This window comes from Pseudomonas sp. 21LCFQ02, assembly GCF_024129895.2.
GTDB lineage: Bacteria > Pseudomonadota > Gammaproteobacteria > Pseudomonadales > Pseudomonadaceae > Aquipseudomonas.
Map to the genome: position 1 here is coordinate 114,402 of NZ_CM178749.1, position 57,671 is coordinate 172,072.

Consider the following 57,671-nt stretch of genomic DNA (forward strand, 5'->3'; position numbering starts at 1 on the left):
AACATCGCGACAACTTCGCGGTGCTGGACGCGCCGGTACAGAACGACGTGCTCAAAAAGCTGCAAAGCGGCGAAGTTGACTTCAGGGCCTATGGCGAGGACATCCTCAAGTCCAAGCAGTTTTTCGGTGAGCTGCTGGGCCACACCAAGCAGGGCTACCTGGCCGACCCGATCTACGGCGGCAACAAGGGCATGAAAGCGTGGATTGCCATTGGCTTCCCCGGTGCCCGCGCCAGCTACGTCGAATGGGTCACCCAGCACAACGTCAAGTACCCCCTCGGTCCGGTCAGTGTCAGCGGCCAGCGCGGCTGACCCCGGAACATTCGCCTTCACGCAAGCAAGGTTTTTATGGCAAACATTACCAATGACGAAGTCGATGTCGTCGTAGTCGGCCTGGGTTGGGCCGGTTCGTTGATGAGTATCGAGCTGGCCCAGGCGGGCCTCAAGGTCCGCGCTCTGGAGCGCGGCGAAGACCGTACCAACAAGGACTTCGCCTATCCCAAACCGGCTGACCAGTACGCCTACGGCGTGCGCAACAAGATCATGGCAACCCCCAAAGATGCGGCCATGACCGTACGCCACAACACCAGCAGCATGGCGCTGCCGACCCGCAAGTGGGGTGCCTTCGAACCGGGCACCGGCGTGGGCGGCTCGGGCCTGCACTGGACCGGCGTGCTGATTCGCCCGACGCCGACCGATATCAAGCTCAAGACCTACGCCGACCAGGCCTACAAAAAGGGCGTGTTGCAGGACGACATGCGCATCGGTGACTTCCCGTTCAGTTGGGAAGAGATCGAGCCGTACCTCGACAAATTCGACATGATCTGCGGCCTGTCCGGCAACACCGGCAACCTGCGCGGGCAGATCATGGAAGGCGGCGACCCGTTCGAAGGCCCGCGTTCCAACCCCTACCCGCTGCCGGCGCTGAAAGACACCCTGAACTGCTCGATGTTCGCCGACGTGGCGCGCAAGCTGGGCTACCACCCTTTCCCCAACCCGTCGGCCAACGTCTCCCAGGCGTGGACCAACCCGTACGGCAATCAGATCGCACCGTGCAACTACTGCGGCTATTGCAGTAAGTACCCGTGCCTGAACTACTCCAAGGCATCGCCGCAGACCGCCGTGATGGATGCGCTTAACCGCATGGACAACTTTGACTACAAGGTCAACGCCAACGTCCTGAAGGTCGAGCTGCACCCGGACGGCAAGACCGCCAAAGGCGTGACTTATGCCGACGCCGACGGCAACACTGTGTTTCAGCCAGCGAAAATCGTGGTGCTGGCGGGCTTTCAGTTCGTTAACGTGCGCCTGATGCTGCTCTCCGGTATCGGCCAGCCGTATGACCCGGTGACTGAAACCGGCACCGTGGGCCGCAACTACGCGTTCCTCAGCAACGGTAACGCGACGCTGTTCTTCAAAGACAAGTTCTTCAACCCGTTCGCCACCGCCGGTGCCACCGGGCAGATGTTCAATGACGTATCGCCGGGCAACTTCGACGGCAACGCGGCGGGCTTCATTGGCGGCGCCAAGATTCACAGCTCGCAAGCCACCGGCGCGCCTATCGGCACCTCGTTGCCGGCCGGCACCGCCGACTGGGGCAAGGGCTGGAAAGAAGGCATGGTCGACTGGTACGGCCACTCGATGAAGGTCAGCATCACCACCACTTGTATGTCGTACCGCGACCACTACATGGACCTGGACCCGAACTACAAGGACCGCTGGGGCCTGCCGCTGGCACGGATCACCTTCGACTGGAAACAGAACGAGCTGAAACTGCAGCAGTACCTGCGCAAGATCGTCCTGGACATCACCAAGGAACTCGGCCCCGACAGTTACACCGAGAGCTTCCTGGGCATGGACTCGCACTGGGACCTGACCAAGTACGTCTCGACCCACAACGTCGGTGGCGCAGTGATGGGCGACTCGCCCAAGACCAGCGCGCTGAACCGCTACCTGCAGAGCTGGGACGTGCACAACGTATTCGTGCCGGGCGGCAACGCTTTCCCGCAGAACTTCCAGGCCAACCCCACCTCCATGATCGGCGCCATCACCCTGTATGCAGCGCAGGCGATCAAGGAACAGTACCTGAAAAACCCCGGCCCGCTGGTGCAGGCATAAGGAGCGAGAAAAGTGAAATCCAAATCCCGTTCCCTATTGCTCACCCTGGTGGTGCTGGGTGTGGTCCTGGCGCTGCTCGGCTGGCTGGTCGCAGGCTTGTTGAACCGCTCCGGTGATGCAACCGCGCAACTGACCCAGCCGGTCACCCCCGAGCTGATCAAGAAAGGTGAATACCTGGCCCGCGCCGGTGACTGTGTGGCCTGCCACACCGCCCACGGCGGCAAGGAGTTTGCCGGTGGCCGTGGCATCGAGTCACCGATCGGCACCATCTATGCCACCAACATCACGCCCGACAAAGACACCGGTATCGGTGGCTGGACCTACGGTCAGTTCGAGCAAGCGGTACGCCGTGGCATCAACCACGACGGCACGGCGCTGTACCCGGCGATGCCGTTCCCGTCCTATGCACGCACCAGCGATGAAGACACCCAGGCGCTGTATGCCTACTTCATGAATGGCGTGGCCCCGGTCAAACAGGCCAACAAGGCCAATGACATTCCGTGGCCGTTGTCGATCCGCTGGCCTCTGGCTTACTGGCGCACGCTGTTCTCGCCACTGCCGGAGGATGCCGCCGTGTCGCTCAAGGTATCGACCGATGGCAAAGACCCGCAGATCGCCCGCGGTGCCTACCTGGTGCAGGGCCTGGGCCACTGCGGCTCGTGCCACACGCCACGGGCACTGACCATGCAGGAGCGCGGCCTGGACGAGAAAAGCGCGACCTACCTGGCCGGTGGCGAACTCAATGGCTGGTCGGTGCCAAGCCTGCGCGGCATGCCGCACTGGACCCAGGAAGAGCTGGTTGATTACCTGGGCACTGGCCGCAACGCCAAGGCTTCGGTAGGCGGCGAGATGACCGACGTGATCGCCAACAGCACCTCGCACATGACCGACGCCGATCTGCACGCCATTGCCGCGTACCTCAAGTCGCTGCCAGCCAGCCAGGCCACCTACCAGCACGACCCGCAGCGCAGCGCGGCAACTGCTGCCAAGCTGACCGCTGCCAAGGACCTGACCCTGGGTGAGCGGCTGTATCTGGACAACTGCGGGGCTTGCCACTTCGTGGCCGGTGAAGGCGCATCGCGGGTGTTCCCGCGCCTGGACGGTGCGACCATCATCAATGCCGACAACCCAACCGCGTTGATCCACGTGATCCTGGCCGGCACCACCACCCCATCGACCTCCCGCGCCCCCGCCGTGCTGCCAATGCCGGGCTTCGCCTGGCGCATGGACGACAGCGAGACCGCCGCCCTGGTGAGCTTCCTGCGCCAGGGCTGGTCGAACAATGCAGGTGCCGTGACGGCCAATCAGGTGCGTGATATCCGCGCCAACCTGAATGCAGGTCACGATACGGCCAAGACGACCCTGGAACCGTCGAAGCCGCAGCACTAAGCAAACATGGCCTGGTCATCTTCATGACCAGGCCATGGGTGTTGGCTGGGCAACCTGCAAGAGACTCCCTTTCTTTCGAGCAGCAAGCGCAGGGCATGGCAGGAATAATGCCGATCAGTTAAGACCGGCCAGGTCCGTGGGAGACAGCTCTGCTGGCGACTGCAGGGTTACATCCACAGCAGATGTGCCGATTTTACTGGCCCTGTCGCAAGCAGAGCTCCCTCCCACAAGGCCCCAACCAGACCCGCCGGCCTCTTCGCGACCAAGGTCGCTCCCACAGAGTTATAGCGCCTGACGAACAGTATTGGCTTAAGTTGCAATACTGTTCGCTCAGGTACTGTATGCCCCCGGTGGGAGCGAGCTTGCTCGCGAAGAGGCCGGTAAAGTCACAGCAACTGCTGCGAATGTGCCGCCGCCTTCGCCAGCAAGCTGGCTCCCACCGGTCTAACTGACCAGTATTGGCTTTAGTTGCGAAGCTGCCTATACGGCAGTGAAGGTGGTCCTGCAGGAAACGCGCGTTTCCGAAGATTTCTGAGCTGCCCATACGGCAGTGAAGCCCCCGCGTGTAGTAGCGCTTCGACGGCTCAATTTCTGAGCTGCCTATACGGCAGTGAAGCCGGTGTCAGTGATCGACATCGCCAGTGCCCTTTTCTGAGCTGCCTATACGGCAGTGAAGTTTCAGTTGTCACTGTCTGGCACCTCAACCATTTTTCTGAGCTGCCTATACGGCAGTGAAGTTCGTGACCACATCCAGCAGAAACTGGATAGCTTTCTGAGCTGCCTATACGGCAGTGAAGCTGCCGGAAGACCCTGATTGCGTGCCGCTGCTTTTCTGAGCTGCCTATACGGCAGTGAAGGTCGGGTACGGCAACTCGACCAAGGCGCCCTGTTTCTGAGCTGCCTATACGGCAGTGAAGGCGGTGGCTCGTCAGGCGGCGGCTCAAGCGGTTTTCTGAGCTGCCTATACGGCAGTGAAGTAACTGCAGTTCGTGAGGGTTTCGGTTGCTCTTTTCTGAGCTGCCTATACGGCAGTGAAGTAGACACTCTGCTCTTTAAGCCTACGTTTTAAAAGAGAAAAGTGCTGATTCCGGGCCGGGAACCCTTTTTCTCAGCACCGACTTAACCCATTGATTTATATAGGCACGAGCCTGACCTCAAAAAAGAGGGTCTGGCAGGGTGGCTAGTCCTGCGCCTGCCGCGCCCACGCGAGCAACGCTTGCGGCCCCATCGGCCGGGCGATGTAGTAGCCCTGAATCTGGTCGCAGCCCCATTCCTTGAGCAATTCGTACAATTCTGCGGTTTCGACCCCTTCTGCGACCACTTTGTAACCAATGGTCTGCGCCAACTGGATGATCGAGATCACCACTGCGCGGTCCTTGGGGTTGATGCATGCATCGCGCATGAACGATTGATCCAGCTTCACCGTGGTGGCCGGCAAGGTTCTCAGATAAGTCCAGTTGCTGTAGCCCGTACCGAAGTCATCAATCGCCAGATGAATGCCGCAGTCACGGATGCGCTCCAGATTACGGTGAGTCACCTGCGGGCTGATCATCAATGCCCCTTCGGTGAATTCAAGTTCCAGCAGATACGGCTCGATGGTTTTCTCACGCAACAAGCCGATCAAGTGCTCGACGAAGGCCGAGTTGGCCATGTCGGCGGCCGAGACGTTGATCGACACCGGCCAGTCATGCCCCAGCGCCTTCCATACAACCACTTGTTCCAGCGCATGATGCGCCACCCACAGACTGATCTTGCCAATCAGCGGGGTCTTTTCCGCCAGCGGGATGAACTCACCGGGGCTGATCAAACCAAGCTCCGGATGCCGCCAGCGCAGCAGCGCCTCGACGCCACACATCCGGCCCGTATGGGTATCCACTTTGGGCTGATATTCCAGAAAGAACTGGTCTTCACGCTCTACCGCGATGGTCAACGAACTCAGCAAGGTAAACGCACGCACTTGGGCCCGATCCAGCTCTGGCTCGAAGTACACCCAGCCCTTGCCCTTGTGCCGGGCGTGGTCAGCCGAACTGACCAGACAACGCAGCCAGTCTTCATGCCAGTCGCCACGGCAGAGCCGTAACATGCCCAGCCCGGCCCGCGGTTGCAGAGGGATACCGGAACATTCGATCGGCTGCTCGATTTCTCTGGAAAGCTGATCGATCAAGTCTGTGATATCGCCGTTGCCCGGCACCATGAAGCCAAAGCGGGTGGGGCTGATCTTGTACAGATCGCGTTCGCCAATGATGGCCTTGAGCTTGTCCTTGAGCAGCAACATCACTTTGGCCGCAAAGGGGTAGCCCAGCGACTTGACGATTTCATTGAGGAACGCCGGCGAGATCATGTCGGCAGCGATCACCGTCAGCGGTTCGTCACGATTGCGGTACGCCTCAACGTCTTTTTCGAACTTGAGGCGGTTGAACAGGCCGATGGTGGCGTCAACATAGCTGGTTTCGCGCAAGTCGCGGATGCGCAACATGACCACTTTGGCTATTTGCTTGAGCATGGTCTGTTGCTCAGCATTGAGGCTGTCACGCGGCTGGGTGTCGATGATGCAGAACATGCCCAGCGGCACGCCATCGCCAGTCACCAATGGGTAGCCCGCGTAGAAGCGAATACCCGGATCGCCCTGTACCAACGGGTTATCGCGAAAACGCCGATCACTGAGCACATCAGTGATCTGAAAAAAATCATTAGTCAAGATAGCCCGCGCACAGAACGAGTCGATCAACGGAGTCTGCCCGACACTCATGCCCGACTGGGCCAGAAACCACTGGCGGCTGTCTTCAAGAATCGAAATCAGTGCAATCGGCACATCGAAATGCACGGTGGCCATCTGAATCAGCTCATCGAACATCTCATCCTTGATGCCCTCAAAACACGCCATGGCGTCCAGCACGTGCTGGTGCAGCGGTTTGGCTGAGGATGCGTTTGCTTCGTCCTGCACTTACAGATACCTCGTTAACGGGTGCTATCAACTGACACTCTAACGGCAATTGCTGACGCCCCCGACAAAAAAGCGCCCAAGGGTCAGCGTATCCTGAGCAGAGACAAGATTCGACACACTCCGTCGGTTACCCTACTGCCTCGCTGCGCTTGTATGCCTGCTTGACATCCTCCCCGTTCTAAAGGGCGGGGATTCCCACAACTGGACGCTCATGCCCGAGCGCGAGAATGTTCTTGGCGGCGTTGACGTCGCGGTCGTGGGTGGCACCGCACCCACAACAAGTCCATTCCCTTATTCCAAGCCCTGCGATACCTCTCGGCCTCGAGTCCGGCAATTGCTTGCAGCTCGAACAGGTTTGGGTGGTGTTTCTCTCGCTAACAACCTTGAAAACCGTGCCTGCGTGATCGCATTTGTATTCCAGCATGGTTTTCAATTGACCCCAGCCGGCGTCCAGCACCGACTTGGCCATCCTGGTTTTCGCGAGTTTCAGTGAGTTCACATCGCCCACCACAATGACGCCACAACGCGCTACCAGCGCGTTGCTGAACTTATGCAGGGCATCCTTGCGGCGGTTCGCAATCCTGGCGTGAATCGCCCGCACACGAGCCTTCTTGCCGGCACGCTGGGCCGTGCCCAAGGCTCTTTCCAGATCCCGGTAGAACCTACCGCTTTCAAGGCGTTCACCGTCGCTGCAGGTGGCCGTGGTTTTCAGTCCGAGGTCGATACCCACCGCGTCCTGGCCTGGCGATAACTGCCGGTCGACCTCGACCACGACGTTGAAATACCAGCGTCCACGGCTGTCCTCGTTGAAGCTACCGGATCTGAATTTAAAGCCCGCCAGGCCGTAGCTGTCCCAGACCTTGAAGTGCTGCTTGTTGAAGGCGACCTGGCCGTTTTTCCAGACAGCAGCGCCGACCTTGAAGGGCAGCCAACCCAGGCTGCGCCGAGCGCCGCCCGAGCAGCGCCAGCGGAGCTGGCGCTTTTTGAACTGCTTGCGCCGTGTGACATATTCGTCGGCAACAGCCTGCACCGATTGGCTGTGCAGTCCCAGGTCTTTGCCGGCCCCGTTGGTGTACTTGTGAATGTCGAACGCCGACAGAAAACGACCACGTTCACGAATCAAGCGACTACTCAACTCGTTTACGTAGTTCCACACAAAATTCACAGCGCGAGACGCTTCACGCAGCTGCGCTGCGTGCTTGTCTCGCACTCGAATCTTGAGGGTTTTGGTCGCTTTCATTTCAGTCATGAAACACAGAATAGGGGCGGTTTTATGGATCTTAACCCCTATCAGCGCTTCGCGGTGGCGCTTTCATCCCCCACCTGAAGGAAGGGGCTTTTCGCGCCAGCTTGATAAAGGCGAACCTGAAGAACCTGGCTTACCCAAAAAAACTTCACCCGCCGTTCATCCAGGTCTGTATATAATCGCCGCTTCCGTTGGGGAGTAGCCTGTCAGCGAGCAATCGCTGGCGTTCGTATCAACATTCTCGGCACGTCAGCCGTGGTACGAACACCTTTTAGGTTGGTGAGACCAGCGACATTGCACACGCCTAAAGCCGGGCGCGTTGCCGTGTCGTTGACTCATAGCCCGGCTGGACGTAAACCGTGACCCCGTTTGCCCTTATCTTCCTCGCTCTGGCCATGTCCACGGACGCTTTCGCAGCGGCCATCGGCAAAGGCTCCGCACTGCACAAACCCCGCTTTCTCGAAGCCCTGCGCACCGGCTTGATATTCGGCGTCATCGAAGCCATCACCCCCTTGATTGGCTGGGCCATCGGCCGCGCCGCGTCAGTATGGGTCGCCGACTGGGACCACTGGATTGCCTTCACCCTGTTGATCGGCCTGGGCCTGCACATGATCTACAACGGCGTGAAAGACGACGGTGAGGAAGAACAGGAAAGATCCAGCCAGCACTCGTTGTTCATCCTTGCCGTTACCGCCGTGGCAACCAGCATCGACGCCTTGGCAGTGGGGGTGGGCCTGGCATTTGTCGACGTGAACATTCTGGTTGCCTCAGCGGCGATTGGTCTGGCGACGCTAGTGATGGTGACCATCGGCGTGATGCTTGGGAGAGTGCTCGGCACGATGGTCGGTAAACGAGCCGAGATTGTCGGCGGCGTGGTGCTGATGATTGTGGGCGGGACGATTCTGTTTGAGCATTTGACGGCTTGAGCAAAATGCCCGGCAGCTGGGTCTGGCGTTAGCAGCTGTGTGGCCTGCGGCGCCTGATATCCAGCGCTACTCGACAGTCCTTGCCCGGCGCTTGATATTATTGAGCCGCAACCCCGGACAAGGACATGTCGATGCGAAGCCTTATTTTTATTGCGTTATCTGTCGTGCTTACAGGCTGCGCAGACTCCCATCAATGGATGCCTCAACAACAAGCCTTGGCACCTCTCGAACGAACTCAAAAATTTTACGTCTCCACGCCCACTGACGGCGAGTATGGCACTCACACGTACAAGGGCTCAGGGAGGAATACCGCCCAGATCATCCGGGCAGCTCTGGCTAAAGAAGTCCATAGCATTCGTCTGGGGCCTGAGACGAATCACTTTGACCAGGCACTGTATGCAGCGCGGGAAGCTGGCCAGGACCTGCTGGTTTTCCCAACGATTCTTCACTGGGAGGACCGCGCAACCGAATGGTCGATGATCCCGGATAAAGTCGAAGTCAAAATCGAGATAGTTCAGGTGCAATCAGGGGACGTTCTGAGCGCCGCCATCATCAAAGGCCGAAGCGGGCTGGCAACATTCGGAGGCGACCATCCACAGGATCTGTTACCCGAACCTGTGAGTGAGTTTGTGGCAGGGTTGTTTCATCAGAGCCCACGCAGAGCATGGTAGAAATAAAATCGACAAGGTGAAACGCGAGTAAGAACCAACGGTAGACCATGGCCAAACAAACACTCTTATGATGTCCGAACGACAGAGACACCTACGACACATTCGATAAGAGCTTCGGTGATTTTCTGAGCTGCCTGTACGGCGGTGAAGGCATCTTCGAAATTCTGATTGAATGCGTTGTTTTTCTGAGCTGCCGTGTAGGCAGCTCAGAAATTATCGAGGGTGTCGACCAGCCGGCCATCGGCCTTCACTGCCGTGTAGGCAGCTCAGAAAATTGAATAGCAGCACAGACGACATCATTCGTCCTTCACTACCGTGCAGGCGGCTTAAACAATCGACGGTTCAACGTTGAACATACGAACTGATGCCGATCAGTCGAGACCGGTTCAGTTCAGTAAAGAAGAACCTGCCGACATCCTTTGCGGCTGGAGAATACAAAGCGACATTAACAACAGATGCAGTGTTTTTACCGGCCTCTTCGCGACCAAGGTCGCTCCTACAAGGAGCGCGTCAGCCTTTGATCGGCATACTACTGTGATGTCCACCAAGGTACATCCCGGGCGCACCCTGAATCCATGAAACAGCCCTGCATGGCTTTGTCCGGTAACCGGAAATTCAAAGCCAGGCAGGTCTTATGACAGGCCTGCGCTTGATCAATTGATAATCGACCTGATCACGTCTTTATTCTGCTGCTGTTGCCCCTGCGTCTGCCGTTGCGGTTGTTGCTGCTGACGCTGAAACTGCTGCATCTGCTGACCCTGGCGAATGATGTCGTCAGTGCTGCTGCCGGAAGAGGCGTTGAACGCCGGACGGTTGAACGCATTCGGTGGAGCGACATAGTTACCTGAGTTCTGTGCCCGCTGTTGCTGAGCCGCACGCTCTTGAGCACGCTGACGTTGCTCGCGAACAGCTTGCTGCTCTTGAGCAAGCTGTTCGCGCCGACGCTGTTCTTCAACGCGCTGCTCACGCAACTCCTGAGCCTGACGATCCAGCTCTTCGCTTCTGCGCCGCGCTTCAAGCTCGTCCTGAGCCGCTCGCGCGCGGGCCTGCTCCTGACGAGCACGCTCGGCGGCGGCCTTTTGTGAGGCTTCGGCTTGTAGCCGGGCCTGCTTGTCATCTTCGGCCTTCTGCACACGCGCTAGCTCAGCTTGCGCCTGTTGCTTGAGGCTCAAGGCACGCGGTTCGTTGCGGTCTTTCTGCAGTGCGCTGTCGGCATTGTCGATGGCGCAGCGGTAGTCTTTTTTACCCAGGCAGTTCTTGCCGGCCGCAATGGCCTGCTCGATCAGTTGCTGGTCATGCTTGTTGCCCAGTTGCTGCAAGCCATAAGCACCTACGCCCAAAACAGCAACGAGGGCCAGGCCGATCTTGCTCATGCGCCGCTTCGGCGGCACAGGCGCCGCAGTATCGGCTGCTGGCAAAGGTGCTGGAGCTGGAGCCGGAGGCGGCGGTGTCGGCGCTGCTGCGGCAGGTGCCGGTGCAGGTTGAGGCGCAGGCGCCGGGGCGGATGTTGCCGCAGGCACCGGGACAGGCGCAGGCGGCACGACCCGCAGAACCGGCGCAGCACGCGCCATGAGCGTGCCGCAGAACGGGCAGTGATTCACCGGCCCCGCGAGTGGCTGGGCACACATGTTGTTCAGGCAGGCAGCAGGAAACTGCAAGGCTTTGGCTGTCTCAGACATGGCTCAACTCACTGGCGGTGGCGGTGGAATGCTGGCTGCCGCTGGCGGGCCGCCGACCGGTGGCTGGAACAGTGAGGCCAGCTCAACGATTTGCCCGGCGCCTTGCCAACCGGCCATGCCCTCACGCCACAACTGGCTGTCGCGGGTTACCTGGCCGCTTTGCACGTACTGTTGCAATTGCGCGGTGGTGTACGGACCGTAGGTGCTGCCGGCCACACTCAAGTGGTAGCTGTATTGCGGCAGCGCAGCGGGTGGTGGCGGCGGTGCGAAGCCGCCCGGGGCCGGCGGTGGTGGCGGTGCGGCAACGGCTGGCGCAGCGACCGGCGCGGTTGCGGGTGTCTGGGCATTGAGCAGGTTATCCAGCCAGCCCTCATTGAAGAACTCATTGCGCACGCTGATTTTTTCAGCGTGTTCAGGATGGACTTCGTCGTGATAAACATCGGCACGTGAGCCAACCACAAATTGACTGAACTGCCCCAACGCCGCCTCTGCACTACGGACCAGATGGTCTTCCTGACCTGGAACCTGACGCTTGAGGCGCGCCTTGTATTCATTTTTGAGCAGTTCGGCAATCTTGAACGGGAACGACTGAAACGACTCGGAGGCGCCCTGCTCGTCAATACGCTTCTGCGCCTTATAGGCACTGCGGCTCATCTCGTCGAACACCACGACCAACGCGGCAACCTGAGCATCGTTGAGACGCTGGGTGCGGCTGCGCACCTGATTCTCTATGTCACCGCGATGCACCGGCTTGAAGCCGCTTTGGCGAATCGAGAACTCATCACCGATGGTGAAGTCTTCTTTATCGATGTAGAACTCGTACAGGTTGTTGTCCAGGCGCTTGAGCACACCCAAGGCAATGGCGTGCAGGTAGAGCTTGAAGTCTTCTGCAAACTGCCGGTATTGCTCTTGCGTAAACTGGATGGGTTGCACGAACTGACTGATGCGCTTGTGCACATGCAGCGGGATCGCGGTGCTTTCCTTGCGGTAGCTGGCCAGGTAGGTCGGCAACGGGGTCAGCGCCGGCATCGGGAAGCCCGACAACTCGGTGAAGCAGATCAGTTTGCCCGGAGTGCCCGACTCGACAAACTGAATCTGCCCGGCGTTCAAACCGGTGCCTTGTGGCAGGCACTGGCCCAGCATCGCACCGTAAACCCGCTTGAATTCGCTGGCGTCGTTGACGCCGATCAGGCAGGTGTAGCGGTCTTTGTTGATATTGAAACCGCCAGTGAGGTTAAGCGGCGTCCACGGCATGGCACGCTGCAGCAACTGGCGGAATTTCTCGCGCTGCTCATCCGGGTTCAGGGCGCCTAACGCGGCCATCAGCGGGTCAGCGGCCGAAGCCTGCCGGGGCAATTGCTGTACCGATTTGTTACGCAGTTTCGACAGCAACTCTTCCTGGCCTTCTTCGGTCTGCAGCTTGCCGAACAGCACTTTGGAACCGCCAAAATCCTTGAACGCGTCTTTGGCCCACTCACGCACGTCCGGGTTTTCACCCATGGCTTCTTCGCTGTTTTGCACCAGCGTCAGCGCAATCAGGGTGGCGTGTTCCTCCTTGATGCTGGCGTCGATCTTGGCGATATCGGTGTCGATACGTTTGAGCAATTGGTTGACCGCGTTGCGGCCATCTTGCAGGCGACCGACAAAACCATTCCAGACCGGCTGGCCGTTGTGGTCCACCGACTCTTTACGGCCCAGCCACTCGGAAACATCACGCAGCAGCAACGCAGCTTCGCGGGCCGCGACAAAGCGGACATAGAACAACAGGCTTTCGCGCAGGGTGTCTTTGATCTGTCCCAGAACCGTGTCGGCCTGTTTGTCTTTACCACTCAGGCGGGCAAACAAGCCCTTGTCGGTAGTTTCCTTGAGGCGCTCGAACTCACGTGCCAGTTCGGCAGACTCAAGCTTCTCGGACAGTTCGCGAAAGCGCGCGGCGTTCTTTTCCAGCGCCGGGATAATCCCGCCGCCCTCGTTTTCCAGACGGTCCTTGAGCATTTCGACCAAGGCCAGGGTGTAATCCAGACCACCGCGCTCGTCGTCGTCCAGACGGCGGAACAGTTTTTCCGGCAAGGCATCTTCGCGGGTCAGTTCAGCCAGTCGCTTGAAGCGATTTTCACGAATCCGCACTTCGTGGTTGCGCTCGGCGCTGTCCACCGAGCTGCCCTTGGTGTCGCGCTCCAGCTGCTGCTGGATTTCACGCACATGGGTCAACCACTGCTCTTTATCCGCGCCACCACTTTGCAGGCGCTCAAACAAAGCTTCGACTTTCTGCTCGATCTGGCCAGTGACGCTGATGTCACCGTCGACCTGCAACAAGTCGTCAGCGATCTGATAATGGGTAAACTCACCCGTTGCCACAGTCAGCTCAACACGCGACAGAAACTCGGGCAACTCGGTGAACGTGCGCGGGGTCACGTTGAGCTGTTCTTTGAGAAACTCATCGCGCTCTTTATCGGTAGGCCGGTTGCCGCCGGCAGCCGCACTGGCCACGCCGAAAAATGCCTTGAGCATCTGCTGCACCTGGCGGCACAAGCGCACGTTCTGCCGAGCGTCGATGCGAGTGTCCAGCGTTGCCTGGCCAATCGAGGAGTAGCTGCACGGGAAGCGCAACTCGGTGTTGTCACCGTAGTCCTGGGGCAGACGCACGGTATAAGAGCGGATCTTGTGCTGGTTCTGGTTGACCGCGATCGAGCGCTTCTTGTTAGCGAAGTCCTGCGAGGTGAAGTCGGTGAACAACACGTCAGAGAGCATCTCGTAGATGTCTTCCTGATCGCTGGTCTTGGCCTGGGCGATGTTGGTGTTATCGATGATGTAGACATCATCGTAAGGGCGCGTGTCGATAAACAGGTTATCGGTGGCGTCCCAGTGCTTGAGCAATGGATTGCCGCGCATGCAGGTTTCCAGCTCCATCAACGCCGCATAGCCGTTGGCCTGCACGCGCTCGGTGTTGTAGGCATGAAAGCCGCCGGGCAATACAAAAAACAGATCGACCTTACCGGCGATGTTGCTCTCTTTAAGAATCGCCTTGGCCAGGTAGCCCATGTCCAGAAACGAGCCCGAACCGGTGCCGCCAGCAGCAGAGCCGGTGATCACGATACGGATCTTTCCAGGCTCGATTTCCAGCCCGAGCTTTTTCAGTTTGTCGGCCTGGGCACCGATATTGCTCAGCAGGCGGCCGACCTTGTCGCGCAGTTTGTCGCGAATGGTCGGGTACTTGTCGAAGAAGTACAGGCGCGACAAAGCGCGAATCTGCCCGGCGCCCTTGGACGGGTCGATGCCCAGATGGCGGATCTTTTCCGGGGTCAGCGGAAACCACTCGGCCACTTCGCGGTGCCGGTTGAGCTCGTCGATGGAGTGGGTGTACTTGCTCAGGTTGAGCTGCTCGATGATCTTTTCTTCCGAGGTGAAGCTCACCTGCTCGGCCAGCACGTCGGTTTTCACCGACTTGCCGTCCTGAGTGACTTCGCCAGAATCGAGGTCGAAGTTGACAAATTGCACCACCGGGAAATCGGCGATCTGCTGCACCTGGCTATTGCCGCCCCAGATGGCATTGAGAATACGCCGGCGCACGCGGATGTTGACCTTCATCCCCGTACCGCCAAGGGCGATGAACAGCGTCGGGTGAATCTTCTCGACGATGGGGGTCGTTGCCGTCGCGCCGGTTGGCTGTGCAGTGTCGCTCATTGAAAACTCCATGTGCCCGGGCCGGGCAGGCCGAGTGGCTCGGCATTGATCCAGATATTCAGTACAGGCAACCACGGCCGCAAGATGCCGTGGTCATGGCAAGCGCTTTGCTCAGCGCTTGGCAGAGAAGGTCATCAGCCAAGCCACCAACGAGATCGCTGCCACAGCACCGAGCGGCGCGAAATACAACGGCGCCAGGAACTGGCCCGAATTGATCACGGCAAGCACGGCCATGGCTGCGACCATCAGCAACCCCAGAAACAGAAACCAGGCCGAGGCGTTGGCACGGCTGGGCGCCACGCGCTCACGCACCCGCCAGTTGGCGTAAGCGTTCTTGATCACGAAGAAGACAATCGCCAGCACCACCAGCACGGCAACGCCAATCAGCGCATCGCGGCTGTCGACTTTTTTCGGTCCCAAGTCCAGCGGTACAGGCGCGGCAAGAGTACTTGTGGTGGTTGCCGGAGCTGCTGCCTCGGTAGTGCTTTGGATCGGGGCTGGCAGTGCGCTGGTCTGGGCCATTTGAAAAACTTCCTTGAGAGACTTGAGAGTGAATTACTTGAGACGCACAGCGATATCAGGGGCCTGGTCTTGCAGACGCGCACCGAACAGGCCACGTTTCAACGTTGCGACCTTGTTCTGACGGGCGTCATAGACACCCACACTGGCAAACGGTTTGAGTGGATAAGGCTGGGTCATGCCTTCCACGGCAACGGTGAACGTTTTCTTGCCGCCCAGCATGGCGAGCAGCAGCAACAAACCGATCAACAACGCCACGAACAAGCCAAGCAGCAATAGCACAGGCCCCAACGGGTAGCTGACTTGCAACACGATTGGCAGACGCGTTGCCGAACTGCTGGCGTCACTTGAGGGCACGAACACATCCGGCAAGGCATCACCGGGAAACAGTTCGTTCATGCGTTTGACGAAATCCTGAGAAATGCGCAGTTGCTGCTCGCTCAAACGCACTTCAATGGCGCCAGAACGCTGATAGCCGCTGGAAAAAATCACTTCACTGGACCATTGAGACGGCAAAGGCGGCAATTGCAGGCTGATCGCCAACGGCGCGGAACGTGCGCCGGGCTCAAGGTCACTGATGCGCGCCAGCGAAATACTCGACTGCAAGGCTTCGCCCGGCATGTCCAGCGCCATGTCGATCTTTGCATCGTGAATCTGGTAGGGGTTGAACTGATTCTCGAACTGCCCCAACAGCACCGCCGTTTTAGGTGAGCTGTCGACCTTGATATTGAGCACCACCGTCTGCTGATCAGGCGCCAGCTCAGCACTGACGTCCTCGGTGTCCTGCACACCAGTGGGGATGAAACGCACCGCCGATCGCGTCAGTGGTTTCAGCCGCACATGATTGTCGTTGAGCAGGCTGGACAAGGCCGGCTGAGCCAATACCTGTTCCAGCGCAGCACCGGCACTCTTGCCATAGGCCAAGGCATAGATCATCAGGCCATTGGCTTGATAGTTCGGACCTTTTACCGGCATCTTCTGTGGGAACGCCGCAATCCGGCTGATCGACTCATCCTTGTGCAGCAAGTCATAGAACTCGCGGTTCTTGAGCTGCGTTTCACCACTGTTGTTCGGGCTGTTCTTGTTGTTGGTGATGATCCACACAATCCCTTCACGACCCTCAAGGCCGGTGGTGATTGCTGCCAGCAACGCTTCCTTGAAATCGGTGTCTGCGTAAGCGCCGCCCGACTTGCGCGCCAGGTTCAATTGGTTGACGCTTTCAGCCAGCTTGCCGTGGGTACCGGGCCCCCTGTAAGTCCATTGCGGCGAGGGGTGCGAGTTGTCGGCCTGGTTAAAGCCACCGACCACCACTTCGCCGTCACCCGCCGCCGTGGCCGCCAGTTTGATGACCAAAGGCTTGAACGCAGATGCCGGGTCCAAGTAGAACGGCTCCATCCAGCCGGAGTTCTGTACCAGAAACACTTGGCGCAGCGGCTGCGCCGAGACCGTGGCGCAGGTCAACGCCAACATGAGCGTAGCGGCGCGAAGCATCAGCTGTTTCATTCGGCTTTCCATCGGTAGAGCGCTCCACTGGAATCGATGTACAGCCACATCGCGTTATCGAAAAAGAACCATTGGGCTTTCCAGGGTTCGCTGACCAACGCCTTCAAAGCAAAACCAATGCCGCCAACCTGATCAAGCCGATATTGCACATCGGCTTTCTGCTCGCTCTGGAGAAACTCATCCAGCGGGCGGCTCTGCTGGGCTCGCATCGACAACAGCAGGCGCTCAGCGGTGAACTCGACAAACGGATACACCACTTCGCGGGTCGTGGGTTCGAGGTTTTCGTCGTGTTCATCCCATGGCCGTTCCAGGCGGATGTTGTATTTAAAGCTCAGGTGCCCGGTGCCCAGCCGATAGCCCTTCACCGGACGGGACGGGTCGGTTGCACCGACATCCAGTTGCAGATAGCTCAGGCGCTCATCGCTGGACACTTGCTGCCACAAACCACTGCCATCGCGAAAAGGCGGGCCTTGCTCAGGGTATGCCGTGGCGCCATCTGGCCAAGGATGCCATTGGGCTTGCACGGCCATGCCCTGACGCAGGCTCAAATAACCGTGTTCACCAATCCACAGCAAACGTCGTGAAGAAGGATCGCGCACGGGTGCTGAAAGCCGGGTCATACGCTGCGGATCAGCATCAGCGACCGGGTAGTGCTCCCAGCCGGTATTCGTCGGGCTGACCAAGCGCACGCTGCCATCGCTCATGACCAGCGGTAGCCAGGCACGATCTTCCAGATCCCCAGGCCCAGCCAGTGCCCGGCCCTCTTTACGCTGGGTCCGGTACTTGAGAGACACCGGGTCGACCTTTATCAGGACCGCCCCCTCTTCACCGCCCAAAAACAAGGCGTTGGTCCCATCAATGGCAAGCAGGCTGACTGACCAGGCCCAGTTCTCCAGCCGAGTACGCCCGATTGGCACACTCTCGGCATGCAGCTCTTGCCATTTACCCGCGCCGCGTAACCACAGAAACAGGCTGCCTTCACGACCCAATGCGAACAACGCATCGCGGTAGCCGCCCACATTGGCGACAAAGAAGTTCAAGCCGTTCTTGCGTGGCAGTTCGATGATTTCTTTGCTGTCGTTAAGATCGCGAGCGCCGCTGTGCTGCAAACGCTGGAACACGCCAGACACAATCTTTTGCGCCATTGCGCACTGGCCATCGGCGATCACCCGCGAGCCACTACCGTCACCATAAGGCGGCAGCCAACAGCTTCGGGCATTCCAGGCAGGAGCAGGCAGCGGCTCGCCGCTACTGGGGCAGAACTTGAAGGCTGCGGGCAGGTATTGACTGGAAGAACCGGGTGCCAACCGGGCACCGGCGAGATAGTCCAGATCGACCAGGCAATCGCCAGTGTCTACGCCAGCGATGCTGCGCAACGAGAAACGGCCATCAGGGGTTTGCTGCCAGATCTGATTACCAAACGTCCAGGTGTGCACACCGTCCTTTGTGGCTGTATCCATAAATTCCTGCTTTGCACTTGAGCCAACCGGCCAGCCTGAACATCAGCGCTGCCAGCGATAGGTAGATTCGGGTGTCATTTGCGAAGCGGTGACAACGCGATAAGTAACAGCATTTTGCCAGCTAATCATCCAGCAAAACAATGCCATATCAAGGATGCAGGCCGCGCAGCAGTGCGCAACAGGCTCACTTGACGTTGCCTGGTTGCCAGGTCGAGTTGGGAATCACAATGTTGCCGTCGGCCATCTGGCGATAGAGGGTGTAAGGCAACACGACGGTGTCGAGCACTCCAGATATTGCGCCATCAAGCAGCACACCGGCCAGCAGCCCGCCACTTTTGTCAGTGTTGCTGGCCGGTTTGGCGTTCAACTGGCAGAAGTTGTAAGTAACACCGCTGTAAACCCGGGCGATCTCATCGCAATGAGTATTGAGTTTGCGCAGTTCGCGGCCACTGTACTCATCATCACGAAACACTGTATTGATGGTGCCGCAACCACTGAGCAGCAGGATTGCCAACCCTAAAATTCCTTTTCTCATTCCTGTATCCCTGTCATCGGTAGATGCTCAAATTGCTCTGTTCGCGCTCATTACTTGCGAACGTAAAGGCGGCATCCTAACCCACAACCCTGTGCACCATCAGCCATGGCGCTGTTCAAGTTCCATCAGTTCTTGCTCAATGCCGTCCATCAGCACCTCCCAGTCGGCCTGGGTTCTTTGCCGGGCATGGCCTTCGATGGGGAACAGAAAATCCACGATGCCCGGCCTGACCGTCCCCTTGGTTACCGGCCCGAAGAACTCTACCGTCAGCGCCCGCGCCAGCATGTCGAGTTCGGCGGCGTGATTGACCCAGCGCCAGTCGTCACGGACCACCATTTTGTCGAGCAGGATGCATTGCTTCTTGAATGCCCGTAGCGCAAGGCCAAAGGGGCTGACGGCCAGCTGGGCGATGAGTCGCGCGTGATCGGATGCCATCCGCTGCTCGGTGGCGGGGCCGAAGAACCACTCATTGAAACCGATCTCGATTTCGCGAAACGCCACATTGGCGTCCCAGATGATGCTCAGGGTCTTGTTCTGCCGGATATCGCGCTTCCAGGTGCCATAGGCGGCGAAGGCAACGCCGGCAATGCCACTGACCGCCAGCGCCCCGATCACTGCCGAGGCCGAGTCGACGACCGCATAGGCCTGGCCAGAGCCGGCGCTGAGCATGGCCGCGCAGACCAGCACGATGAGGGCAAGACAAGCACTGTAAAACCCGAAGGCGTAGGGGTCTTTCATGATTGCACCGAGCCGGTGATTCCCAGTGGCGGGTGGCGTCAACCGCTCAGATGACTGAGCTGAGCCTAGCCAAACTTCACCCGCTTCGCCCTGCCACGAGGCATTGATGCGACGGCAGGACAGGTTGAACCAATATCTTCATCCGGCTGCCCAAACAGAACCGGTAAGGTGTCGGTGCTTACTTTTTTCGATTCACAAACAACAGGATGTGTTGAACGCCTATGAAACATACTCTCTGGCTCGGTCTGCTCGGTGCATTTTCCCTTAGCGCTCACGCGGCCTCACTGGACGTCCCGGTCAATATCGTCAGCGCCGATGGCGCGCCTAAAGCGGCCGGCAGCGTGCATGTCGAAGAAACCCAGTACGGCCTGCTGTTCACCCCGAAACTCAGTGGCCTGCCGGCCGGCATTCATGGGTTCCATGTCCATCAGAACCCGAGCTGCGACGCGGCCGAGAAAGATGGCAAAAAAGTTGCCGCTCTGGCAGCCGGCGGTCACTTTGACCCGGCCAACACCGGCAAGCATTTGGGCCCATACGACGACAAGGGGCATCTGGGCGACCTGCCGGCGATCTACGTGACCGCTGACGGCAAGGCCGAGTACCCGGTCCTGGCCCCGCGTATCAAAAAGCTCGACGAAATCAAAGGCCGTGCCTTGATGGTCCATGCCGGTGGCGATAACCACTCTGACCACCCTGCCCCGCTGGGCGGTGGCGGTGATCGTTATGCCTGCGGCGTGATCAAGGGCTGACGGGGCGGGGCGGCGGGCTATCTGGCTCGCTGCCCGTCTGCCAGACCGATACGGCAGAAACAGCTTGTGGTGGCTGGACAAACCTACCAATCTTTCCTGGACGCTTCAGATCAGGAAGACCTCAGGCATGAAACCCGGCAAGCCCATCACCCGTGCGTTCTGCATCGAACTGCAGCAAGAGCTGACCATCGTCGATGCACGCCGGGAATATTTCTCCCAGGAACCGCCGCGCAAGCGCTTCGAATTCCTGTGCTCCAGTGAAGTGTGTAGGGCCCAGGGCGTGAAAGTCACCGGGGTGCGCTATGACGTCAAGCCCCAGGACAACCCTACCTTCGTGGCCGCACACTTTCGTGCCAACCCGCACCATCAGCATGATCTTGCTTGCGAGTGGGTCGATGACAGCGATGGCGCCCAAGAGCCCGATGTCAGCGAAAGCCCTGACCCGCAGGTGCGTTTGCGCCAGGCGCGGCGCAAGCTCGACGACAATATCGACGTGTTCGACCCCAGCCTCAAGCAGCCGCTCAAGGAGCCTTCTGGCGCCGTGCCAACCGGTAAAGCAGAGGACCGGCCAGCCGCGCCTGAACCCGTTGGCCAGGTCAAAGAACCTGCCACGCCGCGTTACAGCGAAACCCGCACCAGCAATCTGGAGCGATTGGTGGACTTCTACCGTCAGGCCCGGGCTGAATTGAGTGATGAGGATTTCAAGCAGTTGACCTTGCGCGTTGCCGGGCAAGGTGAAATCACCCTGCGCTCGTATTTCCGCCACATCAAGTACGCCCATGAAGGCGACAACAGTCGGGTGCTGTACGGCGGCGGGCTGGTCGATGACAAGCGATACGGCAAGGGCTTCAAGTTTCAGTTCTATGACCGCCTCGATGGCAAGCGGGTGACGTTGTATGTGTCACCGGCGCAGATGCAGGCCTATCGCTCCAGCCGCTACATCGAGGAGCTGCTCAGCCATGCCGCTGAGGTAAAGTTCTTCACGATCTATGCCTTGGGCACGCTGGTGAAAAGCCCGTCGGGCAAGAGCTTCAGCCTGGAGCTGGACGACTTGCGGCATCTGGCGATCATCCTCGGGCCGGCCAAAGAAGAGGCCAAGCCAGACGCCTGATAACGCCCAATAAAAAAGGGAAGCTTGCGCTTCCCTTTTTGCTACAGCCGGTTCAGCGACTCAGACCTTGACGATCCAGCCTGCTGGCGCCTCAACGTCACCGGACTGTACGCCGGTCAGCTCTTTGTAGAGACGCTGGGTGACCGGACCGACTTCGGTCTCGCTGTGGAATACATGCAGCTTGTCTTTATAGGAAATGCCACCGATTGGCGTGATCACCGCGGCAGTACCGCAGGCACCGGCTTCCTTGAACTGGTCGATCTTGTCGATGAACACGTCACCCTCTTCGACCGTCAGGCCCAGACGGCTGCTGGCCAGTTCCATCAGCGACAGACGGGTGATACCCGGCAGCACCGACGGCGAACGCGGGGTCACGAACTTGTTGTCAGCGGTGATGGCAAAGAAGTTGGCCGAGCCGACTTCTTCGATCTTCGAATGGGTCTGCGGGTCCAGGTAGATGCAATCGGCGAAGCTGTTCTTCTTGGCTTCGGAACCTGGCAGCAGGCTGGCAGCATAATTGCCGCCGACCTTGGCCGCACCGGTGCCCTGTGGGGCGGCACGGTCGTAGCCGGAGATCACGAAGTTGTTCGGCTTCAGGCCGCCTTTGAAGTAAGCGCCGACCGGAATGCAGAAGATCGAGAAGATGAATTCCGGCGCAGTGCGCACACCGATGTTGTCACCCACACCGATCACGAACGGACGCAGGTACAGCGCACCACCGGAGCCGTAAGGCGGGATGAAGTGCTCGTTGGCCTTGACGACCTGCTTGCAGGCCTCGATGAACATGTCGGTAGGAACTTGCGGCATCAACACCCGCGCACAGCTGCGCTGCATGCGTTGGGCGTTCTGGTCAGGACGGAACAGGTTGATCGAGCCATCCTTGCAGCGATAGGCCTTCAGGCCCTCGAAGCACTGCTGGCCGTAATGCAGGGCCGTGGAGCCTTCACTGATGTGCAGAACGTTGTCTTCGGTCAGCGAACCGGCTTGCCACTCACCGTTACGCCAGTAGGAAAGAAAGCGCTTATCGGTCTTGATGTAGTCGAAACCCAGCGTGTCCCAGTTGATGCTCACTTGACTCATAACGCCCTCTTTCATTTAGCAGACTGCCTGGACGAGTCAGGCCAATGCCGTATTCTGCCAGAACTTGCGGGTCTGTCGACATTCAGTCATAGCAGTTTGAATTGCGCACACTCAACCAACCGGTACTGCTTCGGCTGCCTTGCGCCGCCGGATATAGGTCAGGAAAGCCTGCAGGTCCGCGCTGCACAGGGTTCGCGCCACTGACTTGACCTCATCCACCGGCCAGTCCCACCAGGCAGCCTGGAGCAGTTCTTCGCGAACCTGCTCTTCGAAACGCCAGCGGATGAACTTGCACGGATTGCCGCCGACCACCGAGTAAGGCGGCACATCGCGGGTCACCATCGCGCCGGCCGCCACAATGGCGCCATGGCCGATGGTCACGCCGGACAGAATCACCGCATCGGCGCAGATCCAGCAGTCGCTGCCGATCACTACATCGCCCTTGCTGGGCGCGTAGTCCTTGATGTCTTCAAGCTTGTCGATCATCGCCGGAAACGGATACGTGGTCAGCCAGTCAGTACGGTGCTCGCCGCCCAGCAAAATCCGCACACCGTCGGCAATCGAGGTGTAGGAACCGACCTTCAGGACCGTGTCATCACCAAACTCCAGCACCTCGGGGATCCCGTAGGTGCCCACACCGACGGTATAACGCGGGTAGCGCAGCCTGATCTTTTCCGCCGACCTGTCCAGCTTGTCCATGCTGCGCAGGCGCTTTCTTGTTTTTCGTTCTTTGAGCAGTTCAAGGAATTTCATGGGGCTCCGGGGATCTTGAACACAACGCTTACCAATGTAGAACCAGACGCTTGAAACGTCGCCAGGTGGTGCGGTTCATGTGCTTGAGCGGGATCGAGCGCAGCAGGCTCCAGGCATGACGCTTGTCGGACACCACCGCATACTTGAGGGCCTTGTGCAGCGCTAACGTGCGGCCGTGCTGATACTCGGGGTGATCGCGATAAGGCTCAAGCGCTCTGAGGTCGGCATCGAGCAATACCCGGTATTTGCGCGACAGGTTGTTGGCATGCCGGCGGTAACGGGTGACAACCACCGGCAGGACGTCGATCCGATAGCCTTGCCGGGCAATGCGCAGGGTTATCTGGAAGTCCTGGACCTTGATCGCCGGGTCGTAGCCATCGGCTTCGCGCAACGCCTGCATGCGGTACAGCGCCGTGGGCGCACCGACCACCACCGCACCGCGGACGATCTCGTCGAAGTGCTGACGCTCGATGTAATCGCGGCTCTGCGATTTGATGTCGTTGCCAGCGCAGTCCATGTAGCTGATCAGCGCACCGACGCAGCCGACCTCGGGATGCTGGTCGAGGTACTCGGCGCGGATGCGCACTGAAGACGCCAGCATGATGTCGTCCAGGTCAGGGGTGGACACATAAGTGCCTTTGGCATGCTGCAGCCCGTGATTGAGCGCGGCACTGACGCCCTGATTGGCCTGGGTGTAGAGCTGGAAAGGATATTTGCCCTGCAAGGCTTGCAGCATGGCAATGCTGTTATCGCTGGAGCCGTCATCGACGATGATGACTTCGAAATTTTCGTAGTCTTGGGCGAAGATGCTGTCGATGGCAGCTTCAAGATACTGCTCGGCGTTGTAGCAGGGGGCGATGATCGAAACCAGAGGCGCCTGGGTAGCGGCCTGCTGCGGAGTGGAAGTCATGAGATCACTTTGTTCTTGGCACGCATACTGACAGCCTGATCAATCAGAGGCTGATTGTACCGGCACAACGTTAGCAACTTTTTACAAACCCGATACATGATGCGGCAATCGGTCGGTTTTTGCCATTGCGGCTGGCCAGGGCCCAAACAGCAGGCATAAAAAAACCCTGTTCAAGAACAGGGTTTTTTGTACCGCTCAGGCAAGCATCAGAACGCGTAGGTCACCAGAATCTCTTTGGTTACCTGAAAGTCCACCGACATCATCACGCTCAGCGCGGTGATGGTGACGATGGAGAACACGAACAGCTTGCGTGCCCAAACGGTGTCATCAGCAGCCTTGTAGCCTTTCCAGGCCATATACAGCCAGTACATGCCCAGACCGGCAGCGACCGCGAGGTAGTTCAGGCCGGCGTAGCCGCCAACCGTCAGCATCAGGGTCGCCACCAGAAACGCCAGGATGTACAGCAGGATATGGCGCTTGGTCACCAGGATGCCACGCTTGACCGGCAGAACCGGGATCTTCGCTGCACGATAGTCGTTGAAGCGGAAGATCGCGATGGCGTACGAGTGAGGCATTTGCCACAGGCTGAACATCACCAGCAGGGTCAACGCCGCAAAGTCGAAGTTGTTGCTCACTGCGCAGTAGCCGACCACCGGAGGCATTGCCCCCGACAGGCTACCGATCAGCGTGCCGTGAACCGACTTGCGCTTGAAGTACAGGCTGTACAGACCGACATAGATCACGAAACCGATCACTACCAGCAGTGCCGACAGCGGGTTGGCATAGGTATACAGCAGCCACACGCCCAGCGCACCGAGAACAGCTCCGTAGGCAAGGGCCAGTTTCAGGGACACAAGCCCCTGAACCAGAGCCCGCTCACGGGTGCGCTCCATGCGCTGGTCGATATCGCGGTCAATGCAGTTGTTGAATACGCAACCTGAAGCCACGACCAGGGAAGTACCGAGTACCGCCGCCAGAAACACGACGAAATCGATATCCCCCTTGGACGCCAGGAAAAAGCCACCTGCCACCGAAAGCACGTTACCGAAAATGATCCCCGGCTTGGTGATTTGGATAAAGTGCTTCAGTGACATCAGTATTTCCTCACTGCGCCATCATTTCGCGGTGGATGCTGAAGATGATCCACACCGACAGGCCCACCAGGAACACGATCACCAGCGCAGTGAAGACAAACGCCATCACGTTGTTGCGCTGAGCAGCCGAGAAGTCCAGGTGCAGGAAGTAGCGCAGGTGAACCAGGATCTGGATGATCGCGAACAGCATGATGATCCAGATAGTGGTGTCTTTCGGCAGAACCGGCGACATCACCAGGGCGAACGGAATGGCAGTCAGGATGATCGACAGCACGAAGCCGATGACATAGTCCTTGACCGAACCGTGACCCTGCTCGTCGTGGGAGTTATGCGAACTAGCCATTTACAGGGCCCCCAACAGGTAAACAATGGTGAACACGCCAATCCAGACCACGTCCAGGAAGTGCCAGAACAGGCTCAGGCAGCTCAGGCGGGTCTTGTTGGTGTTGGTCAGGCCCTTTTTCTGGACCTGATACATCATGATGCCCATCCAGATCAGACCGCTGGTCACGTGCAGACCGTGCAGACCTACCAGCGAGAAGAACGCCGACAGGAAGCCGCTGCGGCTAGGACCGTAGCCTTCGTGGATCAGGTGATGGAACTCGTAGACTTCCATCGCGATGAACGCTGCACCGCACACGAAAGTCACTGCCAGCCAGCGCAGGACACCACTCTTGTTACCTTTGTACAGCGCCAGCATGGCAAAGCCATAAGTGATGGAGCTGACCAGCAGGAACGCGGTTTCCACGGCCACGAACGGCAGCAGGAAGATGTCCTGGCCGGTCGGGCCGCCGGCGACGCTGTTCATCATCACGGCGTAGACCGCGAAGAACGATGCGAACAGCACGCAGTCGGTCATCAGATACAGCCAGAAGCCGTAGATCGTCATGCCACCACTGTCGTGGTGTTCGTCATGCCCGTGATCGTGGTCGTGACCATGGGCTCCGGAGTTGATAGCAATGTTCGACATGTTAGACCTGTTCCATCGAAGACTTGGCAGGAGTGTATGCACCTTGGGCCGCCAGGACCTTGTGATGCTCAGCTTCGATACGCGCAACTTCCTCGGCCGGGACCATGTAGCCCTGGTCATCACGTGCAGCGTGAGCAACGAAGACGGCGATGGTTGCTACCAGGCTCGCACCTACCAGCCACCAGATGTGCCAGATGAAGGCGAAACCGAACACGGTCAGCAGCAGACCCATGTACATGCCGGTCGCGGTGTTATTAGGCATGTGGATCGCCGAATACTTGGCCGGAACCTTGTAGGCAGTACCGTTGCGCTTGGCTTCGGTGAATGCGTCGATGTCATCAGCCTTCGGCAGTTCTGCGAAGTTGTAGAACGGCGGTGGCGACGAAGTGGACCATTCCAGGGTGTGGCCATTCCATGGGTCACCGGTCAGGTCGAGGTTCTTGTTGCGGTCGCGGATACTGACGAACAGCTGGATCAGTTGCGAAGCGATACCGGCAGCGATCAGGAACGCACCGAACAGAGCAACGTTCAGGTAGATGTTCCACTCAGGCATATCGGTCGCGTTCAGACGACGGGTCATGCCCAGGAAGCCCAGCGCGTACAGTGGCATGAAGGCCACGAAGAAGCCGCTCAGCCAGAACCAGAACGCAGCCTTGCCCCAGCCTTCGTGCAGCTTGAAGCCGAACGCTTTCGGGAACCAGAACGCGAAGCCTGCGATGTATCCGAATACCGCACCACCGATGATCACGTTGTGGAAGTGAGCGATAACGAACAGGCTGTTGTGCAGCACGAAGTCAGCGCCCGGGATGGCCAGCAGAACGCCGGTCATACCACCGATCGAGAAGGTGATCATGAAGCCCAGGGTCCACATGATCGGCGCGGTGAAGCGCAGACGGCCCTGATAGATGGTGAACAGCCAGTTGAACAGTTTCACACCGGTCGGGATGGCAATCAGCATGGTCGCCAGACCGAAGAAGGCGTTGACGCTGGCGCCCGCACCCATGGTGAAGAAGTGGTGCAGCCAGACCACGAAGCCCAGTACGCAGATACCGCCCGATGCGTAGATCATCGACTTGTGGCCGAACAGACGCTTGCCGGAGAAGGTCGAAACCACTTCCGAGAACACGCCGAACGCCGGCAGTACCAGGATGTAAACCTCAGGGTGACCCCAGGCCCAGAACAGGTTCACGTACATCATTGGGTTGCCGCCCAGTTCGTTCGTGAAAATGTGGAAGTCCAGGTAACGGTCGAGGGTCAGCAGCGCCAGACACGCAGTCAGAATCGGGAACGAAGCCACGATCAGGACGTTGGCGAAGGTGCAGGTCCAGGTGAAGATCGGCATGTCCATCAGCTTCATGCCAGGGGTGCGCATCTTCAGTACGGTAACCAGGAAGTTGACGCCTGTCAGCGTCGTACCCAACCCTGATAGCTGTAGTGCCCAGATGTAGTAGTCGACACCGACGCCAGGGCTGTATTGCAGCCCGGACAGAGGCGGATAGGCAACCCAGCCGGTCTTGGCGAACTCACCAACACCCAGAGAGATGTTGATCAGCAGCATGCCGGCGACCAGCAGCCAGAAGCTCAGCGAGTTCAGGAACGGGAAGGCAACGTCACGCGCACCGATCTGCAGTGGCAGAACGATGTTCATCAGGCCGGTGAAGAAAGGCATCGCCATGAAGATGATCATGATCACACCGTGAGCGGTGAAGATCTGGTCATAGTGTTCAGGCGGCAGGAAGCCTTCGGCGCCATTCTGCGCCATGGCCAATTGGGTACGCATCATGATTGCGTCGGCAAAACCGCGCAGCAGCATGACCATGGCGACGATGATGTACATCACGCCGATTTTCTTGTGGTCGACCGAAGTCAGCCACTCGGTCCACAGGTAACCCCACTTCTTGAAGTAGGTGATAGCGCCGGCCAGCGCCAGACCGCCAAGGGCGACCATGGCGAGGGTCACCATGACTATCGGCTCGTGGTACGGAATCGCTTCCAGACTTAATTTGCCTAACATTGTTTACTCCTCTGCCCCAGCAGCTGAATTCTTGCTGTTTTGCGCACCATCGGTACCGGTGACTTGCTTATCACGGATGCTTTGCTTGCTCGGCCCGTGGTTCATGCCCTCGTACTTGTCGATGATGACCTGGAACAGATCAGGGGTGACCGAGGAATAGAGTTCTACGGGGTGACGCTCGCTAGGTTTGAGCAAGGCTGCGTATTCAGCCGAGTCAAGCTGCTTTGGTGAATTCTTGACTTCCTTGATCCACGCCTGGTAATCGGCCTGGCTGGTCGAGATCGCCTTGAACTTCATGCCGGTGAAACCCGCGCCACTGTAGTTGGCGGAAATACCGTTGAACTCGTGATTCTCGTTGGCGATCAGGTGCAGCTTGGTGTGCATGCCCGCCATCGCATAGATCTGGCCGCCCAGACCCGGAATGAACAACGAGTTCATTACGCTGTCAGAGGTAACCTGGAAATTGATCGGCGTGTTGGCCGGGAAGACGATGTGGTTGACCGTGGCAATACCCTCTTCCGGGTAGATGAACAGCCATTTCCAGTCCAGCGACACCGCCTGGATGACCACCGGCTTGACCTCGGACTCCAGCGGACGGTAAGGGTCCAGCTTGTGGGTCGAGACGTAGGTGAAGTAGCCCAGGAAGATCAGCAGGATGATCGGCACGCCCCAGACCGCGACTTCGATCTTGGTGGAGTGCGACCAGTCAGGCGTGTACTTGGCAGCCTTGTTCGACGCGCGATATTTCCAGGCGAAGATGATGGTCATGAAAATGACCGGGATCACCACGATCAGCATCAGCAGCGTAGCGATAACGATCAGGTTGCGTTGCTCGATACCCACCTGCCCTTTCGGATCGAGCAGCGGAAAGCCATCACAACCACTGAGCAGAAGCATACTGAACAGGGCCAAGTAGCCAAAAAACCTGGGGTACCTATTTTTACTCATCTCACGACCTCTAAAAGCAGCTTTCGCGGTGCTGTTGGGTTTCGACCGCCAACACTTCACCCTGCCAGTGCCGGCATGTTTTTTTGAATTGAACAAGGGCCTGCCAGAACGCGGTAGCGAAACGACAAATCCGGTTTAACTTGGATTCTTATCTTGAACGGCTGGAGATCACCTGCCAGGCAGAATAATCACCTTAAGCGCGGCCATTCAGTGCGCTTGGAGGCCAGCGTTGCGCGGCTAATTCAGAGTACGAGCAGCGCTCCCGGCCTCAAAACAGCTAATCGCCAAGCCAGGCTGGACGATAACTGCGGGCGATTGTAGATACGTAAGTTTTTATTGACTATGCCTTATTCTGCAACAGTTAATCTCAGAATCGGTAACAATTGCAAATTTTTGTTGTCCCGATCATGAAAAATGCCTCGTTCTACGAGGCATTTCTAAACTAAAGCCCTTGTAAACCTTGAGGTTTACGCCGGTTACGTACGATCCCCAGAGGGACCAGTATCGCAGTAAGCACGAATGCTACCAGAGCCCACTGCGCCAGCGACAGTCCCAGAACCGGCGGATAAGGTGTGGAGCAGAAGCCGCTGACCTGAAAGCCTAGGGGAAACATCGACGCCAGGGGGAGTCCGTCGACGATCGGTTGCAGGGTGTCGATTCCACAGCTTACCGCCGGGTTGGCCAGTACCCAGACGTGCCGGCCAGCCGCCGCAATGCCGCCTATTGCGCTGAGCACCACCAGCGCTTCGAACAGGGTCGTGCTGCGCCGGCCGGGCATGGCCGCGCCGATGAAGGCGAACAGCGCGATCAGCAGCAGCGCGTAGCGCTGCAGGATGCACAGCGGGCAAGGCGCCTCGCCCAATACGATCTGCATGTACAGCGCGCCGCCGATCAGCGACAGGCAGATGATTCCCAGCAAGACCAGAAAGCGCTTTTCGCGCTTCAGGTACAACATGTTGTCGCTCATTCACATACCTTTTCAGTTGTTAGGCCACGGCTGCCAAGCGCTCTGGGGCGCCCTGGAACAGCCGATGATCGGGGGCAGGCGCCCGAGACTCAAGGCCCGGGCCGCCATACGGGAAGATTTGCCGTCCGGATGGTCGCCGCCCTGCGCCTAAGGCACCCGTGTGGCAGACCAGCCGGCCGATAACGAATTCCTTCCTTATATATAGAAGGCTGCGTCCTTTTGTCGCACGAGCATTTGCCTGGCAAGCCATTGCGGTGAATTGTCACACCCCACGGCAAGCTCGAAAAACTGTGCGCATTTGCCGCAGCCAAACCTGGCTGGATAACCATGCGCCCTATTGTCGCACGCGCTTCTATATATAGAAGGATGCGACCATTTGCCACACGGCACCGGTCCGATATTTGACGTCAATAAAGTCCAACTGCCACTATAGGTTCCATGCGCCTGCGCTTCTACGGCAAAATGCCAAACCGTGAAACGCCTCTCAGGCCAGATCGCTGCGGGCGACTATTCTCTAACAGAGCTCAAGAGGGTCGCTGGATCATAACGTCAAGACCCGCATCGTTCGACGATATCCATTTGCCATAAGGTTCCTATGTCCACCAAGCACGCCCGTGCAGATTCTCTCTCGCTGCTGTTGTTCACCTTGCGCAGCGGCAAGCTGATGGCAATCAACCTGTTGAAGGTCAGCGAGATCATTCCCTGCCCGGCCCTGACCCATCTGCCCGAATCCCACCCGCACGTAAAAGGCGTAGCCACGTTGCGCGGAGCATCGCTGTCGGTCATCGACCTGAGCCGGGCCATTGGCGAGCGGCCATTGGCCGATCCGGATGCCGGCTGCCTGATCGTCACCGATGTGAGCCGCAGCAAACAGGGCCTGCACGTCCAGGCGGTGAGCAAGATCGTCCACTGCCTGACCACCGACATCCGCCCGCCACCCTACGGCTCCAGCCGTCACTCTTTCATCACCGGCGTCACCCAGGTCGATGGCGTACTGGTTCAGGTGCTCGATATCGAGAAGGTCATCCATGGCATCGCACCGGCGCAGATCGTCGTCGAGCCCGATCAACTGACCACTCATGAAGTCGAACTGCTCGGCACGGTACAAATTCTGGTGGTCGACGACAGCCAGGTCGCCTTGCAGCAGTCGATCATCACCCTGCGCAATATCGGTATCGAATGCCGCACCGCGCGCAGTGCCAGAGAGGCCATTGATGTGCTGCTGGAACTCAAAGGCACCTCTGGCGAAATCAACGTACTGATCTCCGACATCGAGATGTCAGAGATGGACGGTTATGCACTGACCCGTACCCTGCGTGAAACGCCAGACTTCTCTGACCTGTACATCCTGCTGCACACCTCGCTGGACAGCGCGATGAACAGCGAGAAAGCCAGGATTGCCGGGGCCGATGCGGTGTTGACCAAGTTCTCTTCGCCCGAACTGACCCGCTGCGTACTGGAAGCGGCCCGCACCGTGAATGCCCGCTGAGCACTGCGCCCGGCCAGCCGACGAAACCTTGCTCGGGCAATCCAGTCTAACGCCCATTGCCAATGAGCCTGGATGGATGCCATGAGAACCGTTGTGTTGTTACTTGCGACCCTGACCTGTGGGGTGAGCCAGGTCCAGGCCTCAAGTCCTGATGCCTGGCAACAGCTGGACAAGACCGAACGAGCCGCCTGCCTGAAGACAAGCCAGTTGCAAGACGTCAAAGTGCTGGGCAAACAGGCCCGTTTCGACGATCAGGTTGGTTATGACGCCCTGCTGCTGCAAGGTCGCTATCCACAGAAGCACATGAACAATCGCAAAGGCCTGGAGCTGTGCCTGTATCACCGCCAGTCCGGCGAGGCCACAGTCACTGAGTGGGATAGCGTCGAGAAGCGCTGACAGGCGCTGGCATATAACTTGCCTCATTCATTGCCAACCAAAGGTTGAGCGTACATGCCTGCACGCTCAGCCCAAACGCTGGTATGGACGACTCCTGGCGCGATGAATACCCGATTTTCCTGCGTCGGCTGCGGCAAGTGCTGCACTGACCACCATGTCCCTTTGACCCTCAGCGAAGCCCGGCAGTGGGCTGCTGACGGCGGTGCCCTGATCGTCCTGACTGAAGGTTTTCTCGACAACGGCTATGGAGTTGACCAAGCGCAGTGGCAGCACGCCACGCGCCGCTCGATTCTGGTCAACAGCGGCGCTGCCCGAGCGTATATAGCCATCACCTTCGCGGCCTATAACGTCGGACCTTGCCGGAATCTTGACGCGCAGCAGCTGTGCCGCATCTATGAGCGCCGGCCACTGGTGTGCCGTATCTACCCAATGGAGATCAACCCGCATATTCCGTTGCGTCCACACACCAAGGATTGTCCGCCGCACGCCTGGCAACAGGGCCCGGAGCTGATTGTCGGCAATACCCTGGCCGACCCGCAGTTGCTTGCCCTGATCGAACAATCCCGCCAGGCCGACCGCGATGACATTGCAGCCAAACGCACCGTGTGCCAGCAGTTGGGGATCGATACCACGGCGCTCAAGGGCAACGGGTTCGTCGCTTATCTACCGGAGATGTCCGCTTTTAGCGCAGCCCTCGAAGCGGTTCACAGCGCCGATGCAGTCGAGCAGACAGCGGCCGAGTGGCGCTTTCATGTCGCCGGCCAACAGGTCAGCGACACCTTGCAACAGGCCGGCGCCCGGCTGGCCGCGCCCGAAACGCCGCCTTACCTGTTCATACCTCTGGCAACCTGAGTGCGTTGTCCGCCGCAGTCATTTGTAATACAAATCGATCATCACCTCAGCGGCAAACGGTCCCGGCACCGGCCGCGGTGTCTGCCAGATCAGTTGTGCATCGAAATCGACCTGGCTGGAGGGGGTTCCCTGCAACAGGTCGGTCAGGTGAAACGACTCGTTGTAGCGTAACGGCTGACCGTCGGCGGCCCGCACGATGCGAATCCCCAGTGAGGCATTGTTACCCGGCACCAGCAAGTCCTGCACCAGGCTGCCGGTGACCGGGCGAAACCGCGCATCGAGGCTGAACGGCGAATCACAGCTGCGATTGGTCGACAGGGAAAACGATCGCTGATCGAAGACCTTGCCGACCACCACTTGCTTGATCGGCAGCTCGCCGAACTCCAGGCTGGCCGGGTAAACCTGCAATTGCGCATCGCAGGCAATGAAGCGCAGCCCGGTCAGATTGTTCAGCACATAACTGAGGCTATTGCCCGCCCCGCTCTGCGGACCACTCTGCGCGCCGAGCTGAAACACCCGGTAGTCCGGAATGTCTGCCGGCACGCCGGAGACCGGCGTCGCACCGAACTTCTGCACAAATACCGAGAAAGCCAGGTTGAAACGGACCCTGGGGCAGGCCTCTATGTTGGAGTCGCCTTCGTGGCAGACCGGTAATACCTGACCGGTGGCGATTCGCCCGGAAAAGTAATCGGCACCGCCCACACTCAACCCCACGCGAATCCCTTGGCCGACGTTCAGGTTATCGGGGTTCAAATGCACGAACACTTCCTGGGCCACCGCCTGCAGGTCTTCGCGGGCACATTCGATCAGGACGCTTTGGCGTTCGGAACGCCAGACCACCTCGCCATGCGGCAAGGACTCGGGAATCGCCACGGTACTGCCCAGATCGCCGCGCAGAACCGGCGCGCCGGAGCCCTGCACGCTGCACACCAGAGCAAAACAGGACGCCGGGCTGAGCAACGCCAGCAGGACAACGGCACGCAAGCGCCGCGCAGCAAAGAGAGAATCGGACATCAGCAGTCTCCTGCCATCAATGGAGTATCCAGCAGCCGCGCACTGAAGGCGGCCTGGCCGGTCGGTTGTGCGCAGTAGTCACGCCGACCGCCGTAGTCAGTCAGCGCCTTGAAGGTCAATTGGCGAGCTACGTGCGGCGGCGTCGGCCAGTCGAAGCGTTGCCCCGGTGCGAGCAACAGGTAGTCGCGCACCGCGCGGCCATCGAGTTGCAGATCCAGCAGCGCCACATGAAAAGCCGTGGGGTTGCTAACCTGCAGACGTGCTCTGCCCGCCACCTCATGGCTGAGTGACCAGCGCAATGCGGCGGGCGCCAGCGCCGGGTCGCCGGGCAAACCGGGCGGACGATGGAATACGTTGATCCGCTGGCGCACCGCGATACTCAATTGCTGCCCGGCCTCGGAACGCTGTGGTATCTCCAGAACATAGAGATGGACCAATGACTCACGGTCTGTCGGCATGCCCTGGCCCTGATACAACACCCGTAATTGTTGCCGCCCCAGGCCAGGCAGACGCAGCAGCGCCGGGGTCACGACGAAAGGTAACGGGCGGTCTGAGGCAACAGCCGCTTCATCGCTGCTGCCCGGCAGCGCCAGCCAGGCTTGCAGCAGCACCTCCTGGTCGCTGCGGTTGTGTGCCTCGATACTCACCTCGTTACCTGCACCAAGGATCAACCGTGTGCCGAGCAGCGAAACCGTGGCCTGGGCAGGCACCATCGCGCACAGGCCCAACAGCGCCAGCCAGCGTTTGAGGTTCATTGGCAGACCACCTTGACTCGCTCATAAGCGCGCTGTGCATCGCGGGCCGGCAAGCTGAACGGCGCCGCGCAACGCTGGGTCGACCAGCGCACATACAAGGTGCCGCTGTCCTGTTCGCTGAGCACCAACGCCTGGCTGGTCGGGTCGACAGTCGCCAGCGTCCTGCCCTGCCCGTCCTCGACCGTGGCGCCCAGCGGCAGGCGACTGCCATCGGCGCGCAGCAGTTCGAACTGCACACGGCGCCCGAGTGCGGCCTTGAAACGCAGCACCGGCACCGCACCGCGAGTCGGCACCAGTTGCCCGATGGCATTGTCCAGATCGACATCGGCACCCAACTGGCGGGTGTCCAGATTGACCCAGTTGGTGCGGTACGGCTGGGCATAGGGCAGAACCGCATAACCGTTGCCTGAGGTTTCGACCTGACGCCAGGACGCCAGGCTGGCGCCGCTGACCTGCGGGACTTCAATCAGCGCAAAGGTTTCGCCCAGCGCCTGCCCAAGGTTGAGCCCACCGGCATGCGCCACCAGCGAGCCGCTGGCGCCCAGCAGCAGGCTGCGGTAATCGCGGCCCTGACTGTAGCCGGCCTCAAAGCGGCCATAGGGTTTGAGGGTGTTGACCTTGGCGGACCCAAAGCTGCCGGAACGGCTGTCATGCCCGGCCTGCACCGAGTAGAACGTGTCGCGTTCCTCCAGCACTTGACCATAAACCCCGGCCTGGGTGTTGTACTCGCCCTGGCTGTCGCGCAACGCATTGAACGACAAGCGCGATGCGCGGGCGCTATCGCCCAGCGGCAGCGTCACACTGAGCGAAAGCCGATTGTCGTCACGCCCCTCGCCAAAGCGGCTCCATGCCTGGGTCCGTTCCAGCGACAGGCTGTAACTGAGGTTGCGCCACACCGAGTTCCACGCCAGATAAGCCTGGCGAGTCTTGCCCGGCAGGTTCCAGTAACGCTGCTCCGAAGCCGTCAGGCTCAGGCTGGCGGTGAGCTGCGGCAGGGTCTGGGTCAGGTTGACCTCCAGCCGGTCTCTGGCCCGGCCCACCAGCGCAATGCCGGTGCGCTCGTCCAGTTCCTCAACGTGCTGCCCGAGGCTGCGGTAATGCTCGGTGCTATAGCGATAACCGGCCACCGCCAGGGTCGTCGCGGTGGCTTCCAGAGTATTGGCATAACGCACCCGCAGGCTGTGGCCCTGACGCTGTTGGTCGTGCACCTGACTGGCCGAATGAGTCAGGTCAGCCGACACCGCGCCCAGTGGCGTATTGACGCCCGCGCCAAGATTGACGGCACGGTAATCTTCGGCCCACTGCACACCGCCAAAACCGGTGATCGCGTCATTCACGCCGTAGATCCACGCCGCGCCGAGAAAATTCGGCGCCTGCTCTGCGCCATCGTAGTTATCCACTTGCCCGCCACTCAAGCTGTAGCGAAACGCTCCGCTGGGCAGCATGATCGGCAGCGAGGCATAGGCTTGAGTGAAGCTGCGGCGGCGTCCGTCAGCCTCGATGATGGTCACCTGCAAGTCGCCGTTGGAGCCGCTGGGGTAGATATCGCTGATCTCGAAAGGCCCTGGCGAGACGTTGCCGCTGTACAGCAAAAAGCCGCTCTGGCGCACTTCGACTGTGGCGTTGCTCTCTGCGGTACCGCGGATGACCGGCGCATAGACGCGCTCGCTATCAGGCAGCATGCCGTCATCGGACACCAGCGCTGCGCCCTTGAAACGCACGCTGTCGAAAACCTGTCCTTCACTGAAGGTTTCGCCCAGGCTCAACTGGCTCTTGAGCGAGGTGATATCGCGCTGGGCAAAGGTCCGGTTGCTACGAAACCGGTAAGGCTGATCGCTGCCATGCACCATTGATGACTCGTTACGCAGCCGCCAGGCCCCCAGGTTCAGACCGTTGCGCAAGCCCAGATACTGTTGTTCGCTGCGCTGACCACGCTGGCTGCGCGCGGCGGCATTGAAGGTGTAATTGACGAACCCGACGGTTTCGCCCTGATCCCATAGCTGTGGCGATACATAACCGCGACTGCTGCGCGCCATCAATGCCTGGGGCACGCTGATGTTCAGGCGCAGCGCACCCGGCTGGTAGTCGATACGGGCAAACTCGACCTGGCCGCTCAGGTCATAGCAGGCTTGCTCCCGCGCTTGCCGCGACTCCTGGTCCGCCGGCAACTTCTGCAGGTCCAGACCGAAGTCACTGAGCATCTGCAGGGTCAGGCAGGGCTCGACGCGACCGCTGCGCGGGCTGCGCACGAACTGAACGTCGCGCCGCCCGCTCAGGGCGCGATTGACGTGAATATCGACCCGATAAGTACCGGGCAGCACGGTGCTGGAGCGCAAAAATTCTTCGAGGTCCGGCGGCTGGTCACTGCCTTGGATGAACGCGGTGTTGAAACGCCCCGCTTTGGTGTCCCCTTGGGGTTGCGCCGCCCAGGCACTGAACGACAGGCTCAGGCCCAGCCCGAAGCCGATCGGCAACGGATGGTGTGACAAAGACAGCCCGGCGACAGACCTGGCCAGGCGTTTGACCGGGCCGCGCAGCGCCCGGGTTCTGAATCCCTTGTTATTCTGTGTGAGCCATTCCATTAGCTGTTGTTCACTCTGCTTCAAGATAACCGGTGCGTCGCACTTCCCTGTTCGGCAACGAACACATGACAACCGAGCACTCGCAGACATCGAGGCTCAGCGAATAGGCAGCCCCATGGCCGCCGCTAACGAGATTCGAATTTGCTGGCCTGGACGCTCTCCCCACCCTGCAAGCTGGCGTGGTAAGTCTCCTGCCCGCCGAAATCATTGATGCTGATAAAGCCCAACTCCAGCGGCTGGCTGCCGGAACGCGATTTGAGCGGCAAACGCCAGCGTTGCTGCGGCGCGAGCATCCGGCTGTCCTGGTTGACCAGCGCCTTGCTGCCCTGGCGTACGCGGATGTTCAACATCGAAACGTGAAAAGGGCCGGGGTTGAACACCTCCAGCGCATCCTGCCCGATCAGTTGCCATTGCAGATTCTGCGCGGCCAACAGCGGATCGCCGCGCAGACCGGCCGGACGAAAAAACAGCTTGATACGCTGGCGGATGGCAATTTGCAGGGTATTTTCAGCGGCGCTACGGGGAATCTCCTGAACGTTGAGCCACAGCACTGATTCGCGCTCGGTGGGCAGCCCGCTGCCGGAATAAATCACCCGCAGCAATTGCTTGCCATCACCGGGCAACGGCGCCAGCGCCGGGGTGACGATAAACGGCAGATCACTGAGGCCGGTCTGCGGGGTATTCACCGCAGGGTCATACGGCTCCAGCCAGGACTGCACGAGAATCTCGCCGGCGCCACTGTTGTGCACACCGAAACTGACCTCCTTGTCCTGGCCCTGATAGATGACCCGCGTGGTATTGAGCACGATGCCCGCCTGGGCGTTGCCCAGACACAGCAGGCCGGCGAGCAGCAGCGCGCCGCGCGAAAAAGAGAAGAACATGCTGACGGTTGCCTCGGTCAGGAAACGGCAGGGCGACCTGCATCGCCCCGCCAGTGACATCACTCGTAGTCCAGCACGAAAGGCATGAAGCCATCTGCGTTGCCCGGATTGGTCGCCGTGCCGTTGAGCACGTACACCGCTGCGAAGTCGAGCTGCGCCGTGGCGCCACCGACGCCATCCTTGACCAGCGGCTTGTCGATGGTCTCGGTACCGGAAAGGTCCATCAGTACACTGGAGCCGTTGATCAGACCAATGCCCACCCCATCGGCCGCGCCGGTGGTACGCAGCAAGGTCTGGTCGTTGTTGTCCAGGCCGCTGCCGTTGCGCGCGGCAAAGCGCATTTTGACGGTGTTGTACTGGTCAGCACCGGCACTGCAGTTGATCAGCAACTGGATCGGCGTTGCCGTCTGTAGCTTGCTTTCACCTGACAGACCGATATCGGCAAACGACACATTGCCCAGATCAACATTGATTTCACCCGGCGCGGTGCCCGGGCTGACGCCCGTACCTGGCCCCACATCGCAAGTCATATTGGTCAGGGTACCGTTGAACACCAGCTTGCCGTTATTGGCAGCATTGGCTGTGCCTGTAAGACCCAGACCCAAAGCACCCCATACAGCCAGAGTCAAAGACAGTTTTTTCATGCTAACAACATTCCTTGTGTTATGGGTGTCACTGAACATACAGAGTATGCTCAGCGACACCCCTTATTCGTGTTCGCCCGCTAGTGGACGGCGCTCACTATAAGCCCCCACAACCTTATTAGCTGTCAGTTGCGTTCCTTGGGTTTGGAAGAACATTCTCTTGAGCTTGAACTCCGTTTCCGTAGGACAATTCCAGGACTCTCTGCAGGCCGCCAATAGCAAGGCGCTCGACAAACAAGCGGTGATAAACCTCGCACTAACCTCTGCAGCATGCTGGTTTTTGAAAGTGGCCAGCAGGCTATTGATAGGTAACGGTCAGCACCCCCCGAGATTCGGAAACCCGCTGTGAGTCCGGCTCAGCAAGGGGCTGAAAGTGGGTACTCACAGGCACCGCCTGGGCCATACAGGCATTGGCGACAACGCCCGCCTCGACCTCCCGCCCCGGACGCACCGGCACACGCCGGGTATGCTCAACCAGATGAGCCGCGAGTGCGGCGTCGACTTCACACGTAGGGTTAACCACTTGACCACGAAAACCCAGAACACCCTGTTGTGCATAAACCTTAACAGCCCCCAGCGACAGTAAAACCATCATGACTGATCGCGCCAACTGCCTTTTGAAGCTACCTGAAACTGTCGTGTCGGGTTGCATGATCCTGCTCCGTCTTGTCGGGTTCACCCCATGAAGTAAAGTTGAACACCCCCCCGCCCGCCACATAAATAAAGAAAATTCTGTAGGACTTTTCCGCAGCAATTAATGCAATGTAACTTACAGTTTTATTGCTTTAAGCATGCAGCTTTTAGTTCAGTCAAAACCTGTACCGCCATGAACTTAAAGCTTCTGAACGGAAAAAACCGGCACTGCTTCACAGCAAACGGCTTTGCTGACATTTCTGACAGGTAGCCGTCATTCTGCTGACCGGGTTGGCAGGTTATAAGAAACCCCTGATCATGCCGTCTGACCACTGACTTTCCTGGCGTCCTCCCCGACATGCGTAAATCGACCCGAACCGTACTGGCTGTTGCCGTCCTGGCTGCGCTGGGCAGCAGCGCCTGGCTGTTGACCCGCCCTGGCGCCGTAAGCAAACCGCCGCTGGCCGCCGTACCGGTCAAAGTCATCGACCTCAAGGCCGAGGACGTACCGCTGTTCGTGACCGGCATCGGCACCGTGCAGTCGTTGCAAAGCGTGGTGATCCGACCACAGGTCGATGGCATCCTTACCCGCGTGCTGGTCAAGGAAGGCCAACAGGTCAAGGCCGGCGATCTGCTGGCGACCCTCGACGACCGGGCGATTCGCGCCGCGCAAGAACAGGCCAGGGCGCAACTGGCACAGAGTCAGGCGCAGCTCGATGTCGCCCGCCTGGACCTCAAGCGCTACCGCGACCTGAGCCAGGACAACGGCATCTCGCGGCAGACCCTCGACCAGCAGCAGGCGCAGGTCTTCCAGCTCGAAGCCACGGTGCAGGCCAACAAGGCCACACTTGAAGCGGCCCAGGTGCAGTTGTCCTATACCCGCATCCAGTCACCGGTCACTGGCCGGGTCGGGATTCGCAACGTCGATGAAGGCAACTTCCTGCGGGTCAGCGACGCCAACGGGCTGTTTTCCGTGACCCAGATCGACCCGGTCGCGGTGGAGTTCGCCCTGCCGCAACAGATGCTGCCGACCCTGCAAGGGCTGATTGCCAGTGATTCGCGCGCCCCGGTGCAGGCCTGGCTGGGCGACGATCAGAACGGCACCCTGCTGGGCCAGGGCAAGCTGAGCCTGATCGATAACCAGGTCTCGCCCAGCACCGGGACCATTCGGGCCAAGGCACGCTTCGACAACCCTCATCAATCGCTATGGCCGGGCCAGCTGGTCACGGTGAAAATCCAGACCGATGTGGCCCGCGATGCGCTCAAGGTGCCGCCGCAAGTGGTGCAGCGCGGCCTGGAGCAGCATTATGTGTTCCGCATCCGCGACAACAAGGCTGAAGTGGTTCCGGTCAAGGTCCTGTTCCAGAGCAGCGACATGACCCTGATCAGCGGCGCCAGCCCCGGTGACGTGCTGGTCCAGGACGGCCAGTCACGGCTCAAGGCAGGCACCCGGGTCGACGCCAGCGCCGCCCAGCCGCAGTCGCTGAATACCGTGCAGGCGGCGGTGCAGCCATGAGCGACAGCCCAACCCGCCATCAGCGTTCACTCTCGGCCTGGTGCATCGATCACCCGGTCGCCACCTTGCTGCTGACCTTCGCCCTGGTATTGCTGGGCCTGATCGCCTTCACCCGGCTGCCGGTCGCGCCGCTGCCGGAAGCCGAATTCCCCACCATTCAGGTCAGCGCCCAATTGCCGGGCGCCAGCCCGCAGACCATGGCCTCCTCGGTGGCCACCCCGCTGGAAGTGCAGTTCAGCGCGATCCCCGGCATGACCCAGATGACCTCCAGCAGTGCGCTGGGCTCGACCAGCCTGACCTTGCAGTTCGCCCTGACCAAGAGCATCGACACCGCAGCCCAGGAAGTTCAGGCGGCGATCAACACCGCAGCCGGACGCCTGCCGGCCGACATGCCCAACCTGCCGACCTGGCGCAAGGTCAACCCGGCCGACAGCCCGGTACTGATCCTCAGTGTCAGCTCCGGGCTGATGTCCGGCACCGAACTGAGCGACTTGGCCGAGACGCTGCTGGCCCGCCAGCTCAGCCAGATTGAAGGCGTCGGCCAGGTGTCGGTGTCTGGCCAGCAGCGCCCGGCCATTCGCGTCCAGGCCGCGCCGGAAAAGCTCGCCGCCCTCGGCCTGACCCTGGCCGACATTCGTCAGGCGGTGCAGCAGACCAGCCTTAACCTGGCCAAGGGCGCGCTGTATGGCAAAGACAGCGTTTCGACCCTGTCGGCCAACGACCAGTTGTTCGACCCTGAAGATTACGCGCAACTGATCGTCGCCTACCGCAACGGTGCGCCGGTTTACCTCAAGGACGTGGCGAAGGTGGTGCATGGTGCCGAGAACGCCTATGTCCAGGCCTGGTCCGGTCAGCAGCCCGGCCTGAGCCTGGTGGTGTTCCGCCAGCCGGGTGCCAATATCGTCGAGACCGTCGACCGGGTGCTGGGCCAGTTGCCGCGCCTGACCGCGATGCTGCCGGCCTCGGTGGAGGTGTCGGTGCTCAATGACCGTACCCGCACCATCCGCGCCTCGCTGCATGAAGTGGAACTGACCCTGGGCATTGCAGTGCTGCTGGTGGTCGCGGTGATGGCGCTGTTTCTGCGCCAGTGGTCAGCGACCCTGATCGTCACCAGCGTGCTGGCCGTGTCGCTGATCGCCAGTTGCGCCCTGATGTACCTGTTCGGCTTCAGCCTCAATAACCTGACCCTGGTGGCAATCGTGATTGCCGTGGGTTTTGTGGTCGACGATGCCATTGTGGTGGTGGAGAACATCCACCGCCATCTGGAAGCCGGCGAAGGCATGCGCGAAGCGGCCATCAAGGGCTCGGGGGAAATCGGCTTCACCGTGGTGTCGATCAGCTTCTCGCTGGTTGCCGCGTTCATTCCGCTGCTGTTCATGGGCGGGGTGGTAGGCCGGTTGTTCAAGGAGTTTGCCCTGACCGCCACCGCGACCATTCTGATTTCCGTGGTGGTGTCGCTGACGCTGGCACCGACCCTGGCAGCGTTGTTCATGCGCGCGCCCAGCCACGATCAACACAGCAAGCCGGGGTTTGGCGAACGCCTGCTGAGCCTCTACGAACGCGGCCTGCGCAAGGCGCTGGCTCATCAGCGCATCACCCTTGGGGTATTCGGCCTGACCGTGGCCCTGGCGGTGGTCGGCTACGTGCTGATTCCCAAGGGTTTCTTTCCGGTGCAGGACACCGGCATGGTGTTGGGCACCACCGATGCGGCCGGTGATATCTCTTATCCCGACATGGTCGCCAAGCATAAAGAACTGGCCAGAATCGTCAGCGCCGACCCGGCGGTCCAGGCGTTCTCGCATTCGGTGGGTGCCTCGGGCAGCAACCAGACCCTGGCCAGCGGGCGCTTCTGGATTTCCCTCAAGCCGCGTGGCGAACGCGATGTATCGGCCAGCCAGTTCATTGATCGGATTCGCCCGCAACTGACCAGAGTGCCCGGCATCGTCATGTACCTGCGCGCCGGCCAGGACATCAACCTCAGCCCTGGCCCCAGCCGCAGCCAGTACCAATACGTGCTCAAGAGCAACGATGGCGAACAGCTCAACCTGTGGACCCAGCGCCTGACCGAAAAGCTGCGGGAAAACCCGGCATTGCGCGACCTGTCCAACGACTTGCAACTGGGCGGCAGCATCACTCACATCGACATCGACCGGCGTGCAGCGGCGCGCTTCGGGCTGACCACTGCCGACGTCGACCAGGCCCTTTATGATGCCTTCGGTCAGCGCCAGATCAGCGAGTTCCAGACCGACACCAACCAGTACAAGGTGATTCTTGAACTCGATGCCCGGCAACGTGGCCGCGCTGAAAGCCTGAGCTACTTCTACCTGCGCTCACCGCTGACCGACGAGATGGTGCCGCTGTCTGCCGTGGCCAGTGTCGGTGCGCCGGTGATGGGGCCGTTGTCGATCAGCCATGACGGCATGTTCCCGGCCGCCAACCTGTCATTCAACCTGGCCCCCGGTATCGCGCTGGGCGATGCGGTGCGCATGGTTGAGCAGGCCAAGGCCGAAATCGACATGCCGACCTCGATCATCGGCACTTTCCAGGGCGCCGCGCAGGCGTTCCAGAGTTCGCTGGCCAACCAGCCGTGGCTGATCCTCGCCGCGCTGGTGGCGGTGTACATCATTCTCGGGGTGCTTTACGAGAGTTTCGTCCACCCGCTGACGATCATCTCCACGCTACCCTCGGCGGGGATTGGCGCGCTGCTGCTGTTGTGGATGTTGGGCCATGACTTCTCGATCATGGCGTTGATTGGCGTGGTGCTGCTGATTGGTATCGTCAAGAAGAACGGCATCCTGCTGGTCGACTTTGCCCTGGAGGCGCAGCGCAATCAGGGCCTTTCGCCGCACGATGCGATTTACACCGCCTGCCTGACGCGCTTTCGGCCGATCATGATGACCACCCTGGCCGCCTTGTTCGGTGCCCTGCCGCTGATGTTCGGGTTTGGCGCCGGTGCCGAGTTGCGCCAGCCGCTGGGGATCGCGGTGGTCGGTGGACTGCTGCTCAGCCAGGTGCTGACCCTGTTCACCACCCCGGTGATCTACCTGCAACTCGAACGCGTGTTCCACCGCCGCCAGAACGCCCCGGCCACTGGCCAGGCGCTTCACACCTGAGAGGTTGCGCATGCGCGTGCTGATTATCGAAGACGAACAGAAAACCGCTGACTACCTGCATCGCGGCCTGAGCGAACAGGGCTATAGCGTGGATCTGGCCGCCGATGGCATCGAGGGTCTGCATCTGGGTCTGGAGCACGACTACGCGGTGATCATCCTCGACGTCATGCTGCCGGGCCTGGATGGCTTCGGTGTGCTGCGCGCCTTGCGTGCGCGTAAACAGACCCCGGTGATCATGCTCACCGCCCGCGAACAGGTCGACGACCGGATTCGGGGCCTGCGCGAAGGCGCCGATGACTATCTGGGCAAGCCGTTTTCGTTCCTTGAACTGGTCGCCCGCCTGCAAGCCCTGACCCGTCGCAGCAGCACCCAGGAGCCGGTGCAGATCAGCATTGATGACCTGCGCATCGATCTGCTCAGCCGCAAGGCCAGCCGGGCCGGCGTACGCCTGGAATTGACCGCCAAAGAGTTTGCCCTGCTCAGCGTGCTGGCGCGCCGCCACGGCGAGATCCTGTCCAAGACCTCCATCGCCGAGCAGGTCTGGGACATCAACTTCGACAGCGACACCAATGTCGTCGAGGTGGCCATCAAGCGCCTGCGGGCCAAGCTCGACGGCCCCCATGAACATAAACTGCTGCACACCATCCGTGGCATGGGCTATGTGCTGGAGGACCGCCGTGCGGGCTGACTCCATTGCCCTGCGCCTGGGCAGCCTGTTCGCGCTGGTGGCCTTCGGGGTCTTCACCCTGATCGGCTGGGCGCTGTACCTGCAGGTCGACAAGCACCTGGACCTGCTGCCCGAGGCAGAAGTTGACGCACGCTATAGCGTGCTCGAATCAACAGTCAATCGCTTCGGCGACTTGCAGCACTGGAGCAAGCTCGGCAACAAGCTCAACCTGCTCAGCGAGGAGGACAAGCGTATCCGCTTCTGGGTGGTCAGCGATCATCCAGACTACGAGTATGGCAACCCCGACCCGCAAATCCGCCGCTTCGCTCGCGGGCCGCTGGGCATGCGTGATTTACTGCTGCCCGGCCAGCGTTTCCCGTACAAGGTGCTGGTCAGCGAGTTTCCCGCCAAAGACCAGCGCCCGGCCCTGCGCTTTCTCACCGCCATCGACACCCAGACCTTCTGGCAGACCCAGCACTCCTTGGTGATCGCGCTGGTCAGCCTGGCGGTGATCGGCATTCTGCTCGCCTCGCTACTGGGCTACTGGGTCGCGCGCATCGGCCTGCGGCCGCTGACCAGCCTGTCGCTGGAAGCCCACAAGCTGTCGCCGCCGCACCTGTCGGCACGCCTGCAACTGTCACCCTTACCGCCGGAGCTGGAACAGTTCGTCAACGCCTTCAACGCGACGCTGGGCCGGGTCGAACAGGCTTACTCGCGGCTGGAGTCATTCAACGCCGACGTGGCCCATGAACTGCGCTCGCCACTGACCAACCTGATCGGCCAGACCCAAGTGGCGCTGACCCGTGGCCGCTCGGCCGAGCATTACTTCGAGGTCCTGCAATCGAACCTCGAAGAGCTGGAACGGCTGCGCTCGATCATCAATGACATGCTGTTTCTGGCCAGCGCTGACCAGGGCGGCAAGGCCAGTGAACTGACCCGCGTGTCGCTGGCCGAGGAAGTGGCGACAACCCTGGAGTATCTGGACTTCATCCTTGAGGACGCGCAGGTTGCGGTCCAGGTGCACGGCGATGCCAGCGTCCCGATCGAGAAGGCCCAGTTGCGCCGCGCACTGATCAACCTGCTGCATAACGCCGTACAGCACACCAGCGCCGGGCAGACTATCCGCGTCGCTATCGAGCGGCTTGAGCAACAGGTTCACATCGGTGTCAGCAATCCGGGGCCGGCGATTGCCGACGAGCATCTGCCGATGCTGTTCGAGCGCTTCTATCGGGTCGATGCCTCACGCAGTAACAGCGGCGCCAACCACGGTCTGGGCCTGGCCATCGTCAAGGCCATCGCACTGATGCACGGCGGCACGGTGTTCGTGACCAGCCGCGACGGAATCAACACCTTTGGTGTCAGTCTGCCGAGCCGCTGAACGGTACGTGCGAAAAACGGCGGGTGATTGGTCTATTGATCGGCGGCGTCCTGCCGAAAACCTGATATACCGATAAAAATCAGTTCCAGAGTCTGCGGCATGAACGGATCGCCGCCGCCCCTTGAGTCGAGTGGCTGCAATGAACGTACCTGCTGGCTGGATACGCTCCGAGCTTCTGTTGATCTGTGGCAGCCTGCTGTCACTGATCGCCATTCTAGGCATCGTCGCCTCGTTGCTGATGCGCGAGCGCAACGACGCGCTGCTCAGCGCCACCCGGGCGGCGTCCAATATCGTGCGGCTGATCGAAGCCGATGTGGTGCGCAGCGCCGAACTCTACGACGCCTCGATCAACGGGATGATCAGTGCCTGGCAGCATGAGCGCCTGCGCCAGTTACCCGACGACCTGCGCCATCAGGTACTGTTTGATCGTGCCGCAGCAGCGCCCTATAAAGGTGACCTGTTACTGCTCGACCAGAACGGCGATGTACTTGCCGACTCGTTGCCAGGCGCCAGGCGCGAGGAGAACTTCGCCGACCGCCCGTTCTTTCAACATCACCGCGACAGCAACCTGCCCGGGCTGCACATCAGCCAGCCATTCAAGGCCCGCTGGGGCTTCAAGGACTGGTGCATCAGCTTCAGTCGCCGCTTGTCGGGGCCCAACGGTGAGTTTCTCGGGGTGGCCGGCGCGGCCATGCGCCTGGCCTACTTCAAGCCGTTGTTCCGCAGCCAGTCGCTGGGGCCGGACAGCAGCCTGAGCCTGATGAATACCCAAGGTGTACTGCTGGTCCGGGAGCCGGTCGAGGCCGATGAAGACCAGACCGGCACCGTGATGGCCGGCAACGCCAACTACCAGCACATTCTCGAGCTGCCTGAAGGCAGTTTCGTGGGCATGTCGGTAGAGCACGGGCATCGGCACCTGTACACCTTTTCCAGGGTCAGAGGCCTGCCGCTGGTGGTGGTCATCAGCCAGCCGGAATCGGCCGTCTATGCCGCCTGGCAGCGCAATGCCTTGCTGGTCGGCAGCGCCACCGGCGTGCTGTGCTTGGGGATCCTGTGGCTGACCGTCCTGCTGCGCCGTGAACTGCGCCGCCGCCAGCGGGCAGAAAACATACTGGCCGGGCTGGCTGCCACCGATGCCCTGACCGGTCTGCCGAACCGCCGCCAGCTCGACCTGACCCTGGCCAGCGAGTGGGGCCGCGCACAGCGCTGCGGCGATCCACTGTCGCTACTGATGATCGATGTAGACCACTTTCGCCGTTTCAACGAACGCCACGGGCATCTGGGCGGCGACAAGGCATTGCGTCAGGTCGCCCAGTGCATTGCCGGCAACGCCCGGCGCGCCGGTGATTTTGCGGCGCGCTATGGTGGCGAAGAGTTTCTGCTGATACTGCCCAATACCGAGCGTCAAGGGGCGCTGGCCATGGCCGAGAGCATTCGCCAGGCCATCATGACCCTGCCTGCGGTAGAGCATGATCAGCAGGCGATTACCGTGAGTATTGGTGTGACCACGGCAAGCGTCAGCAAGCATGACGAGCTGAGCGCGTTTCTCGATAGCGCTGACAAAGCGCTGTACAACGCCAAGCATCACGGCCGCAATCGGGTTGAGTTTATCGATTACGCACAAACGCCAACCGCCAGCGCGGTGTAGCCGCTGGCGGTTGGCGTGATGGCATCCTTGCCGGTCAAACGTGCCCTTAATGATTGGCAGCGCGGACCTGATCGCGCAGCGCCTTGACCTTGTCGTGGTTGGCCTGAGCACCTTGCAACTGACGGTCGATCAGACCGGTGACGTTAGCTGGCAGGGATTTTTCAACCGCTTTCTGACGAGCGTCTTTGTAAGCTTTGAGCGCAACGTCCTCACCGCGCTCAACCTCATTGAGGATCGCTTCATCGCTCTTGCCGGTAACCAGCGACTTGAGGTCCACCCAGGCGCGGTGCAGCGTACCGCCAACGCTCGAAGAGGTCTCCGGGTCGCCGCCCAAGGCGCGAACCTCGGTTTGCAGTTCAGCTACGGCGCTGGCGCAGTCGCTGGCACGGGTCTGGAAGAACTGCTTGATGGCAGGGTTCTTGATGTCTTCAGCGCTGGTCTCAAAGCCCTTCTGGCCATCCTTGCTGGTTTCGATCAGGTCGTTGAGCAGGTTGATCGATTCTTTGTTGATGTCAGTCATTTCACTCATCCTTCCTAGGCAGTTGATACCAAATTGGGTGTGGCTGCCTGGAGAGTTGCATGGCCTGTGCCAGCTTTTTAGATTCTATTTTTATGTTTAATTTCAATAACTTAATAAAAACCCTGAAAATCCATGCGTTGCGTTCTGCATGAAGTTGCTTTTTGCCAGCATGCAGACTGCAAGTCTGGCTATCAGCCATGCCGGACAGTGATCAGGCCGTGCGCGTCAAGCGCTTGCTCAATGCCTGCCTGATCCGCTCGCCATACAAGCCCACAGCCAGACCGCAGACTATAAGCAGCACGGCAACCACCTTGATTGCCGAAAGGCGCTCGTTAAAGATCAGTGCCGAACCAAGCATGCCGAAGATCGGCACCAGCAGTGACAGCGGCGCCACCGTCGAAACCGGGTATTGCCTGAGCAGCGAGTTCCAGACCCAATAGGCAAACAAGGTATTGGGGTACACCTGAAACAGGATCGACGACACGGCACGCCAATCCATTTGCGCGACCAGTACGCCATAACCCTGCGTGCCATTTACCCAGTAATCGAGCAGCAACAGCGGGAGCGGCGCAAAGGCGCTGGACCAGACCAGAAAGGCAAACACTTGAGCCGTTTTGGCCTTCTTGATGATGATGTTGGCCACACTCCAGGCCAAGGCACCGAACAGCACCAGCGCCAGCCCGGTCACGCTGACCGAACCATCGGCAATGAAGATGATGCTCGACAAACCAGCCAGCGCGATGACGATACCGGCCAATTGAAAGCGTGTGATCTTTTCCTTGAACACCCAGCCGCCCAGCAAGATCGTGAAGAAGGCACTGAACTGCAGCACCAGTGAAGCGATACCGGCCGACAGCCCGGACTTGATCCCCAGATTCACCACCCCCCACAGGCCGATGCCGAACACCAGCCCGTAACCTGCGATGTAGCGCCAAAGCACATTCGGCCTGGGGATGAACAGGATGGCCGGCAGTGCGCAGAGTGCGAAACGAATGGCGGCCAGCATCAGCGGATCGACGCTATGCAGGCCCAGTTTGATGACCGAAAAGTTGAAGCCCCAGATAGCAGTGATCAGGATGGCCAGCAGCAAGTGGTGAAGTTTCATAAACACCTTGACGCATAATTGAGTGAGGGTGCAGACAAATACCGAGTGATGTACAGGGCTAGCCCGAGGGCGCCAGGCGCAGCTCGCTAAAGCGTATCCATGCCCAGAACAGCCAGGCGGCGGTACTGACTGCGGCACCCAACAGGCACACCGCTGACCAGCCCCCCAGCGCATACATCTGGGTCGCCGCCACTGCCCCCAGCGCGCTGCCAACCGAGTAAAAACACATGTAGGCGCCCACCAGACGGCTTTGCGCGTCCGGCCGGGCGGCGAGGATCAGGCTCTGATTGGTGACATGCACCGCTTGCACGGCAAAATCGAGCATCACCACACCCAGCACCAGCGCCAGTAACGAGGTTTCGGCCCAAGCGATGGGCAACCAGGAAAGCACCAGCAGCGCAAGAGCCACCCCCGTGGTGCGTTGCCCCAAGCCCTGGTCAGCCCAGCGCCCCGCTCTGCCGGCGGCCAGTGCACCGGCCAGACCTGCCAGGCCGAACAAGCCGATCTGGGTGTGGGACAGCGACCACGGCGGGGCACTCAGAGGTAACACCATCGAGGTCCATAACACGCTGAACGCCGCGAAGATCAGCAAGGCAAATACGCCACGAACGCGCAACACCGGCTCGCTGATGAACAGTTTGCCGACCGAGATCAACAAGGCTTTGTAGGAACTGTCAGCGCGTGGCAGGTCAAGCGCAGGGATGGTCTTGTACAACACCAGCGCCATGCTCAGCATCAAACCGGCAGACACGTAATACACAGCCCGCCAACCGGCCAGATCGGCGATCAGACCAGAGGCGAAGCGGGCCAGCAGGATGCCCAGCACAATGCCGCCGGTCACTGTCCCCACCGCCTGGCCGCGTTGCACCGGGATGGCCAGGCTGGCGGCGCAGGCCACCAGCACCTGCACCACCACCGCCATCAAGCCGACCAGCACCATCGCGCCAAGCAGCACAGACCATTGCCCTGCCATGCCCACTGCCAGCAGAGCCGCGACTGAAAACAGCATTTGCGTGATGATCAACGCCTTGCGATCGAGCAAGTCGCCCAGCGGCACGATCAGCAGCAGTCCGGCCGCGTAACCGATCTGCGTGGCTGTGACCACAATACCAATGCTGCCGGGCGCAACATTCAGGCTCTGCGCCATGCTATCGAGCAAGGGCTGGGCAAAATACACATTCGCCACCGCCAGCGCGCAGGTGATCGATAAGATCAGGCTCAGTGAACGGGAGAGCTGCAATGGCTCGTTTATGACTGACGGTGCAGTGGCTTGCTCGCAATGGCTGCTGCAACTCATGGGGTCATCCCTGACAAAATAAGCAGTTTCAATTTAAAACCAGATGATTGAGTTGTAACAATTCAGGTTTTAATCTGCAACCAGTTTTTTTAACCTCTGAAAGGTAATCCAATGGCTAGGCATATAGCGCTGGCAAGCAGCGAATGTCCTGTGGCACGCACACTGGAAGCCATCGGCGAGCGCTGGACGCTGCTGATCATTCGCGATGCCTTCGACGATATCCGGCGTTTCGGCGACTTTCAGAAGAGTCTTGGTCTGGCGAAGAATATTCTTGCCGCACGTTTGAAAGTGCTGGTGGAGTTGGGCATCTTCGAAATCTGCCCGGCCTCCGATGGCAGCGCCTACCATGAGTACGTGCTGACCGAGCGGGGCCGCTCGACTTTTGCGATTGTGGTATGCCTGCGCCAATGGGGTGAGCAGCATTTGTTCGAACCTGGCGAGACGCATTCGGTGTTGCTCGATAACGAGCACGAGCAACCCGTACTCAGCCTGCAGGTGCGTTCGGTGCAGGGCAAGCTGCTCAAGCCACACGACTGTCATCGCCGCCGGGTGACGCGCTGACTCAGGTCAGCCCCGGTCCTTCCCCTCTTCAGAACCGATAAGCCATGAATCCCGAATCATTGAAACTGCTGGTCACCCGTGAAATGCCCTTTGGCAAGTACCAGGGCCGCTTGCTGGCTGACCTGCCCGGCCATTACCTGAACTGGTTCGCCCGCGAAGGCTTTCCCAAGGGTGAGCTGGGCGCCCTGTTGGCATTGATGCACGAGATTGACCACAACGGCCTGGGTGCGTTGCTCGACCCGCTGCGCACCCGGCCCCGCCAGGGCTTCAAATCCGGCCGGAACTGAGCACGAAAAGCACGCAGAAAAAATCCGGTGCACAGGCACCGGATTTTTGGTTTGCCGCCAGCCTGCTGCCGCTCAGCCGAACAGCGCTACGGCCTCAGCGGTGGCTTCCTGAATACGGCCCCAGTCGCCGTTCTTGACCCAGGCGTTGTCGATCATCCAGCTACCGCCGACACACATGACGTTGGGCTGGGCGATGTAGTTTTTAAGGTTCTGCGCATTGACCCCGCCGGTCGGGCAGAACCGCGCTTCGTTGAAGGGGCCGCCCAGCGCCTTGAGCGCCGCCACCCCCCCGCTGACCTCCGCCGGGAACAGCTTGAAGCGCCGGTAACCCAGGGCGTAGCCGAGCATGATGTCAGAGGCGCTGCTGATGCCGGGCAACAGCGGCACTTCGCTTGCGGCCGAAGCCTGCAACAGCTCATGGGTGCTGCCCGGCGTCACAATGAACTGCGCGCCCGCCGCTTCAGCGTCAGCCAGGGTACGACGGTCGAGGATGGTCCCGGCACCGGTGCAAAGCTCCGGGCGCTGCTCGCGCAACAGGCGGATCGCATCCAGGCCGAACGCTGAACGCAGAGTGACTTCCAGCACGCTCAGGCCACCGGCAGCCAGCGCGTCGGCCAGCGGCAACACGTCCTGCTCGCGGGCGATGGTGATCACCGGAAGAATTTTGGCCCGGGCGCAGAGCTCATCGATCCGGGCTGTCTTGTTCGCCATGCTGTTGAGTGGCTGATTATTTTGGTCTTGGGTCACGGCGATGTTTCCTTGGCTTAGGGGCACCAGTAAATTTCAAGAGACGGGTTGAGAAAGGCGCGGATCGGCAAAGCCGTCACGTCATCGCCTTGCACAGCGGTGCGCAGGGTGTCGAGCTTGGCCTGGCCTGCAATCGACAGAATCTTCACGCTGGCTGAGGCCAGCAACTCACGGGTCATGGTCAGCCGCTGATGCGGCACGCTGGGCGCCAGCATCGCCAGGCAGCGGCGCTCACCACCAAGACTCAGGGCTTCGCGCAGATTCGGGCTGGACGGGAACAGCGAGGCGGTATGCCCGTCATCGCCCATCCCCAGCACCAGCACATCGATCGGCGGCAGCTCGGCCAGCAACCGGTCAGCCTGCTCGGCGGCGGCCTCCAGGCTCGGCGCCAGGCTATACAAGCCAAGCAACTTTGCCGCAGCGGTCGGGCCTTGCAGCAAATGACGGCGTACCAGCGCCGCATTACTGTCCGGGTGCTCCACCGGTACCCAGCGCTCATCAGCCAAGCTGACCACCACCTGCGACCAGTCCAGCGGCTCGGCCGCCAGACGCTCGAAAAAAGCCACCGGGCTACGGCCACCGGACACCACCAGAGTGGCCTTGCCGTTCTGCGCAATGGCGGCGCGCAAGTGCTCGGCCACATCGCTGGCCAGCGCCTCGGCCAGTTGCGCCGCATTATCGAAGTCATGGGCCTTCAGGCCCGCCGGCAATTGCAAATCACATGTCGCCATACCAGGCTCTCCCGTCACGTGTGATCAGGGCGATGGAACTCATCGGCCCCCAGGACCCGGCGGCGTACGGTTTGGGCGCATCACCGGCTTTTTTCCAGCCGGCGATCAGTTGATCGCACCACTGCCAGGCGTATTCGATTTCATCCTTGCGCACAAACAGGTTCTGGTTGCCGCGCATCACTTCCAGCAACAGCCGCTCATAGGCGTCAGGCACCCGGGCACTGCGGTAAGTGTCAGAGAAGTTCAGATTCAGCGGGCCGCTGCGCAACTGCATACCCTTGTCCAGGCCCTGATCCTTGGTCATCACCTGCAGCGAGATACCCTCGTCAGGCTGCAGGCGGATGATCAGCCGGTTGCTGATCTGCAGGCGCTGTTCCGGGGCAAAGATATAGTGCGGCGGCTCCTTGAAGTGGATCACGATCTGCGACAGCTTCTGCGGCATGCGCTTGCCGGTGCGCAGGTAAAACGGCGTCCCCGACCAGCGCCAGTTGCGGATATCGGCGCGCAGGGCAACGAAGGTCTCGGTGTCGCTTTCGGTGTTGGAGTTGTCTTCCTCCAGATAGCCCGGCACCGGCTTGCCTTCGCTGTAGCCGGCAGTGTACTGACCGCGCACCACCTGAGTGGCCAGACGCTCCGGGGTGAACGGCGCCAGGGCCTTGAGCACCTTGACCTTCTCGTCGCGAATACTGTCGGCCGACAGGTCGCTGGGCGGGTCCATGGCGATCAGGCACAGCAACTGCAGCAGGTGGTTCTGGATCATGTCACGCAGTTGCCCCGCCTGATCGAAATAGCCCCAGCGGCCTTCGATGCCGACCTTCTCGGCCACGGTGATTTCCACGTGGGAGATATGGTTCTGGTTCCACTGGGTTTCGAACAGGCTGTTGGCGAAGCGCAGGGCAATGAGGTTCTGTACCGTGTCCTTGCCCAGATAGTGGTCGATGCGATAAACCCGGTTCTCGGGGAAAAACTTCGCCACCGCATCGTTGACCCGTCGCGAAGACGCCAGATCGTGGCCGATGGGTTTCTCCAGCACCGCCCGGGTGCGCTCGGCAAGGCCTGCCGCCGCGAGGTTCTCGCAAATCGCGCCGTACACCGAGGCGGGCGTGGCGAAGTAGGCAATCAGCGAATCGGCGTTGCTGACCCGCTCGGCCAGGGCCAGATAGCCCTCCGGCAGCAGGAAATCCAGGTGCAGATAGCTGAGCCGCGCCAGAAAGCGGGTGACGTGTTCGGACTCAAGCTCCGTCTCGGGAATGAAGCGGCGCATCGACTGGTGGATATAGGCCAGGTGCGAGGCCTCGTCGCCCGGCTCGCGGGCCAGAGCGATAATGCGCGTATCGTCATGCAGCAAACCTGCACGATCGAGCTGATAAAGAGCCGGAAACAGTTTGCGCACAGCCAGATCGCCGAGAGCGCCGAACAGGGCGAAAGTGCACGGATCAACCGTAATCAGGGGCATAATGTTAGTTCTTTTATCAAGTTAGACTACAAATACCTTTTTTAAAGGTATTCCTCAAGGCCAAATGTAGTAATAACTACAACATTTTATCCAAAGCTTTATACCGGTGGTGATTCACTCGGCCTCTCAGTACGATAGGCCACCTTTGCTACAGGCTAAAGCCGCCAGGCGAACGTCTGTCGAACAGCCCCCGATCAGGATGCCGTCATGGACCGCACACGAAATCTCCTGGAGCAGATCCAGAACCGACTCCCGGAGCTGAATAAAGCCGAACGCAAGGTGGCCGAAGTCATCCTGCTCAACCCGCAGATGGCCACCCGTTTGAGCATCGCAGCCCTGGCCCAGGCGGCCAAGGTCAGTGAACCGACCGTCAACCGCTTCTGCCGCTCGTTCAGCGTCAGCGGTTACCCGGAACTCAAGCTGCAACTGGCCCAGAGCCTGGCCAGTGGCGCCGCCTACGTCAGCCGTGCCGTGGAGCCGGACGACAACCCCGAGGCCTACACACAAAAAATCTTCGGCAGTGCCATTGCCTCGCTGGACAGCGCCTGCCAGGCTCTGGACCCGGCGCAGATCAGCCGCGCCGTGGACATGCTGATCCAGGCCCGGCAGATCCACTTCTTTGGCCTGGGCGCCTCGGCACCGGTAGCCATGGATGCCCAGCACAAGTTTTTTCGCTTCAACCTGGCGGTCAGTGCTCACGCCGACGTACTGATGCAGCGCATGCTCGCCTCGGTGGCGCACACCGGTGATCTGTTCGTGATCATTTCCTACACCGGACGCACCCGCGACCTGGTCGAAGTCGCACGTCTGGCCCGCGAGAATGGCGCCTCGGTGCTCGGCCTGACCGCCGCCGGTTCGCCACTGGCCCAGGCCAGTTCGGTCAGCCTGCACATTCCGTTGCCGGAAGACACCGATATCTACATGCCGATGACCTCGCGGATCATTCAGTTGACCGTGCTGGACGTACTGGCCACCGGCATGACCCTGCGCCGCGGCGTGGACTTCCAGCCGCACCTGCGCAAGATCAAGGAAAGCCTCAACGACAGCCGCTACCCGCTGGAAGATCAGGGCTGAATCTGCAACACCGTAGGACTAATGCCGATCAGTTAAGCGATTATCCGGCTCAACTCGGTCCCGGTGGGAGGGGGACCACCCCGAAAGGGCCAGTAAAACCGGCACATTTGCTGTGAATGCACCGCAGCATCCGTCGGCTGCCCGGAGCGCCGGCCGACAACTCCCACCGGACCTTGTTGCCCTTAACTGTTCGGCATTAGACCGTAGGGCTTTTGCCGTGAAGGCTTTGTAGCTGAAGCTGCTCCGATGTATACAACGCCCAAAAAAACGGGCAGCCAGGCTGCCCGCAAAGCACACACAGCCGTTATCAGAACTTGGTCTGGATCTTCAGACCGGCCACCAGCGCATCGTCAACCTTGTCCACGCCACCGGGATGGCGGATGTACTGCAGGTTGGGCCGTACGGTCAGCCAGTTGGTGACGTGGAAGCCGTAGTAAATCTCCGAGTTGTACTCGGTGTCCTGCACCGGCAGGAACGCCGGGTTGTCGTAGTCGTTGATGCCGTTGATCAGGTTGACCAGCCGACGACGGTCCTGGGCATCGTCGTTGACGTGGATGCGCGAGATACCAATGCCGATGTCATCCTTGGGCCGACTGTCGAACGGGCCTTTGTAGAGCAGGCCGATCTGCTGGAAGTTATCAATGTAGTTGGTGGCCTTGTCATGCACCGTCGCGGCGGCAAACAGGGTCAGGCCGCGTGAGGCATCACCGTTGTGGGCGGTCAGTTGCTGGGTCGCCATGACCCAGCCACCGTGCTTGCTGCCATGGGATTTGAACGCGCCTCCCGACACCGGCTGCGGCAGGCCGTTGGCGCCTTCATAGACATCGTCGGCGTCCGGGCTGCTGTGGTAGTAGCCCAGCCGGTACTCGCCGGGCAAGCCGTTGACCTTCGGACTCCAGACCACTTCCACCGGCACCAGGGTGCCCTGCGAGCCGCTGCCGCTGAGCTTGAAGCCGTTGCCAATCTCCAGGTTCGAAGGGTTTTGCTCGAACACACCGATCTGCGCAAAGAACTCCGGGGTGATGTTGTACTTCAGCGCTGCGCCCCACTGGCTGACCGGCCAGTTGTACCAGGTGTTGACGTAGTTGGCTGGCTGCGCGCCGCAGAAGCTCAGGTTCTGGAAGTCACACGGCGCCGAAGCGAATTCCTCGCCCGGCCCGAAACGGCCGAGCTTGACCACCAGCGCGTCATCCATGAATTTCTGCTTGAGCCACATCTGGGTCAGACGCCAGGTCTGGCCACGGCCCCAGACTTCCTGGGATGAACTGAGGGTGCCAGCCCGCGGGTCGCCGATCCGGTCATTGGAAATATTACGGCCGCTACGCTCAGTGATCGCCAGCTTGAACTCGGCGCCTTGCCAGCCGAATGCTTTCTGCAAATCGACTTTCAGGCCGAAGGCGAACTGATCGCTCCAGCGCGCTGTAGTGTCGTCGTTGTAGCCGCCATTGAGATTGCTGGCCGCCTCGCTGACGTACTCCAGCGAAAAGTCATAGCCCTTGTCGAGCAATTCGGTGCGCGCCCCGCCCCAGTCACCGGTCATCCACGGTGAATCGGCGCTGAACGCTTCAGCCGCCTGCACACCACCGGCCAGGGCCAGGCTGCCCAGTATCGATAGTTGGCAGAGGCTTTTCAGCCGTGAATACGATGGCGCATCGTGCTTGTTCATCCCATGAGTCCTCAATTATTGTTATTGGCTTTCAGCTTTACAGCGTCCACTCACTTGCGATTGAGCAAGGTCACATTGCCCTGCCGGCCTGCGCCCTCGGCACGCCCGAGAACGCCCAGACGCTCACCGCTGGCGGCGTCAAACAGCAGCACGCGGGTAGGGTCCAGTTGCAGGGTCAGGGTCTCGCCGACCTGCGGTGCCTGATCCGGCGCCAGACGGCAGCAGACCTTGGTCTGGTTGAGGTTGACGAACACCAGGGTGTCAGGGCCGGTAGGCTCCACCACCTGCACCTCGGCGCGAATCGTCGGTAATCCCTGGCCATCGCCAGCAGCCAGGCTGATCTGCTCCGGGCGTACGCCAAGAATCACTTCACGGTCTTCCAGCCCCGCGTCGTTGCAACCCAGCGGCAGCTCGCAGCGTGCCTGACCGCTGTCGAGCAGCGCCAGCAAGCGTGCGTCACGGCGTTGCAGACGCAGCGGGATGAAGTTCATCGGCGGCGAGCCGATGAAGCTGGCGACAAACTGGTTGGCCGGGTCGTTGTAGATCTCCCGTGGTGTACCGAACTGCTGGACGATGCCGTCCTTCATCACCGCCACCTTGTCACCGAGGGTCATGGCCTCGATCTGGTCATGGGTGACGTACACCGTGGTGG

50 protein-coding genes and 1 CRISPR repeat array (2 of these 51 cut by a window edge) are annotated in these 57,671 nt (G+C 60.1%); of the genes, 18 read left to right on the top strand and 32 right to left on the bottom strand.

Annotation, left to right across the window (positions count from 1 at the left end):
- The 3 genes in view from NJC40_RS00570 to NJC40_RS00580 are tightly spaced (at most 36 nt apart) and all read left to right on the top strand, a layout consistent with a single transcriptional unit that may run on beyond the window.
- Window positions 1–311: the 3' portion of a gluconate 2-dehydrogenase subunit 3 family protein gene (locus NJC40_RS00570; protein ID WP_045482725.1), read on the top strand. 409 nt of this gene lie to the left of the window's left edge; only the last 311 of its 720 coding nucleotides appear in the window; its start codon lies beyond the left edge, outside the window; it ends in the stop codon at window positions 309–311.
- A 36-nt stretch (window positions 312–347) separates the two neighbouring features.
- The gene (locus tag NJC40_RS00575) at window positions 348–2,117 is read left to right on the top strand and encodes a GMC family oxidoreductase (RefSeq protein WP_045482728.1); all 1,770 of its coding nucleotides are present in this window, start codon (window positions 348–350) and stop codon (window positions 2,115–2,117) included.
- A 12-nt stretch (window positions 2,118–2,129) separates the two neighbouring features.
- Entirely contained in the window at window positions 2,130–3,506 is a 1,377-nt protein-coding gene (locus NJC40_RS00580; protein WP_253143044.1) for a c-type cytochrome, read from the top strand.
- A 468-nt stretch (window positions 3,507–3,974) separates the two neighbouring features.
- A CRISPR array of direct repeats spans window positions 3,975–4,543; the repeat unit is 28 nt; unit sequence TTTCTGAGCTGCCTATACGGCAGTGAAG.
- Between the two features lie 143 nt (window positions 4,544–4,686).
- On the opposite strand, the gene NJC40_RS00585 is transcribed toward NJC40_RS00580, so the two are convergent.
- The gene (locus tag NJC40_RS00585; protein WP_253143043.1) at window positions 4,687–6,450 is read right to left on the bottom strand and encodes a sensor domain-containing phosphodiesterase; all 1,764 of its coding nucleotides are present in this window, start codon (window positions 6,448–6,450) and stop codon (window positions 4,687–4,689) included.
- 178 nt (window positions 6,451–6,628) lie between these two features.
- Window positions 6,629–7,690, bottom strand: coding sequence for an RNA-guided endonuclease InsQ/TnpB family protein (locus tag NJC40_RS00590; RefSeq protein WP_253142658.1), 1,062 nt, complete (start codon window positions 7,688–7,690; stop codon window positions 6,629–6,631).
- Window positions 7,691–8,091: 401 nt separating this feature from the next.
- Here NJC40_RS00590 and mntP point away from each other — a divergent pair, with 401 nt between their 5' ends.
- Both mntP and NJC40_RS00600 read left to right on the top strand, forming a co-directional pair.
- Window positions 8,092–8,622 carry a manganese efflux pump MntP gene (gene mntP, locus NJC40_RS00595; protein WP_492180543.1) on the top strand — a complete coding sequence of 177 codons (531 nt, stop codon included), beginning with the start codon at window positions 8,092–8,094 and terminating at the stop codon, window positions 8,620–8,622.
- Window positions 8,623–8,747: 125 nt separating this feature from the next.
- Window positions 8,748–9,293 (top strand): DUF4823 domain-containing protein, encoded by a 546-nt coding sequence (locus NJC40_RS00600; RefSeq protein ID WP_253142659.1) that lies wholly within the window; start codon window positions 8,748–8,750, stop codon window positions 9,291–9,293.
- A gap of 653 nt (window positions 9,294–9,946) precedes the next feature.
- Here NJC40_RS00600 and NJC40_RS00605 read toward each other — a convergent pair.
- From NJC40_RS00605 to NJC40_RS00635, 7 genes are all read right to left on the bottom strand, one after another.
- Window positions 9,947–10,666, bottom strand: coding sequence for a hypothetical protein (locus NJC40_RS00605; protein WP_253142660.1), 720 nt, complete (start codon window positions 10,664–10,666; stop codon window positions 9,947–9,949).
- 309 nt (window positions 10,667–10,975) lie between these two features.
- Window positions 10,976–14,656: a tubulin-like doman-containing protein gene (locus NJC40_RS00610; protein WP_253142661.1), complete on the bottom strand. Its 3,681-nt coding sequence runs from the start codon at window positions 14,654–14,656 to the stop codon at window positions 10,976–10,978.
- 111 nt (window positions 14,657–14,767) lie between these two features.
- Window positions 14,768–15,178 carry a hypothetical protein gene (locus NJC40_RS00615; protein ID WP_045482737.1) on the bottom strand — a complete coding sequence of 137 codons (411 nt, stop codon included), beginning with the start codon at window positions 15,176–15,178 and terminating at the stop codon, window positions 14,768–14,770.
- Between the two features lie 33 nt (window positions 15,179–15,211).
- Entirely contained in the window at window positions 15,212–16,678 is a 1,467-nt protein-coding gene (locus NJC40_RS00620) for a hypothetical protein (RefSeq protein WP_253142662.1), read from the bottom strand.
- Window positions 16,675–18,138, bottom strand: coding sequence for a hypothetical protein (locus NJC40_RS00625; RefSeq protein ID WP_253142663.1), 1,464 nt, complete (start codon window positions 18,136–18,138; stop codon window positions 16,675–16,677). The genes NJC40_RS00620 and NJC40_RS00625 overlap by 4 nt, the downstream gene beginning before the upstream one ends.
- Window positions 18,139–18,322: 184 nt before the next feature.
- Entirely contained in the window at window positions 18,323–18,673 is a 351-nt protein-coding gene (locus tag NJC40_RS00630) for a YceK/YidQ family lipoprotein (RefSeq protein WP_253111838.1), read from the bottom strand.
- A gap of 99 nt (window positions 18,674–18,772) precedes the next feature.
- Window positions 18,773–19,411, bottom strand: a complete 639-nt coding sequence (locus NJC40_RS00635; protein WP_045482749.1) for a hypothetical protein — start codon at window positions 19,409–19,411, stop codon at window positions 18,773–18,775.
- Between the two features lie 221 nt (window positions 19,412–19,632).
- Here NJC40_RS00635 and sodC point away from each other — a divergent pair, with 221 nt between their 5' ends.
- Window positions 19,633–20,160, top strand: a complete 528-nt coding sequence (gene sodC, locus NJC40_RS00640; protein WP_045482752.1) for a superoxide dismutase family protein — start codon at window positions 19,633–19,635, stop codon at window positions 20,158–20,160.
- A 127-nt stretch (window positions 20,161–20,287) separates the two neighbouring features.
- A complete protein-coding gene (locus NJC40_RS00645; RefSeq protein ID WP_253142664.1) occupies window positions 20,288–21,271 on the top strand; it encodes an ATPase in 984 nt (327 codons plus the stop codon).
- 60 nt (window positions 21,272–21,331) lie between these two features.
- Here the strand turns inward: NJC40_RS00645 and NJC40_RS00650 are convergent, their stop codons facing one another.
- The 9 genes from NJC40_RS00650 to NJC40_RS00690 form a co-directional block, all read right to left on the bottom strand.
- The gene (locus NJC40_RS00650; RefSeq protein WP_253111835.1) at window positions 21,332–22,351 is read right to left on the bottom strand and encodes a branched-chain amino acid aminotransferase; all 1,020 of its coding nucleotides are present in this window, start codon (window positions 22,349–22,351) and stop codon (window positions 21,332–21,334) included.
- A gap of 111 nt (window positions 22,352–22,462) precedes the next feature.
- Window positions 22,463–23,104 (bottom strand): CatB-related O-acetyltransferase, encoded by a 642-nt coding sequence (locus NJC40_RS00655; RefSeq protein ID WP_045482760.1) that lies wholly within the window; start codon window positions 23,102–23,104, stop codon window positions 22,463–22,465.
- 28 nt (window positions 23,105–23,132) lie between these two features.
- Window positions 23,133–24,014: a glycosyltransferase family 2 protein gene (locus tag NJC40_RS00660; protein ID WP_253142665.1), complete on the bottom strand. Its 882-nt coding sequence runs from the start codon at window positions 24,012–24,014 to the stop codon at window positions 23,133–23,135.
- Window positions 24,015–24,220: 206 nt separating this feature from the next.
- Entirely contained in the window at window positions 24,221–25,108 is an 888-nt protein-coding gene (gene cyoE / locus NJC40_RS00665) for a heme o synthase (RefSeq protein ID WP_045482766.1), read from the bottom strand.
- A 10-nt stretch (window positions 25,109–25,118) separates the two neighbouring features.
- Window positions 25,119–25,451: a cytochrome o ubiquinol oxidase subunit IV gene (gene cyoD / locus NJC40_RS00670; protein WP_045482769.1), complete on the bottom strand. Its 333-nt coding sequence runs from the start codon at window positions 25,449–25,451 to the stop codon at window positions 25,119–25,121.
- Window positions 25,452–26,078: a cytochrome o ubiquinol oxidase subunit III gene (gene cyoC, locus NJC40_RS00675; protein ID WP_045482772.1), complete on the bottom strand. Its 627-nt coding sequence runs from the start codon at window positions 26,076–26,078 to the stop codon at window positions 25,452–25,454.
- A 1-nt stretch (window position 26,079) separates the two neighbouring features.
- Window positions 26,080–28,092 (bottom strand): cytochrome o ubiquinol oxidase subunit I, encoded by a 2,013-nt coding sequence (cyoB, locus tag NJC40_RS00680; RefSeq protein ID WP_045482774.1) that lies wholly within the window; start codon window positions 28,090–28,092, stop codon window positions 26,080–26,082.
- Between the two features lie 3 nt (window positions 28,093–28,095).
- Window positions 28,096–29,040 carry a ubiquinol oxidase subunit II gene (cyoA, locus tag NJC40_RS00685; RefSeq protein WP_045482777.1) on the bottom strand — a complete coding sequence of 315 codons (945 nt, stop codon included), beginning with the start codon at window positions 29,038–29,040 and terminating at the stop codon, window positions 28,096–28,098.
- 442 nt (window positions 29,041–29,482) lie between these two features.
- Window positions 29,483–30,007 carry a disulfide bond formation protein B gene (locus NJC40_RS00690; protein ID WP_045482780.1) on the bottom strand — a complete coding sequence of 175 codons (525 nt, stop codon included), beginning with the start codon at window positions 30,005–30,007 and terminating at the stop codon, window positions 29,483–29,485.
- A 595-nt stretch (window positions 30,008–30,602) separates the two neighbouring features.
- On the opposite strand from NJC40_RS00690, the gene NJC40_RS00695 reads away from it, so the two are divergent.
- The 3 genes from NJC40_RS00695 (at window position 30,603) to NJC40_RS00705 (ending at window position 32,744) form a co-directional block, all read left to right on the top strand.
- Entirely contained in the window at window positions 30,603–31,496 is an 894-nt protein-coding gene (locus NJC40_RS00695) for a chemotaxis protein (protein ID WP_253142666.1), read from the top strand.
- Between the two features lie 81 nt (window positions 31,497–31,577).
- Window positions 31,578–31,892, top strand: a complete 315-nt coding sequence (locus NJC40_RS00700) for a hypothetical protein (RefSeq protein ID WP_253111829.1) — start codon at window positions 31,578–31,580, stop codon at window positions 31,890–31,892.
- 102 nt (window positions 31,893–31,994) lie between these two features.
- Window positions 31,995–32,744: a YkgJ family cysteine cluster protein gene (locus NJC40_RS00705; RefSeq protein WP_253142686.1), complete on the top strand. Its 750-nt coding sequence runs from the start codon at window positions 31,995–31,997 to the stop codon at window positions 32,742–32,744.
- A gap of 18 nt (window positions 32,745–32,762) precedes the next feature.
- Here the strand turns inward: NJC40_RS00705 and NJC40_RS00710 are convergent, their stop codons facing one another.
- The 6 genes from NJC40_RS00710 to NJC40_RS00735 form a co-directional block, all read right to left on the bottom strand.
- Window positions 32,763–33,758, bottom strand: a complete 996-nt coding sequence (locus tag NJC40_RS00710; protein WP_253142667.1) for a fimbrial protein — start codon at window positions 33,756–33,758, stop codon at window positions 32,763–32,765.
- Window positions 33,758–34,513, bottom strand: coding sequence for a fimbrial biogenesis chaperone (locus NJC40_RS00715; RefSeq protein WP_253142668.1), 756 nt, complete (start codon window positions 34,511–34,513; stop codon window positions 33,758–33,760). The genes NJC40_RS00710 and NJC40_RS00715 overlap by 1 nt, the downstream gene beginning before the upstream one ends.
- Window positions 34,510–37,095, bottom strand: coding sequence for a fimbria/pilus outer membrane usher protein (locus NJC40_RS00720; RefSeq protein ID WP_290447768.1), 2,586 nt, complete (start codon window positions 37,093–37,095; stop codon window positions 34,510–34,512). The genes NJC40_RS00715 and NJC40_RS00720 overlap by 4 nt, the downstream gene beginning before the upstream one ends.
- 125 nt (window positions 37,096–37,220) lie before the next feature.
- The gene (locus NJC40_RS00725; protein WP_253142669.1) at window positions 37,221–37,976 is read right to left on the bottom strand and encodes a fimbrial biogenesis chaperone; all 756 of its coding nucleotides are present in this window, start codon (window positions 37,974–37,976) and stop codon (window positions 37,221–37,223) included.
- A gap of 59 nt (window positions 37,977–38,035) precedes the next feature.
- Entirely contained in the window at window positions 38,036–38,620 is a 585-nt protein-coding gene (locus NJC40_RS00730; protein WP_253142670.1) for a fimbrial protein, read from the bottom strand.
- Between the two features lie 298 nt (window positions 38,621–38,918).
- On the bottom strand, window positions 38,919–39,272 hold the full coding sequence (locus NJC40_RS00735; protein ID WP_253142671.1) for a hypothetical protein: 354 nt from the start codon (window positions 39,270–39,272) through the stop codon (window positions 38,919–38,921).
- A 339-nt stretch (window positions 39,273–39,611) separates the two neighbouring features.
- Here NJC40_RS00735 and NJC40_RS00740 point away from each other — a divergent pair, with 339 nt between their 5' ends.
- The 5 genes from NJC40_RS00740 to NJC40_RS00760 all read left to right on the top strand — a co-directional run bounded on the left by NJC40_RS00740 (window position 39,612) and on the right by NJC40_RS00760 (window position 47,575).
- Entirely contained in the window at window positions 39,612–40,769 is a 1,158-nt protein-coding gene (locus NJC40_RS00740; RefSeq protein WP_253142672.1) for an efflux RND transporter periplasmic adaptor subunit, read from the top strand.
- Window positions 40,766–43,882 carry a multidrug efflux RND transporter permease subunit gene (locus tag NJC40_RS00745; RefSeq protein WP_253142673.1) on the top strand — a complete coding sequence of 1,039 codons (3,117 nt, stop codon included), beginning with the start codon at window positions 40,766–40,768 and terminating at the stop codon, window positions 43,880–43,882. The genes NJC40_RS00740 and NJC40_RS00745 overlap by 4 nt, the downstream gene beginning before the upstream one ends.
- Before the next feature lie 10 nt (window positions 43,883–43,892).
- Window positions 43,893–44,570, top strand: coding sequence for a heavy metal response regulator transcription factor (locus tag NJC40_RS00750; protein WP_045482806.1), 678 nt, complete (start codon window positions 43,893–43,895; stop codon window positions 44,568–44,570).
- The gene (locus tag NJC40_RS00755) at window positions 44,560–45,927 is read left to right on the top strand and encodes a heavy metal sensor histidine kinase (protein ID WP_253142674.1); all 1,368 of its coding nucleotides are present in this window, start codon (window positions 44,560–44,562) and stop codon (window positions 45,925–45,927) included. Before NJC40_RS00750 ends, NJC40_RS00755 begins: the two co-directional genes overlap by 11 nt.
- 139 nt (window positions 45,928–46,066) lie before the next feature.
- The gene (locus NJC40_RS00760; protein ID WP_253142675.1) at window positions 46,067–47,575 is read left to right on the top strand and encodes a GGDEF domain-containing protein; all 1,509 of its coding nucleotides are present in this window, start codon (window positions 46,067–46,069) and stop codon (window positions 47,573–47,575) included.
- Window positions 47,576–47,621: 46 nt separating this feature from the next.
- Here NJC40_RS00760 and NJC40_RS00765 read toward each other — a convergent pair whose 3' ends face one another.
- From NJC40_RS00765 to NJC40_RS00775, 3 genes are all read right to left on the bottom strand, one after another.
- Window positions 47,622–48,095 (bottom strand): ferritin-like domain-containing protein, encoded by a 474-nt coding sequence (locus NJC40_RS00765; protein ID WP_253142676.1) that lies wholly within the window; start codon window positions 48,093–48,095, stop codon window positions 47,622–47,624.
- A 211-nt stretch (window positions 48,096–48,306) separates the two neighbouring features.
- Window positions 48,307–49,200 carry an EamA family transporter gene (locus NJC40_RS00770; RefSeq protein WP_253142677.1) on the bottom strand — a complete coding sequence of 298 codons (894 nt, stop codon included), beginning with the start codon at window positions 49,198–49,200 and terminating at the stop codon, window positions 48,307–48,309.
- A gap of 58 nt (window positions 49,201–49,258) precedes the next feature.
- A complete protein-coding gene (locus tag NJC40_RS00775) occupies window positions 49,259–50,497 on the bottom strand; it encodes an MFS transporter (protein WP_253142678.1) in 1,239 nt (412 codons plus the stop codon).
- A 111-nt stretch (window positions 50,498–50,608) separates the two neighbouring features.
- Here NJC40_RS00775 and NJC40_RS00780 point away from each other — a divergent pair, with 111 nt between their 5' ends.
- A complete protein-coding gene (locus NJC40_RS00780) occupies window positions 50,609–51,058 on the top strand; it encodes a winged helix-turn-helix transcriptional regulator (protein WP_045482821.1) in 450 nt (149 codons plus the stop codon).
- Window positions 51,059–51,102: 44 nt separating this feature from the next.
- The gene (locus NJC40_RS00785; protein ID WP_045482823.1) at window positions 51,103–51,345 is read left to right on the top strand and encodes a DUF3820 family protein; all 243 of its coding nucleotides are present in this window, start codon (window positions 51,103–51,105) and stop codon (window positions 51,343–51,345) included.
- Between the two features lie 72 nt (window positions 51,346–51,417).
- Here NJC40_RS00785 and NJC40_RS00790 read toward each other — a convergent pair whose 3' ends face one another.
- Genes NJC40_RS00790 through zwf form a run of 3 tightly spaced genes read right to left on the bottom strand, consistent with a single transcriptional unit; the run spans window position 51,418 to window position 54,279 of the window.
- Window positions 51,418–52,092 (bottom strand): bifunctional 4-hydroxy-2-oxoglutarate aldolase/2-dehydro-3-deoxy-phosphogluconate aldolase, encoded by a 675-nt coding sequence (locus NJC40_RS00790; RefSeq protein WP_144403185.1) that lies wholly within the window; start codon window positions 52,090–52,092, stop codon window positions 51,418–51,420.
- Between the two features lie 17 nt (window positions 52,093–52,109).
- Window positions 52,110–52,823, bottom strand: coding sequence for a 6-phosphogluconolactonase (gene pgl, locus NJC40_RS00795; RefSeq protein ID WP_253142679.1), 714 nt, complete (start codon window positions 52,821–52,823; stop codon window positions 52,110–52,112).
- Window positions 52,810–54,279, bottom strand: coding sequence for a glucose-6-phosphate dehydrogenase (zwf, locus tag NJC40_RS00800; protein WP_253142680.1), 1,470 nt, complete (start codon window positions 54,277–54,279; stop codon window positions 52,810–52,812). The genes pgl and zwf overlap by 14 nt, the downstream gene beginning before the upstream one ends.
- 207 nt (window positions 54,280–54,486) lie before the next feature.
- Between zwf and NJC40_RS00805 the strand changes: the two genes are divergently transcribed.
- Entirely contained in the window at window positions 54,487–55,353 is an 867-nt protein-coding gene (locus NJC40_RS00805) for a MurR/RpiR family transcriptional regulator (protein WP_045482832.1), read from the top strand.
- A gap of 307 nt (window positions 55,354–55,660) precedes the next feature.
- Here NJC40_RS00805 and NJC40_RS00810 read toward each other — a convergent pair whose 3' ends face one another.
- Window positions 55,661–57,019 carry a carbohydrate porin gene (locus NJC40_RS00810; RefSeq protein ID WP_045482835.1) on the bottom strand — a complete coding sequence of 453 codons (1,359 nt, stop codon included), beginning with the start codon at window positions 57,017–57,019 and terminating at the stop codon, window positions 55,661–55,663.
- Between the two features lie 50 nt (window positions 57,020–57,069).
- Window positions 57,070–57,671 carry the 3' portion of an ABC transporter ATP-binding protein gene (locus tag NJC40_RS00815; RefSeq protein ID WP_045482838.1) on the bottom strand. The gene runs 559 nt beyond the window's last position, so only the last 602 of its 1,161 coding nucleotides appear in the window; the start codon falls outside the window, past its right edge — the gene reads right to left on this strand; the stop codon is at window positions 57,070–57,072.

Excerpts from the sequence above, each read along its gene's own strand:
- NJC40_RS00575 (WP_045482728.1), top strand. The coding sequence starts at position 348 with ATGGCAAACATTACCAATGACGAAGTCGATGTCGTCGTAGTCGGCCTG.
- NJC40_RS00590 (WP_253142658.1), bottom strand. The coding sequence starts at position 7,690 with ATGAAAGCGACCAAAACCCTCAAGATTCGAGTGCGAGACAAGCACGCA.
- mntP (WP_492180543.1), top strand. The coding sequence starts at position 8,092 with ATGTCCACGGACGCTTTCGCAGCGGCCATCGGCAAAGGCTCCGCACTG.
- NJC40_RS00600 (WP_253142659.1), top strand. The coding sequence starts at position 8,748 with ATGTCGATGCGAAGCCTTATTTTTATTGCGTTATCTGTCGTGCTTACA.
- NJC40_RS00605 (WP_253142660.1), bottom strand. The coding sequence starts at position 10,666 with ATGAGCAAGATCGGCCTGGCCCTCGTTGCTGTTTTGGGCGTAGGTGCT.
- NJC40_RS00610 (WP_253142661.1), bottom strand. The coding sequence starts at position 14,656 with ATGAGCGACACTGCACAGCCAACCGGCGCGACGGCAACGACCCCCATC.
- NJC40_RS00615 (WP_045482737.1), bottom strand. The coding sequence starts at position 15,178 with ATGGCCCAGACCAGCGCACTGCCAGCCCCGATCCAAAGCACTACCGAG.
- NJC40_RS00620 (WP_253142662.1), bottom strand. The coding sequence starts at position 16,678 with ATGAAACAGCTGATGCTTCGCGCCGCTACGCTCATGTTGGCGTTGACC.
- NJC40_RS00625 (WP_253142663.1), bottom strand. The coding sequence starts at position 18,138 with ATGGATACAGCCACAAAGGACGGTGTGCACACCTGGACGTTTGGTAAT.
- NJC40_RS00630 (WP_253111838.1), bottom strand. The coding sequence starts at position 18,673 with ATGAGAAAAGGAATTTTAGGGTTGGCAATCCTGCTGCTCAGTGGTTGC.
- NJC40_RS00635 (WP_045482749.1), bottom strand. The coding sequence starts at position 19,411 with ATGAAAGACCCCTACGCCTTCGGGTTTTACAGTGCTTGTCTTGCCCTC.
- sodC (WP_045482752.1), top strand. The coding sequence starts at position 19,633 with ATGAAACATACTCTCTGGCTCGGTCTGCTCGGTGCATTTTCCCTTAGC.
- NJC40_RS00645 (WP_253142664.1), top strand. The coding sequence starts at position 20,288 with ATGAAACCCGGCAAGCCCATCACCCGTGCGTTCTGCATCGAACTGCAG.
- NJC40_RS00650 (WP_253111835.1), bottom strand. The coding sequence starts at position 22,351 with ATGAGTCAAGTGAGCATCAACTGGGACACGCTGGGTTTCGACTACATC.
- NJC40_RS00655 (WP_045482760.1), bottom strand. The coding sequence starts at position 23,104 with ATGAAATTCCTTGAACTGCTCAAAGAACGAAAAACAAGAAAGCGCCTG.
- NJC40_RS00660 (WP_253142665.1), bottom strand. The coding sequence starts at position 24,014 with ATGACTTCCACTCCGCAGCAGGCCGCTACCCAGGCGCCTCTGGTTTCG.
- cyoE (WP_045482766.1), bottom strand. The coding sequence starts at position 25,108 with ATGTCACTGAAGCACTTTATCCAAATCACCAAGCCGGGGATCATTTTC.
- cyoD (WP_045482769.1), bottom strand. The coding sequence starts at position 25,451 with ATGGCTAGTTCGCATAACTCCCACGACGAGCAGGGTCACGGTTCGGTC.
- cyoC (WP_045482772.1), bottom strand. The coding sequence starts at position 26,078 with ATGTCGAACATTGCTATCAACTCCGGAGCCCATGGTCACGACCACGAT.
- cyoB (WP_045482774.1), bottom strand. The coding sequence starts at position 28,092 with ATGTTAGGCAAATTAAGTCTGGAAGCGATTCCGTACCACGAGCCGATA.
- cyoA (WP_045482777.1), bottom strand. The coding sequence starts at position 29,040 with ATGAGTAAAAATAGGTACCCCAGGTTTTTTGGCTACTTGGCCCTGTTC.
- NJC40_RS00690 (WP_045482780.1), bottom strand. The coding sequence starts at position 30,007 with ATGAGCGACAACATGTTGTACCTGAAGCGCGAAAAGCGCTTTCTGGTC.
- NJC40_RS00695 (WP_253142666.1), top strand. The coding sequence starts at position 30,603 with ATGTCCACCAAGCACGCCCGTGCAGATTCTCTCTCGCTGCTGTTGTTC.
- NJC40_RS00700 (WP_253111829.1), top strand. The coding sequence starts at position 31,578 with ATGAGAACCGTTGTGTTGTTACTTGCGACCCTGACCTGTGGGGTGAGC.
- NJC40_RS00705 (WP_253142686.1), top strand. The coding sequence starts at position 31,995 with ATGAATACCCGATTTTCCTGCGTCGGCTGCGGCAAGTGCTGCACTGAC.
- NJC40_RS00710 (WP_253142667.1), bottom strand. The coding sequence starts at position 33,758 with ATGTCCGATTCTCTCTTTGCTGCGCGGCGCTTGCGTGCCGTTGTCCTG.
- NJC40_RS00715 (WP_253142668.1), bottom strand. The coding sequence starts at position 34,513 with ATGAACCTCAAACGCTGGCTGGCGCTGTTGGGCCTGTGCGCGATGGTG.
- NJC40_RS00720 (WP_290447768.1), bottom strand. The coding sequence starts at position 37,095 with ATGGAATGGCTCACACAGAATAACAAGGGATTCAGAACCCGGGCGCTG.
- NJC40_RS00725 (WP_253142669.1), bottom strand. The coding sequence starts at position 37,976 with ATGTTCTTCTCTTTTTCGCGCGGCGCGCTGCTGCTCGCCGGCCTGCTG.
- NJC40_RS00730 (WP_253142670.1), bottom strand. The coding sequence starts at position 38,620 with ATGAAAAAACTGTCTTTGACTCTGGCTGTATGGGGTGCTTTGGGTCTG.
- NJC40_RS00735 (WP_253142671.1), bottom strand. The coding sequence starts at position 39,272 with ATGCAACCCGACACGACAGTTTCAGGTAGCTTCAAAAGGCAGTTGGCG.
- NJC40_RS00740 (WP_253142672.1), top strand. The coding sequence starts at position 39,612 with ATGCGTAAATCGACCCGAACCGTACTGGCTGTTGCCGTCCTGGCTGCG.
- NJC40_RS00745 (WP_253142673.1), top strand. The coding sequence starts at position 40,766 with ATGAGCGACAGCCCAACCCGCCATCAGCGTTCACTCTCGGCCTGGTGC.
- NJC40_RS00750 (WP_045482806.1), top strand. The coding sequence starts at position 43,893 with ATGCGCGTGCTGATTATCGAAGACGAACAGAAAACCGCTGACTACCTG.
- NJC40_RS00760 (WP_253142675.1), top strand. The coding sequence starts at position 46,067 with ATGAACGTACCTGCTGGCTGGATACGCTCCGAGCTTCTGTTGATCTGT.
- NJC40_RS00765 (WP_253142676.1), bottom strand. The coding sequence starts at position 48,095 with ATGACTGACATCAACAAAGAATCGATCAACCTGCTCAACGACCTGATC.
- NJC40_RS00770 (WP_253142677.1), bottom strand. The coding sequence starts at position 49,200 with ATGAAACTTCACCACTTGCTGCTGGCCATCCTGATCACTGCTATCTGG.
- NJC40_RS00775 (WP_253142678.1), bottom strand. The coding sequence starts at position 50,497 with ATGAGTTGCAGCAGCCATTGCGAGCAAGCCACTGCACCGTCAGTCATA.
- NJC40_RS00780 (WP_045482821.1), top strand. The coding sequence starts at position 50,609 with ATGGCTAGGCATATAGCGCTGGCAAGCAGCGAATGTCCTGTGGCACGC.
- NJC40_RS00785 (WP_045482823.1), top strand. The coding sequence starts at position 51,103 with ATGAATCCCGAATCATTGAAACTGCTGGTCACCCGTGAAATGCCCTTT.
- pgl (WP_253142679.1), bottom strand. The coding sequence starts at position 52,823 with ATGGCGACATGTGATTTGCAATTGCCGGCGGGCCTGAAGGCCCATGAC.
- zwf (WP_253142680.1), bottom strand. The coding sequence starts at position 54,279 with ATGCCCCTGATTACGGTTGATCCGTGCACTTTCGCCCTGTTCGGCGCT.
- NJC40_RS00805 (WP_045482832.1), top strand. The coding sequence starts at position 54,487 with ATGGACCGCACACGAAATCTCCTGGAGCAGATCCAGAACCGACTCCCG.
- NJC40_RS00810 (WP_045482835.1), bottom strand. The coding sequence starts at position 57,019 with ATGAACAAGCACGATGCGCCATCGTATTCACGGCTGAAAAGCCTCTGC.